General features: G+C 74.2%; 52 protein-coding genes, 1 other RNA gene and 1 riboswitch (2 of these 54 running past the window's edge). Of the genes, 28 read left to right on the top strand and 25 right to left on the bottom strand.

The window, feature by feature from the left end; translation table 11 throughout:
* Positions 1 to 1,129, top strand: partial view of a bifunctional RNase H/acid phosphatase gene (locus tag ACNJ93_RS08585; protein WP_418956761.1) — the 3' portion only. 173 nt of this gene lie to the left of the window's left edge; the window shows 1,129 of its 1,302 coding nt (coding positions 174-1,302); its start codon lies beyond the left edge, outside the window; its stop codon occupies positions 1,127 to 1,129.
* 10 nt (positions 1,130 to 1,139) lie between these two features.
* Entirely contained in the window at positions 1,140 to 1,982 is an 843-nt protein-coding gene (locus tag ACNJ93_RS08580; protein WP_418956760.1) for a GNAT family N-acetyltransferase, read from the top strand.
* Between the two features lie 10 nt (positions 1,983 to 1,992).
* On the opposite strand, the gene eda is transcribed toward ACNJ93_RS08580, so the two are convergent.
* A complete protein-coding gene (gene eda / locus ACNJ93_RS08575) occupies positions 1,993 to 2,610 on the bottom strand; it encodes a bifunctional 4-hydroxy-2-oxoglutarate aldolase/2-dehydro-3-deoxy-phosphogluconate aldolase (RefSeq protein ID WP_418956759.1) in 618 nt (205 codons plus the stop codon).
* Between the two features lie 63 nt (positions 2,611 to 2,673).
* Entirely contained in the window at positions 2,674 to 3,441 is a 768-nt protein-coding gene (yaaA, locus tag ACNJ93_RS08570; RefSeq protein WP_418956758.1) for a peroxide stress protein YaaA, read from the bottom strand.
* Between the two features lie 129 nt (positions 3,442 to 3,570).
* Between yaaA and ACNJ93_RS08565 the strand changes: the two genes are divergently transcribed.
* On the top strand, positions 3,571 to 5,013 hold the full coding sequence (locus ACNJ93_RS08565) for an RNB domain-containing ribonuclease (RefSeq protein WP_418956757.1): 1,443 nt from the start codon (positions 3,571 to 3,573) through the stop codon (positions 5,011 to 5,013).
* Here ACNJ93_RS08565 and ACNJ93_RS08560 read toward each other — a convergent pair.
* Entirely contained in the window at positions 5,000 to 5,866 is an 867-nt protein-coding gene (locus ACNJ93_RS08560; protein WP_418956756.1) for a hypothetical protein, read from the bottom strand. The two genes, ACNJ93_RS08565 and ACNJ93_RS08560, sit on opposite strands and share 14 nt — an antisense overlap.
* On the bottom strand, positions 5,863 to 6,648 hold the full coding sequence (locus tag ACNJ93_RS08555) for a MerR family transcriptional regulator (protein WP_418956755.1): 786 nt from the start codon (positions 6,646 to 6,648) through the stop codon (positions 5,863 to 5,865). The genes ACNJ93_RS08560 and ACNJ93_RS08555 overlap by 4 nt, the downstream gene beginning before the upstream one ends.
* A 77-nt stretch (positions 6,649 to 6,725) precedes the next feature.
* Between ACNJ93_RS08555 and rnpB the strand changes: the two genes are divergently transcribed.
* The 5 genes from rnpB to ACNJ93_RS08530 all read left to right on the top strand — a co-directional run bounded on the left by rnpB (position 6,726) and on the right by ACNJ93_RS08530 (position 10,273).
* Positions 6,726 to 7,125, top strand: an RNA gene (rnpB, locus tag ACNJ93_RS08550) — RNase P RNA component class A.
* 119 nt (positions 7,126 to 7,244) lie between these two features.
* On the top strand, positions 7,245 to 7,568 hold the full coding sequence (locus tag ACNJ93_RS08545) for a nuclear transport factor 2 family protein (protein WP_418956754.1): 324 nt from the start codon (positions 7,245 to 7,247) through the stop codon (positions 7,566 to 7,568).
* A 52-nt stretch (positions 7,569 to 7,620) separates the two neighbouring features.
* Positions 7,621 to 8,304, top strand: coding sequence for a VanZ family protein (locus ACNJ93_RS08540; RefSeq protein WP_418956753.1), 684 nt, complete (start codon positions 7,621 to 7,623; stop codon positions 8,302 to 8,304).
* Positions 8,305 to 8,523: 219 nt separating this feature from the next.
* Positions 8,524 to 9,201, top strand: coding sequence for a response regulator transcription factor (locus ACNJ93_RS08535; RefSeq protein ID WP_418956752.1), 678 nt, complete (start codon positions 8,524 to 8,526; stop codon positions 9,199 to 9,201).
* The gene (locus ACNJ93_RS08530) at positions 9,194 to 10,273 is read left to right on the top strand and encodes a sensor histidine kinase (protein ID WP_418956751.1); all 1,080 of its coding nucleotides are present in this window, start codon (positions 9,194 to 9,196) and stop codon (positions 10,271 to 10,273) included. The genes ACNJ93_RS08535 and ACNJ93_RS08530 overlap by 8 nt, the downstream gene beginning before the upstream one ends.
* Before the next feature lie 13 nt (positions 10,274 to 10,286).
* Here the strand turns inward: ACNJ93_RS08530 and ACNJ93_RS08525 are convergent, their stop codons facing one another.
* On the bottom strand, positions 10,287 to 11,027 hold the full coding sequence (locus ACNJ93_RS08525; RefSeq protein ID WP_418956750.1) for an SDR family oxidoreductase: 741 nt from the start codon (positions 11,025 to 11,027) through the stop codon (positions 10,287 to 10,289).
* A 133-nt stretch (positions 11,028 to 11,160) separates the two neighbouring features.
* Between ACNJ93_RS08525 and ACNJ93_RS08520 the strand changes: the two genes are divergently transcribed.
* Positions 11,161 to 12,792 carry an alkaline phosphatase D family protein gene (locus ACNJ93_RS08520; RefSeq protein WP_418956749.1) on the top strand — a complete coding sequence of 544 codons (1,632 nt, stop codon included), beginning with the start codon at positions 11,161 to 11,163 and terminating at the stop codon, positions 12,790 to 12,792.
* 85 nt (positions 12,793 to 12,877) lie between these two features.
* A complete protein-coding gene (locus ACNJ93_RS08515) occupies positions 12,878 to 14,155 on the top strand; it encodes a Bcr/CflA family multidrug efflux MFS transporter (RefSeq protein ID WP_418956748.1) in 1,278 nt (425 codons plus the stop codon).
* On the opposite strand, the gene ACNJ93_RS08510 is transcribed toward ACNJ93_RS08515, so the two are convergent.
* Positions 14,145 to 15,425, bottom strand: coding sequence for a hypothetical protein (locus ACNJ93_RS08510; protein WP_418956747.1), 1,281 nt, complete (start codon positions 15,423 to 15,425; stop codon positions 14,145 to 14,147). The two genes, ACNJ93_RS08515 and ACNJ93_RS08510, sit on opposite strands and share 11 nt — an antisense overlap.
* Positions 15,426 to 15,752: 327 nt before the next feature.
* On the opposite strand from ACNJ93_RS08510, the gene ACNJ93_RS08505 reads away from it, so the two are divergent.
* Positions 15,753 to 16,745 carry a small ribosomal subunit Rsm22 family protein gene (locus tag ACNJ93_RS08505; RefSeq protein ID WP_418956746.1) on the top strand — a complete coding sequence of 331 codons (993 nt, stop codon included), beginning with the start codon at positions 15,753 to 15,755 and terminating at the stop codon, positions 16,743 to 16,745.
* Positions 16,746 to 16,776: 31 nt separating this feature from the next.
* Here ACNJ93_RS08505 and ddaH read toward each other — a convergent pair whose 3' ends face one another.
* Positions 16,777 to 17,631 carry a dimethylargininase gene (gene ddaH / locus ACNJ93_RS08500; RefSeq protein ID WP_418956745.1) on the bottom strand — a complete coding sequence of 285 codons (855 nt, stop codon included), beginning with the start codon at positions 17,629 to 17,631 and terminating at the stop codon, positions 16,777 to 16,779.
* Between the two features lie 152 nt (positions 17,632 to 17,783).
* Between ddaH and ACNJ93_RS08495 the strand changes: the two genes are divergently transcribed.
* A complete protein-coding gene (locus tag ACNJ93_RS08495; RefSeq protein WP_418956744.1) occupies positions 17,784 to 18,443 on the top strand; it encodes a TetR/AcrR family transcriptional regulator in 660 nt (219 codons plus the stop codon).
* 208 nt (positions 18,444 to 18,651) lie between these two features.
* Positions 18,652 to 19,431 (top strand): bifunctional DNA primase/polymerase, encoded by a 780-nt coding sequence (locus ACNJ93_RS08490; RefSeq protein ID WP_418956743.1) that lies wholly within the window; start codon positions 18,652 to 18,654, stop codon positions 19,429 to 19,431.
* A gap of 57 nt (positions 19,432 to 19,488) precedes the next feature.
* Here the strand turns inward: ACNJ93_RS08490 and ACNJ93_RS08485 are convergent, their stop codons facing one another.
* Positions 19,489 to 20,478: a hypothetical protein gene (locus tag ACNJ93_RS08485; RefSeq protein WP_418956742.1), complete on the bottom strand. Its 990-nt coding sequence runs from the start codon at positions 20,476 to 20,478 to the stop codon at positions 19,489 to 19,491.
* 139 nt (positions 20,479 to 20,617) lie between these two features.
* On the opposite strand from ACNJ93_RS08485, the gene ACNJ93_RS08480 reads away from it, so the two are divergent.
* Together ACNJ93_RS08480 and ACNJ93_RS08475 are read left to right on the top strand one after the other, a co-directional pair.
* A complete protein-coding gene (locus ACNJ93_RS08480) occupies positions 20,618 to 21,496 on the top strand; it encodes a hypothetical protein (protein WP_418956741.1) in 879 nt (292 codons plus the stop codon).
* Positions 21,477 to 22,175, top strand: coding sequence for a PhzF family phenazine biosynthesis protein (locus tag ACNJ93_RS08475; RefSeq protein ID WP_418956740.1), 699 nt, complete (start codon positions 21,477 to 21,479; stop codon positions 22,173 to 22,175). The genes ACNJ93_RS08480 and ACNJ93_RS08475 overlap by 20 nt, the downstream gene beginning before the upstream one ends.
* A 181-nt stretch (positions 22,176 to 22,356) precedes the next feature.
* Here the strand turns inward: ACNJ93_RS08475 and ACNJ93_RS08470 are convergent, their stop codons facing one another.
* Positions 22,357 to 23,190 (bottom strand): LysM peptidoglycan-binding domain-containing protein, encoded by an 834-nt coding sequence (locus ACNJ93_RS08470; protein WP_418956739.1) that lies wholly within the window; start codon positions 23,188 to 23,190, stop codon positions 22,357 to 22,359.
* A 3-nt stretch (positions 23,191 to 23,193) separates the two neighbouring features.
* A riboswitch (cyclic di-AMP (ydaO/yuaA leader) is annotated at positions 23,194 to 23,380 on the bottom strand.
* 348 nt (positions 23,381 to 23,728) lie between these two features.
* On the opposite strand from ACNJ93_RS08470, the gene ACNJ93_RS08465 reads away from it, so the two are divergent.
* Positions 23,729 to 25,030, top strand: a complete 1,302-nt coding sequence (locus tag ACNJ93_RS08465; RefSeq protein WP_418956738.1) for an acyltransferase family protein — start codon at positions 23,729 to 23,731, stop codon at positions 25,028 to 25,030.
* Between the two features lie 10 nt (positions 25,031 to 25,040).
* Here the strand turns inward: ACNJ93_RS08465 and ACNJ93_RS08460 are convergent, their stop codons facing one another.
* A complete protein-coding gene (locus ACNJ93_RS08460) occupies positions 25,041 to 25,691 on the bottom strand; it encodes a heme oxygenase (biliverdin-producing) (RefSeq protein ID WP_418956737.1) in 651 nt (216 codons plus the stop codon).
* A gap of 114 nt (positions 25,692 to 25,805) precedes the next feature.
* Positions 25,806 to 26,663, bottom strand: a complete 858-nt coding sequence (map, locus tag ACNJ93_RS08455) for a type I methionyl aminopeptidase (RefSeq protein ID WP_418956736.1) — start codon at positions 26,661 to 26,663, stop codon at positions 25,806 to 25,808.
* A 65-nt stretch (positions 26,664 to 26,728) separates the two neighbouring features.
* On the opposite strand from map, the gene ACNJ93_RS08450 reads away from it, so the two are divergent.
* Entirely contained in the window at positions 26,729 to 26,959 is a 231-nt protein-coding gene (locus tag ACNJ93_RS08450; protein WP_418956735.1) for a hypothetical protein, read from the top strand.
* A 28-nt stretch (positions 26,960 to 26,987) separates the two neighbouring features.
* Here the strand turns inward: ACNJ93_RS08450 and ACNJ93_RS08445 are convergent, their stop codons facing one another.
* Together ACNJ93_RS08445 and ACNJ93_RS08440 are read right to left on the bottom strand one after the other, a co-directional pair.
* A complete protein-coding gene (locus ACNJ93_RS08445; protein ID WP_418956734.1) occupies positions 26,988 to 28,268 on the bottom strand; it encodes an MFS transporter in 1,281 nt (426 codons plus the stop codon).
* 86 nt (positions 28,269 to 28,354) lie between these two features.
* The gene (locus ACNJ93_RS08440) at positions 28,355 to 28,957 is read right to left on the bottom strand and encodes a hypothetical protein (RefSeq protein WP_418956733.1); all 603 of its coding nucleotides are present in this window, start codon (positions 28,955 to 28,957) and stop codon (positions 28,355 to 28,357) included.
* A 97-nt stretch (positions 28,958 to 29,054) separates the two neighbouring features.
* On the opposite strand from ACNJ93_RS08440, the gene npdG reads away from it, so the two are divergent.
* Both npdG and ACNJ93_RS08430 read left to right on the top strand, forming a co-directional pair.
* Positions 29,055 to 29,759 (top strand): NADPH-dependent F420 reductase, encoded by a 705-nt coding sequence (gene npdG, locus ACNJ93_RS08435; RefSeq protein ID WP_418956732.1) that lies wholly within the window; start codon positions 29,055 to 29,057, stop codon positions 29,757 to 29,759.
* Positions 29,760 to 29,817: 58 nt separating this feature from the next.
* On the top strand, positions 29,818 to 30,048 hold the full coding sequence (locus ACNJ93_RS08430) for a hypothetical protein (RefSeq protein WP_418956731.1): 231 nt from the start codon (positions 29,818 to 29,820) through the stop codon (positions 30,046 to 30,048).
* 21 nt (positions 30,049 to 30,069) lie between these two features.
* Here the strand turns inward: ACNJ93_RS08430 and ACNJ93_RS08425 are convergent, their stop codons facing one another.
* The gene (locus ACNJ93_RS08425) at positions 30,070 to 30,873 is read right to left on the bottom strand and encodes a site-2 protease family protein (RefSeq protein ID WP_418956730.1); all 804 of its coding nucleotides are present in this window, start codon (positions 30,871 to 30,873) and stop codon (positions 30,070 to 30,072) included.
* Positions 30,874 to 31,135: 262 nt separating this feature from the next.
* Between ACNJ93_RS08425 and ACNJ93_RS08420 the strand changes: the two genes are divergently transcribed.
* Positions 31,136 to 34,516, top strand: coding sequence for a BTAD domain-containing putative transcriptional regulator (locus tag ACNJ93_RS08420; RefSeq protein WP_418956729.1), 3,381 nt, complete (start codon positions 31,136 to 31,138; stop codon positions 34,514 to 34,516).
* Positions 34,517 to 34,598: 82 nt separating this feature from the next.
* On the opposite strand, the gene ACNJ93_RS08415 is transcribed toward ACNJ93_RS08420, so the two are convergent.
* The 3 genes from ACNJ93_RS08415 to panB form a co-directional block, all read right to left on the bottom strand.
* Positions 34,599 to 35,462, bottom strand: a complete 864-nt coding sequence (locus tag ACNJ93_RS08415) for an ABC transporter permease (RefSeq protein ID WP_418956728.1) — start codon at positions 35,460 to 35,462, stop codon at positions 34,599 to 34,601.
* Positions 35,459 to 36,454 (bottom strand): ATP-binding cassette domain-containing protein, encoded by a 996-nt coding sequence (locus tag ACNJ93_RS08410; protein WP_418956727.1) that lies wholly within the window; start codon positions 36,452 to 36,454, stop codon positions 35,459 to 35,461. The genes ACNJ93_RS08415 and ACNJ93_RS08410 overlap by 4 nt, the downstream gene beginning before the upstream one ends.
* Positions 36,455 to 36,739: 285 nt before the next feature.
* Positions 36,740 to 37,603 carry a 3-methyl-2-oxobutanoate hydroxymethyltransferase gene (gene panB / locus ACNJ93_RS08405; protein ID WP_418956726.1) on the bottom strand — a complete coding sequence of 288 codons (864 nt, stop codon included), beginning with the start codon at positions 37,601 to 37,603 and terminating at the stop codon, positions 36,740 to 36,742.
* Between the two features lie 248 nt (positions 37,604 to 37,851).
* Between panB and ACNJ93_RS08400 the strand changes: the two genes are divergently transcribed.
* The 3 genes from ACNJ93_RS08400 (at position 37,852) to ACNJ93_RS08390 (ending at position 41,451) form a co-directional block, all read left to right on the top strand.
* Entirely contained in the window at positions 37,852 to 39,462 is a 1,611-nt protein-coding gene (locus ACNJ93_RS08400; protein ID WP_418956725.1) for an MFS transporter, read from the top strand.
* A gap of 147 nt (positions 39,463 to 39,609) precedes the next feature.
* Positions 39,610 to 40,221: a TetR/AcrR family transcriptional regulator gene (locus ACNJ93_RS08395; protein ID WP_418956724.1), complete on the top strand. Its 612-nt coding sequence runs from the start codon at positions 39,610 to 39,612 to the stop codon at positions 40,219 to 40,221.
* A 204-nt stretch (positions 40,222 to 40,425) separates the two neighbouring features.
* Positions 40,426 to 41,451, top strand: a complete 1,026-nt coding sequence (locus tag ACNJ93_RS08390; protein ID WP_418956723.1) for an endonuclease/exonuclease/phosphatase family protein — start codon at positions 40,426 to 40,428, stop codon at positions 41,449 to 41,451.
* A 63-nt stretch (positions 41,452 to 41,514) separates the two neighbouring features.
* Here ACNJ93_RS08390 and ACNJ93_RS08385 read toward each other — a convergent pair whose 3' ends face one another.
* Positions 41,515 to 43,269, bottom strand: a complete 1,755-nt coding sequence (locus tag ACNJ93_RS08385) for an NAD+ synthase (RefSeq protein ID WP_418956722.1) — start codon at positions 43,267 to 43,269, stop codon at positions 41,515 to 41,517.
* A gap of 283 nt (positions 43,270 to 43,552) precedes the next feature.
* Between ACNJ93_RS08385 and ACNJ93_RS08380 the strand changes: the two genes are divergently transcribed.
* Together ACNJ93_RS08380 and ACNJ93_RS08375 are read left to right on the top strand one after the other, a co-directional pair.
* Complete coding sequence (locus tag ACNJ93_RS08380) at positions 43,553 to 44,236, top strand: DUF998 domain-containing protein (RefSeq protein ID WP_418956721.1); 684 nt, start codon at positions 43,553 to 43,555, stop codon at positions 44,234 to 44,236.
* A complete protein-coding gene (locus tag ACNJ93_RS08375) occupies positions 44,233 to 45,081 on the top strand; it encodes an alpha/beta fold hydrolase (RefSeq protein ID WP_418956720.1) in 849 nt (282 codons plus the stop codon). The genes ACNJ93_RS08380 and ACNJ93_RS08375 overlap by 4 nt, the downstream gene beginning before the upstream one ends.
* Here ACNJ93_RS08375 and ACNJ93_RS08370 read toward each other — a convergent pair.
* From ACNJ93_RS08370 to ACNJ93_RS08355, 4 genes are all read right to left on the bottom strand, one after another.
* Positions 45,066 to 45,485 carry a CBS domain-containing protein gene (locus ACNJ93_RS08370; RefSeq protein ID WP_418956719.1) on the bottom strand — a complete coding sequence of 140 codons (420 nt, stop codon included), beginning with the start codon at positions 45,483 to 45,485 and terminating at the stop codon, positions 45,066 to 45,068. The two genes, ACNJ93_RS08375 and ACNJ93_RS08370, sit on opposite strands and share 16 nt — an antisense overlap.
* Positions 45,486 to 45,603: 118 nt before the next feature.
* Positions 45,604 to 46,314 carry a DUF305 domain-containing protein gene (locus ACNJ93_RS08365; RefSeq protein ID WP_418956718.1) on the bottom strand — a complete coding sequence of 237 codons (711 nt, stop codon included), beginning with the start codon at positions 46,312 to 46,314 and terminating at the stop codon, positions 45,604 to 45,606.
* A complete protein-coding gene (locus ACNJ93_RS08360) occupies positions 46,311 to 46,988 on the bottom strand; it encodes a DUF3105 domain-containing protein (protein WP_418956717.1) in 678 nt (225 codons plus the stop codon). Before ACNJ93_RS08360 ends, ACNJ93_RS08365 begins: the two co-directional genes overlap by 4 nt.
* A gap of 65 nt (positions 46,989 to 47,053) precedes the next feature.
* A complete protein-coding gene (locus ACNJ93_RS08355) occupies positions 47,054 to 47,449 on the bottom strand; it encodes a hypothetical protein (protein WP_418956716.1) in 396 nt (131 codons plus the stop codon).
* 231 nt (positions 47,450 to 47,680) lie between these two features.
* Between ACNJ93_RS08355 and glnA the strand changes: the two genes are divergently transcribed.
* Entirely contained in the window at positions 47,681 to 49,042 is a 1,362-nt protein-coding gene (glnA, locus tag ACNJ93_RS08350) for a type I glutamate--ammonia ligase (RefSeq protein WP_418956715.1), read from the top strand.
* Between the two features lie 52 nt (positions 49,043 to 49,094).
* Here glnA and ACNJ93_RS08345 read toward each other — a convergent pair whose 3' ends face one another.
* Both ACNJ93_RS08345 and ACNJ93_RS08340 read right to left on the bottom strand, forming a co-directional pair.
* Positions 49,095 to 49,526: a VOC family protein gene (locus ACNJ93_RS08345; RefSeq protein WP_418956714.1), complete on the bottom strand. Its 432-nt coding sequence runs from the start codon at positions 49,524 to 49,526 to the stop codon at positions 49,095 to 49,097.
* A complete protein-coding gene (locus tag ACNJ93_RS08340) occupies positions 49,523 to 50,122 on the bottom strand; it encodes a pyridoxamine 5'-phosphate oxidase family protein (protein WP_418956713.1) in 600 nt (199 codons plus the stop codon). Before ACNJ93_RS08340 ends, ACNJ93_RS08345 begins: the two co-directional genes overlap by 4 nt.
* A 119-nt stretch (positions 50,123 to 50,241) precedes the next feature.
* On the opposite strand from ACNJ93_RS08340, the gene ACNJ93_RS08335 reads away from it, so the two are divergent.
* Entirely contained in the window at positions 50,242 to 53,229 is a 2,988-nt protein-coding gene (locus tag ACNJ93_RS08335) for a bifunctional [glutamine synthetase] adenylyltransferase/[glutamine synthetase]-adenylyl-L-tyrosine phosphorylase (RefSeq protein ID WP_418956712.1), read from the top strand.
* A gap of 55 nt (positions 53,230 to 53,284) precedes the next feature.
* Here the strand turns inward: ACNJ93_RS08335 and ACNJ93_RS08330 are convergent, their stop codons facing one another.
* Entirely contained in the window at positions 53,285 to 53,905 is a 621-nt protein-coding gene (locus ACNJ93_RS08330; RefSeq protein ID WP_418956711.1) for a TetR/AcrR family transcriptional regulator, read from the bottom strand.
* Between the two features lie 104 nt (positions 53,906 to 54,009).
* Here ACNJ93_RS08330 and ACNJ93_RS08325 point away from each other — a divergent pair, with 104 nt between their 5' ends.
* Positions 54,010 to 54,595 carry the 5' end (the start) of an APC family permease gene (locus ACNJ93_RS08325; RefSeq protein ID WP_418956710.1) on the top strand. The gene runs 941 nt beyond the window's last position, so 586 of the gene's 1,527 nt are visible here — the first part of the coding sequence; its start codon is at positions 54,010 to 54,012; its stop codon lies off the right edge, out of view.

Raw genomic sequence — 54,595 nt, 5'->3', positions numbered from 1 at the left:
GAAGGCCGCGCTGGAGCTGACGACGGACCTGGCCAACGTGTCCGTCCTGGTCCGGATGGACTCCAAGCTGGTCGTCGAGCAGATGTCCGGCCGCTGGAAGATCAAGCACCCGGACATGAAGCCGCTCGCGGCCGAGGCGGGCCGGATCCTCCCGGCCGGCCGGGTGCGCTACGAGTGGATCCCGCGCGAGCAGAACAAGCACGCGGACCGGCTCGCCAACGAGGCGATGGACGCGGGCAAGCGCGGCGAGCAGTGGCGGCCGGCGGACTCCACGGCCGCGTTCGACGCGGCCGCCGCCCGCAACGCGGCGGCCCTGCCGCCCGCCCCCGCCGGCCCGCCCGGCGACGCGGCGGCCGGCGCGGCGAAGGCCCGCGCGGCGCTGGTGCGCTCCGGTGCCGGCGGCGACTTCGAGGCCGCGGCGGGCGGCGCGCAGTTCGCCGTACGGCACGGCGGCACGACGGCCCCGGCGCCTGCGCAGGGCTGGAGCGGCGGTCCGGACATGGGCGCGCCGGCGACGTTCGTCCTGCTCCGGCACGGCGAGACGGCGCTCACCCCGGAGAAGCGGTTCTCCGGGAGCGGGGGCAACGATCCGGAGCTGTCGGCCGTGGGGTTGCGGCAGGCCGACGCGGTGGCCGAGGCGCTCGCCGCGCGCGGCACGATCCAGGAGATCGTCAGCTCGCCGCTGAAGCGCTGCCGCCAGACCGCCGAGGCCGTCGGCGCCCGTCTGGGCCTGGACGTCCGGGTCGAGGAGGGGCTGCGCGAGACGGACTTCGGCGCGTGGGAGGGCCTGACGTTCGGCGAGGTGCGCGAGCGGTACCCCGACGACCTGGATGCCTGGCTGGCCTCCCCGAAGGCCGAGCCGACGGGCGGCGGCGAGAGCTTCGCCACCGTCGCGCGCCGGGTGACGGCCACGCGGGACCGCCTCGCGGCGGCGTACGCGGGCCGCACGGTCCTGCTGGTCTCGCACGTCACGCCCATCAAGACCCTGATCCGCCTGGCGCTGGGCGCCCCGCCGGAGTCCCTGTTCCGCATGGAACTCTCCGCGGCGTCCCTCTCCGCCGTCGCCTACTACGCCGACGGCAACGCCTCCGTCCGCCTCTTCAACGACACCGGCCACCTGCGCGGCTGACGGTACGGCCGTGACCTGGTTCGTCAGCGAGGACGTGGACGCGTTTCTGGACGCCGCGGGGCCGGGCCTCGCGGGGGAGGCCGTGCGAGGGACCGTGGTGTGGACCGTCGCCGAGAGCGTGCGGCGGCAGGGGCCGTATGCGTTCGGGGACGTGGCACCCGCTCGGTTCGGGTGGTGGCGGGAAGGTGATGGGGGCGCGGTGACGGGGACGTTCGTCGTCACGCCGCCGCACCCTCCGGCGCTCGGGCCCATGACGGAGGCAGCGGCGCGGGCGCTGGCGGACGAGCCCGCCGTCTCCGACGCGACGGCCGTGCGGGGCGAGACCGCCGCCGTACGGGCCTTCGCGGACGCGCGCGGCGGGGACTGGGCCGTGGCCCGCGAGACGCGGCTGTTCCGGCTCGGCGCGCTCACCCCGCCCGAGCCCGCGCCCGCCGGCCGGGCCCGGGTCGCCGACCCGGCGGACGTACCGCTCCTCGCCGCCTGGTTCGCCGGTTTCGCCGCCGAGACCGGGGAGGGCGACCCCGCCGCGGACTGGACGCCCGCCGTGACGACCCGCGTCGCCGAGGGCCGGCTCACGCTCTGGGAGACCCCCGACGCCGGAGCCGTCGCCCTCGCGGGGCTCTCGCAGCAGGTCGCGGGCCAGACCCGCGTCTCCCCGGTCTTCACGCCGCGCGAGCACCGCGGCCGCGGCTACGCCGGGGCGGTCACCTCCGCGGTGAGCGCCGCCGCCCGCGCGGCCGGCGCGCGGGAGGTCCTGCTCTTCGCCGACCTCGCCAACCCCACCAGCAACGCGCTGTACCAGCGGCTCGGCTACCGCCCGGTGACCGACCACCTGGCCCTGACCAGGACCTGAGCCACCGGGCTCAGACCTCCAGCGCCGCGGCCTCGCGGGCCAGGCGCTCCACCCGGGCCCAGTCCTTCGCCGCGAGCGCGTCCGGCGGCAGCATCCACGTACCGCCGACACAGCCCACGTTCGGCAGCGCGAGGTACGACGGCGCGGACGCCGCGCCGATGCCCCCGGTGGGGCAGAAGCGGGCCTGCGGCAGCGGACCGGACAGCGACTTCAGGTACGGGACGCCGCCCGCCGCCTCCGCCGGGAAGAACTTCATCTCCGGCACCCCGCGCTCCAGGAGCGCCACCACCTCGGACGTCGTCGAGACGCCCGGCAGGAACGGCAGCCCCGACGCGCGCATCGCGTCGAGGAGCCCGTCCGTCCAGCCGGGGCTCACCAGGAACCGCGCCCCCGCGGCGGCCGCGTTCGAGACGTTCGCCGAGGTCACGACCGTCCCCGCCCCGACGATCGCCTCCGGCACCTCGTCCGCGATCGCCCGGATCGCCTCCGCCGCGGCCGGCGTCCGCAGCGTCACCTCGATGGCCGGCAGCCCGCCCGCCACGAGCGCCCGCGCCAGCGGCACGGCATCGGCGGCGTCCTCGATCACGACGACGGGGAGGACGGGGGCAAGGTCGAGGACGCTCATCATGCGGCCATCGTGCCCATCCCGCGCGCAGGGCGCAATGGCCGTTGCGCAGAGCGCAACGAAACCTCAGTGGATCTCGTCCACCAGCACGTCCAGCGCCCCCGCCTTCGCGCCCTGCTCGACCACGTACCCCAAGTCCCGCAGAACAGTCACCAGCTCCGCCGGGCTGTCCGGAACCGCGCCCGACTCCAGCAGGCTCCGCACGATGCGCCCCTTGGTGGCCTTGTTGAAGTGGCTGACGACCTTCCGGGTCGGCGCGTGGAGGACCCGTACCGTCGCCGTGCGCTGCGCCACCGCGCCCTTCGGCCGCCACGCCGCCGCGTACGCCGACGAGCGCAGGTCCAGGACCAGCCCCTCGCCCGCCGCCTCCGGCAGCACCTCGGCCATCGGGCCCCGCCAGTGCGCGCCCAGCGCGCCGAGCCCCGGCAGCTTCACGCCCATCGAGCAGCGGTACGACGGAATCCGGTCGTCCACCCGCACCGCGCCCCAGAGCCCCGAGAACACCAGCAGCGAGGCCCGCGCCTGCTTCCGCGCGGCCGCGTCCAGCGTCGCCAGGCCCAGCGCGTCGTACAGCACACCCGTGTAGATCTCCCCGGCCGGCCGCGCGCCCGCCGTGCGCAGCCCGGCGTTCTTCGCGACCTCGCCCCGCAGGCCCTCGCTCAGGCCAAGCACCTCGCGCGCCTTCTCCTCGTCGGCGGCGCACAGCTCGACCAGCTCGTCCAGGACGGCCGCCCGTGCCTCGGCGAGCCCCGGCAGGGACAGCGACTCCGGCTTCAGCGGCGCCCCGCCCCCGGAAGCGGCCTTACCCTCCGACGGCGGCAACAGCACGAGCACGGCGATTCTCCTTCGTACGTACGGGGCAGGGGGTGCGGCCCCCGAAGGCCGGCCACGAGCGGAACGGCCCGGCCGGCCCCGCCCAGCCTACAAAGTGCCGCACCAGGCCCCCCGCCATACGCTCGGTCCATGCCCCGCCGCCATCTCCACGTGACCGGTGCGGCCGAGACGCCGCTGCGCGCCGCGCTGCGCGCCCTGCGCACCGGGCTCGCGATCCCCGACGCCTTCCCGCCCGAGGTCCTCGCCGAGGCGGAGGCCGCGGCCCGCGCCCCGCGGCTTCCCGCCGACGACGCGACCGACCTCCCCTTCTTCACCATCGACCCGCCCGGCTCGACCGACCTCGACCAGGCCATGCACCTCACCCGGCGGGCCGACGGGGGCTACCGCGTCCACTACGCCATCGCCGACGTCGCTGCGTTCGTCGCGCCCGGCGGAGCGGTCGACGCCGAGGCCCACCGCCGGGTCCTCACCCTCTACTTCCCCGACGGCAAGGTCCCGCTGCACCCGCCCGTCCTCTCCGAGGGCGCGGCCAGCCTCCTCCCCGGCGAGCCCGTGCCCGCCCTGCTCTGGCGGATCGACCTCGACGCCGACGGACGCCGGGTCGCCACCGACGTCCGCCGCGCCCTCGTCCGCAGCCGCGCCCGCCTCGACTACGCGGGCGTCCAGCAGAAGATCGACGACGGCACGGCGGAGGAGCCGCTCGCCCTGCTGCGCGAGATCGGACGGCTGCGGGAGGCGCTGGAGGCCGAGCGCGGCGGGATCTCGCTCAACGTCCCCGAGCAGGAGATCGTCGCGCGCGACGGCTCGTACGCGACGGTGTACCGCGCGCCGCTGCCGGCCGACGGCTGGAACGCCCAGATCTCCCTGCTCACGGGCATGGCCGCCGCCGACCTGATGACCGCCGCCGGCACCGGCGTCCTGCGCACCCTGCCCACCGCCCCGGACGGCGCGGTCGCCCGGCTGCGGCGCTCGGCGAAGGCCCTCGGCGTCGACTGGCCGCACCACGTCTCGTACGCGGACGTGGTCCGCCGCCTCGACCCGCGCAACCCGCGGCACGCCGCGTTCCTCCAGGACTGCACGGCGCTGCTGCGCGGCTCGGGCTACACCGTCTTCACCGACGGCAGGCTGCCCTCCCCGGCGGTCCACGCGGCGGTCGCGGACGAGTACACGCACTGCACCGCGCCGCTGCGGCGGCTGGTCGACCGGTACGCGGGCGAACTGTGCCTCGCGGCGGTCGCGGGCCGCGAGCCCCCGGAGTGGGCGACCGCGGCGCTGGCGGCACTGCCGGAGGAGATGGCGCAGGGCACGCGCCGGGCCAACACCGTCGAGCGGGAGAGCGTCGACCTCGTCGAGGCGGCGCTGCTGCAGGGGCGGGTGGGGGACGTCTTCGACGCGTACGTCATCGACGTGAAGGAACGGGAGCCGACGGTCGGTACCGTCCACCTCGACGACCCGGCGGTCGTCGCCCGCGTGGCGGGCGGCACGGACGAGCTACCGCTCGGCAACTGGCTCCGCGTACGGCTCACCCAGGCCGACCCGGCCGGGTCGAAGGTCCAGTTCACCCCGGCGTGACGGCGGGCGGCCCGGCGTCCGCCGCCGGCCGGGCCGCGTCCGCCGGCTCGTCCAGCCGGGCCGCCGTCCGCTCCCGCAGCGCCGCGACGAGGGAACGGGCGTCGTCGGCGTGGAACCGCAGCACGGTCACGAGGCGCCGGCCGCCCAGGAAGCGGGGAGCGTCGACCGGCTCTGTCAGTTCGACCGTCACCGACGTCTGCGAACCGACCGCGAGGTTCAGCTCGCCGTCCCTCTTCTCATGGGTGAACAGCAGCTCGTGGCGGACCGACGCGATCCGGTCCAGCGGCACCCGCACGTCGACATGGGCCGCCTGCCGCAGCCGCAGCTCCCCGTCGGACAGCACGTGCGGGCGGATCACCGACGCGGCGTGCAGACCGAGCACGAACAGGACGGTGTACACGTCCAGGACCAGCACGATCGCGTGCACGACCGGCAGGTCGACCAGCAGGTACGACATGCCGACGGTCTCCACCAGGCAGACGAAGGCGAAGCCGTACATGAGCGCCGCCTGGTCGCGGGCGTGGCCGAAGGCCCGGTCGCCGGCCGTCACCCCGATCCGCCGGCGGCCCGCCCACAGCACGAGGCTCGCCATCAGCCGCAGCTCGTGACCGATGAGCCGCAGCACCGGCTCGGGCACGAGCTCTCCGACGGCCTCCCGTGCCGACAGCCCGCTCCGCCGCAGCCGGGCGTACGCCGCCACCTCGACCGCGCACAGCACGACCACCAGCAGCTCGGCCCCGAACAGCACCCCGGCGGGTATCCGCACCCCGGCGACGAGGCAGACGGCGAGCACGAGCTCGAAGGGGAGCGCGGTGTACGCGAGCGCGCGCAGCACCCGAAGCAGCGCCTTCACCGCGCACGCTCCTGCACCAGCCGCAGTGCCTGCAGCACGACGGCCTCCTGGGCCGGGGCGAGGTCGGCGAAGAACGCGGCCGCCAGACCGCCGTCGGCCGGCAGGGCCGCGCCGTCGCCGAGACCGGCGACCGCCTCGTCGGGCAGCAGGTCCGCCAGGAACCGCGCCGCCTCGGCGACCCGCGGGTCGGCCGGCTCCGCGTCGGCGAGGGCGTCGAGCCGGGCGTACAGCTCGTGGGCCCGCTCCGCCGCGCCGGGGGCCTCGGCCATGTGGCGCATGGTGTCCATGAGCCGGTCCCGGGCCTCGCCCTCGGGGGCGACGGTCTCCAGCAGGGCCAGCATCTCGCGGTCCTTGGCGGCCATGGGCGACTCCGGCCGCCCGGCGGAGGTCCGGGCCACGTCGTGGAAGAGGGACGCGAGCGCCGGGGACACCGGCCCCTCGGCCGCCAGCTTCCCCTCCCGGGCCTGCACGAGCAGCCCGGCGAGCCGCTCCCGCCGCTCGTGGATGAGCGCCTCCTGCCGCCGCAGGTCCTCGTCCAGTTCCTCCAGGACCTCGACCAGCTCCCGCCCGCCCTCGTCCGCGAGCACGTCCCGCACCTCGTCGAGCCCGAGGCCCAGCTCGGTCAGCCGCCGGATCCGCGCGAGCAGCACCGCGTCGCGCACGGTGTACGCGCGGTACCCGTTGGCCCGCCGCACGGGCTCGGGCAGCAGCCCGAGGTGGTGGTAGTGCCGCACGGCCCGCGGAGTGACCCCGACGAGCGCGGCGATTTCGCCGATTCGCATGGACCCAGTACAAACCCTGACGCTGCGGCAAGGTCAAGCGTGACCGCCCCGGCAGGTAGCATGGTCGGCACGGCAGACGAGCCGGGCGGACGGCCGCGTGGCGATCTTCGGATCGTCCCGAGGAACGTCCGGGCTCCACAGGGCAGGGTGGTGGGTAACGCCCACCCGGGGTGACCCGCGGGACAGTGCCACAGAAAGCAGACCGCCGGGGACCTCGGTCCTCGGTAAGGGTGAAACGGTGGTGTAAGAGACCACCAGCGCCTGAGGTGACTCAGGCGGCTCGGTAAACCCCACCCGGAGCAAGGTCAAAAGGGGACACCCCGGTGTCCCTGCGCGAACGTCCGAGGGCTGCCCGCCCGAGTTCGCGGGTAGACCGCACGAGGCCGGTGGCAACACCGGTCCTAGATGGATGGCCGTCTCCCCGGCCGCCGCGAGGCGACCGGGCGACAGAACCCGGCGTACAGCCCGACTCGTCTGCCCCTCCTTCCTCCCGGGGCGCTGCCCCGACGCGCCGCGAGTGGCGCAAGGTCCCTGCCGCCGGCGGGCGCTCGGTGTACCGGTGGGGGTTCCGTCGGACCTCACCGGAGGGCAGGAACGTGACCATCCCCGTCGAGCAGCTCAGCGACCCCACCGTGCGCGCCTTCGTCACCGCGCTCAACGCCAACGACCGGGAGGCGTTCTTCGGCGTGCTCGCGCCGGACGCCACCATGGCCGACGACGGGTCCGAGCGGGACCTGCGGCAGTGGACCGACAAGGAGGTCTTCTCCTCCCACGGCCGCATGGACGTCGAGTCCGAGTCGGACGGCGGGCTCGCGCTCGTGGCCGACTACCGGAACGACACCTGGGGCTCGATGCGGACCGCCTGGCGGTTCACCGTCGACGGCGGGAAGGTGACCCGGTTCGAGACCGGGCAGGCCTGACCCCGCCGCCGCGCATACGTTCGCGATACGGGCCTCCGGCTTTCCTGGGGGCATGAACCACAAGGCATTGCGCCGGGCCGTGCTCCTCGCCCCGGCGGTCCTCGCTCTCGCGGGCGGGCTGTTCGTCCTGCGGCGGCCACTGCTGATGTCCGCGCCGACCTGCCTGGCCGGGCGGTGGCACGGCTGCTACGACACGTTCAACGGCGTGGTGCTCATGACGCTGGTCGCGCTGCCCCTGGCCGTCCTGGCGGCGTGGGCTCTGGCGCGCCGCCGGCGGGCTGCCGGGGTCGCGGACGCCTGGCGGCTGTCGCTCGCCGAGGTCGGGATGGTGCACGGGACGGTCCCGTTCGTGTGGCTGACGATGATGCCGGGTGACGGGGCCGGCGTGGTCCCGGCGCGGGTGAGCCTGGTGCCGCTGCGGGACCTTGTCACCATGGGGACGCTCGGGATCGCCGGCAACCTGCTGGTCTTCGCGGCGCTGGGCTTCTTCGCCCCGATGCGGTGCGCCGCGCTGGCCACCGTGCCGCGGGTCCTGGCGCTGGGGGCGGGCTGCTCGGTCCTGGTGGAGACCGCCCAGTTCGTGCTGCGGCTGGACCGGGTGTCCTCCGTCGACGACGTCCTCGTCAACGCCACCGGCGCCCTCCTGGCCGGGCTGGCGTCGCGCCGCTGGTGGCGCACGCGGACGGAGAACCCGGCCCCGGACCGGGAGCGGCCCGTGCCGGTACTCGTGCGCTGAGCCTCGTACCGGGTCGCGGACGGGGAGCGGCCCGTGCCGGTACTCGTGCGCTGAGCCTCGTACCGGGTCGCGGACGGGGAGCGGCCCGTGCCGGTACTCGCGCGCTGAACCTCGTACCGGGCCCCGGACCGGGAGCGGCCCGCGCCGGCGCTCGTCGGCTGAAGCCCCCCGCCCGCCTCCATACGCTCGCGATACGGCGCGCTGCCTAGGCTTCGGCGCATGCGCGTACTGATCGTGGAGGACGAGCCCTACCTGGCCGAGGCCGTCCGTGACGGCCTCCGCCTGGAGGCGATCGCCGCGGACGTCGCCGGCGACGGCGACACCGCCCTGGAGCTGCTCGCCGTGCACTCCTACGACCTCGCGGTCCTCGACCGCGACATCCCGGGCCCCTCCGGCGACGAGGTCGCCCGGCGCATCGTCGCCTCCGGCAGCGGCCTCCCGATCCTCATGCTGACCGCCGCCGACCGGATCGACGACAAGGCGTCCGGCTTCGGTCTGGGCGCCGACGACTACCTCACCAAGCCGTTCGAGCTGCGCGAACTCGTGCTGCGGCTGCGCGCGCTGCACCGCAGGCGCGCGTACGCCCGGCCGCCCGTCCGGGAGCTCGCGGGCCTGCGGCTCGACCCGTTCCGCCGGGAGGTCTTCCGCGAGGGACGCCCCCTGGCGCTCACCCGCAAGCAGTTCGCCGTCCTCGACGTCCTCCTCGCCGCCGAGGGCGGGGTCGTCAGCGCCGAGGAACTGCTGGAACGGGCCTGGGACGAGCACGCCGACCCGTTCACCAACGCCGTGCGCATCACCGTCTCCGCCCTGCGCAAACGGCTCGGCGAGCCCTGGATCATCGCCACGGTGCCGGGCGTCGGCTACCGCATCGAGACGGGCCCCGGCCCCGATGCGTAGACGCCCCGGGCTCAGCGCCCGACTCAGACTGACCCTCAGCTACGCCGGGTTCCTCGCCGTGGCGGGCGCGCTCCTGCTCGCCGTGGTGTGGCTGTTCCTGCTGCGCTACGTGCCCGACAACTCGCAGGGCCTGCTCGGCATCTCGCCCAACCGCTACCTGCTCGTCCGCACCTTCGGCCCCGCCGCGGCCGTGGCGATGCTCTTCCTGCTCGTGTTCGGCCTCGCCGGCGGCTGGATCCTGGCCGGGCGGATGCTCGCGCCGCTCACCCGGATCACCCAGGCGGCGCGGACGGCCGGCGACGGGTCGCTGTCCCACCGGATCCGCATGGAGGGCCGCCGGGACGAGTTCCGCGAACTCGCCGACGCCTTCGACACGATGCTCGAACAGCTCGCGTCGCACGTCGCCGAACAGCAGCGGTTCGCGGCCAACGCGTCCCACGAGCTGCGCACTCCGCTGGCCGTCACGCAGTCGCTGCTCGACGTCGCGCGCCGGGACCCCACGCGGGATCCGGCCGAGGTCCTCGGCCGGCTGCAGGAGGTCAACACCCGGGCGATCGGCCTCACCGAGGCGCTGCTGCTGCTCAGCCGCAGCGACCGGGGGACCTTCGCCCGCGCGGACGTCGACCTCTCCCTCCTCGCCGAGGAGGCCGCCGAGATGCTGCTTCCCCTCGCCGAGCGGCGCGGGACCACGCTCGACGTCACCGGCGACGTCGTGCGCGCCCACGGCTCCGCGGAGCTGCTGGCGCGGATGGTGACGAACCTCGTCCAGAACGCCGTCGTCCACAACCTCCCGGCCGGCGGCACGGTGACCGTCCGCACCGAGACGCGGGACGGCCGGAGCGTGCTGCGGGTCGAGAACACCGGTCCGCCGCTGCCGCCGGAACGGGTGCCGACCCTCGTCGAACCCTTCCAGCGCGGCACGGAACGCGTCCGCACCGACGACCACGCGGGCGCCGGCCTGGGCCTGGCCCTGGTGCACAGCATCGTCCGCGCCCACGACGGCGCCCTCGACCTCGCCGCGCGCCCGGAGGGCGGCCTCGTCGTCACGGTCCGGCTGCCCGGGGCTCCGTAGCGGGGAGGGGGGACTAACCCCGCCCGATGTACGGCATCGTCGTCGCCATCACCGTGGCGAACTGGACGTTCGCCTCCAGCGGCAGGGACGCCATGTGGACCACCGTGCGGGCCACGTCCGCCGCGTCCATGACGGGTTCGGCCTCCAGCCGGCCGTTCGCCTGGAGGATGCCGGTCTGCATGCGGGCCGTCATCTCCGTGGCCGCGTTGCCGATGTCGATCTGGCCGCAGGCGATGCGGTACGGGCGGCCGTCCAGGGAGAGGGACTTCGTCAGGCCCGTCATGGCGTGCTTCGTCGCCGTGTACGCCACCGAGTGCGGGCGCGGCACATGCGCGGAGATCGAGCCGTTGTTGATGATCCGGCCGCCCCGCGGGTCCTGCTCCTTCATCGCGCGGAACGCGGCCTGGGCGCACAGGAACGAGCCCGTCAGGTTGACGTCCACCACCTGACGCCAGGTCTCGTACGGCAGGTCCTCCACCGGTGTTCCGCCACCCGCGAAGGAGCCCGCGTTGTTGAAGAGCAGGTCCACGCGGCCGAAGCGGGACCGGACTTCGGCGAACAGGGCCGTGACGTCGTGCGGGTCCGTGATGTCGGTGGGGACCACCAGAGTCTCGCCCGCCGCCTGACGCGCCGTCTCCTCCAGGGGCTCGCGCCGCCGGCCCGCGAGCGCCACCCGCCAGCCCGCCTCCGACAGGGCCAGCGCCACGCTCCGGCCGATGCCCGAACCTGCTCCCGTCACCACTGCGATGCTCATGGGCGCGCAGCGTACGGGAGATCGGTGCACGGAACACTCATCCGTCCGACACGCGGATGTTCTGTACCCGACAACCCAGGGACGTCCCGCCCCACTCGAATGCCTCTCACCGCAGCCGTCAGGGGAGGGGCACATGACCACAGCGCAGCGACACGATCCCGAATTCCGCGCCGCCGCACAGCACTTGGGCCGCCGCAGATTCCTCACCGCCACCGGAGCCGCCGCCGCGCTCGCCTTCGCCGTCCAGCTCCCGTCGGCCGGCGCGGCCGCCGCCGCGGAGCTGGACGCGCGGCGGATCTCCGAGGACCCGTTCACCCTCGGCGTGGCGTCCGGCGACCCGCTGCCCGACTCCGTCCTGCTCTGGACCCGGCTCGCGCCGCGCCCCTTCGAGCCCGACGCCGGACTGCCCCGCGAGCGCGTCTCCGTCCACTGGGAGCTGGCGCACGACGAGCGGTTCACCCGCATCGCCCGGCGCGGCCGCGCCACCGCCCACCCGGAGTTCCACCACACCGTCCACGTCGAGGTGCCGCACCTCGAGTCCGGCCGGCGCTACTACTACCGGTTCCGCGCCGGCGACTGGGTCAGCCCCGTGGGCCGCACCCGCACCGCGCCCGCCGCGGGCAGCCGCCCCGCCCGGCTGAAGCTGGCCGCCGTGTCCTGCCAGGCGTACCACGACGGCTGGTTCACCGCGTACGGGCACCTCGCCCAGGAGGACCTGGACGCCGTCTTCCACCTCGGCGACTACCTGTACGAGTACGCCGTCAACGCCACCGGCGGCGTCCGCGCCTACACCGACCGCCGGCTGCCGGCCGTGTTCAACCGGGAGACGGTCACGCTGGAGGACTACCGGCTCCGGTACGCCCTCTACAAGTCCGACCCCGACCTGGCCGCCGCCCACGCCGCGCACAACTTCGTCGTCACCTGGGACGACCACGAGACCGAGAACAACTACGCCGGCGGCATCCCCGAGAACGACGTCCCGCCGGAGGAGTTCCTGCTGCGCCGGGCCGCCGCGTACCGCGCGTACTGGGAGAATCAGCCGCTGCGCCTGCCCCAGCGGCCCGAGGGCCCGGACATGCGGCTCTACCGCCGGCTCCACTTCGGCGAGCTGGCCCAGTTCGACATCCTCGACACCCGCCAGTACCGCTCCAACCAGGCGTACGGCGACGGCTGGCAGGTCCCCGGCCCCGAGTCGGAGGACCCGGGCCGCACGATGACCGGCGAGACGCAGGAGCGCTGGCTGCTCGACGGCTGGCGCGGCTCGCGGGCGGTGTGGAACGTCGTCCCGCAGCAGGTCGTCTTCTCGCGGCGGCGGAACGTCCCGACGCCCGACTTCAAGCTGTCCATGGACTCCTGGGACGGCTACCCGGCCTCCCGCCGGCGGCTCCTCGACGGGGCGGCCGCGGCCGGCCTCGCCAACCTGATGGTGCTCACCGGCGACGTCCACGTCGGCTACGGGCTCGACATCAAGGCCGACTTCGACGACCCGGGCTCCCGGACCGTCGGCACCGAACTGGTCGCCACCTCCATCAGCAGCGGCAAGGACGGCTCCGACCGGCCGGCCAACCACGACGCCCTCACCACCGCCAACCCGCACATGAAGTTCTACAACGGGCGGCGCGGCTACCTGACGGTCGAGCTCGGGGCGGAGCAGGCCCGCGCGGACTTCCGCACCGTGTCCAGGGTCACCACGCCCGGCGCTCCGATCGTCACCGCGGCCTCGTACGTGACGGAGGCGGGCAATCCGGGCCTGACCCCCGCCTGACGGCCGCCGGAACCCTTAGGATGAGGAAGGTTTCAAACTTCAACAACTTGACGGACTTCACGACCTCGACGGCAAGGAGCAGCGGATGACGGAGCGCGGAAGGGTCGCCACCGGCGAGGCGGAGATAACCGGCGGCTCCGTCGCCGCCGCCCGGCGCACGGGGCTGCTGGTCACCCTCGTCCTCGGCGGCCTGACCGCCCTCCCCCCGCTCTCCATGGACATGTACCTGCCGGCCCTGCCGCAGGTCACCGACGCGCTCCGCGCGCCCGCGGCCACGGTGCAGCTCACCCTCACCGCCTGCCTCGCCGGCATGGCCCTCGGCCAGCTCGTCGTCGGCCCCATGAGCGACAAGTGGGGCCGGCGCCGCCCGCTGCTCGTCGGCATGCTGATCTACGTCGCCGCCACCGCCGTCTGCGCCTTCGCCCCCGGCGTCGAACTGCTCGTCGCCTTCCGGCTGCTGCAGGGCCTGGCCGGCGCGGCCGGCATCGTCATCGCCCGGGCCATGGTCCGCGACCTGTACGACGGCGTCGAGATGGCCCGGTTCTTCTCCACGCTCATGCTGATCTCCGGCGTCGCCCCCGTCGTCGCCCCGCTCATCGGCGGCCAGATCCTGCGGATCACCGACTGGCGCGGCGTCTTCCACGCGCTCGCCGCCGTCGGCGTGCTCCTCACCTTCGTGGTCTGGCGTCACCTCCACGAGACCCTGCCGCCCGAGCGGCGGCACTCCGGCGGCGTGGGCCAGGCGCTGCGGACCATGCGCGGACTGCTCGCCGACCGGGTGTTCACCGGCTACGTGCTGGCCGGCGGGCTCGCGTTCGCCGCGCTCTTCGCGTACATCACGGCCTCGCCCTTCGTCGTCCAGGAGCTCTACGGGGCCTCGCCGCAGACCTTCGGCCTGCTCTTCGGACTGAACTCGATCGGGCTCGTCGCGGTCGGCCAGATCAACGGCAAGCTGCTGGTCGGCCGGGTCAGCCTGGACAAGGCGCTCGGCTTCGGACTGACCGTCATCACGCTGGCCGCGGTCGCGCTGCTGCTGATGACCGCCGGGGTCTTCGGCGACGTGGGCCTGACCGGGATCGCCGCCGGGCTGTTCGTGCTGATGTCCGCGATGGGCCTGGCGATGCCGAACACCAACGCCCTGGCCCTGATGCGCACCCCGCACGCCGCGGGCTCCGCGTCCGCGCTGCTCGGCACCTCGTCGTTCCTGATCGGCGCGCTCGTCTCGCCGCTGGTCGGCATCGCGGGCGAGACCACCGCGGTCCCCATGGCCGCGGTCCAGCTGGGCTGCGCGCTGGCCGCCCTCGCCTGCTTCCTGCTGCTGTGCCGCCCGTGGCGGGCGGCACCGGCCGGGCCTACTCCTTGATCCGGTACGCGATCAGATGACGCCGGTCCCTGGCGTCCGTCCAGCGGAACAGGCCCACGCCCAGCGTCTCCGCCTGCGGGAGCCGCATGTTGGGGTCCAGGAGCTCCGGCTCGCCGGTGAACATGTCGACCGTCAGCGGCGCCCCCGCGCCCGCGAGGGCGTCCCGGGCGTTGCGCGCGCCGGCCGCGCCGTACACGATGCCCTCGTCGCCGACCGAGACCAGCGTGAGCCGGTTCGAGCCGTCCGGGTCCTCGAAGCAGTAGCCCTTCTTCTGCTCCAGGTCGAAGGCGAGCGCGCCGGACACCAGGTAGCGGCCGTCCGGGGAGACCGCGGCCGCCGGGTACTCGCTCGGCGCTATCGTCGGCCGGCGGCACTCCGCCTGGACCACGATCTTGCCGGTGTCGAGCGCGTGCACGGCCCAGATCTCGTGGGTGGCCGCCTTCTTCGACTTCGGAGCGTGGTGCCAGCGGGCCAGCAGGTGCTTCGACGTCACCGCGGTCGGCAGACCGCTCGTCGCGTCCGCGCCGCGCGGGGCGACCGTCCGGCTGAACCAGCCGCCGCGCACCCAGAACTCGCGTGCGCCGCTGACCACGAGGCCCTTCTCGGTGACCCCGATGACCTCGGTCAGGGTGCGGCAGTTCGTGCAGCCGCTCGGGTAGCCGAGCTTGTCCGCCGGGGTCGAGGACACCTCGCCGGTCTCCGGGTCGACGACCGCGTTCTTCGCCTTGCCGTCCGCGATCAGGATGCCGGGGCCGGTGCCGGTGACGATCGGCGCCTCGGTCCACGGGACCTCCACGCGGCGGCGGGTGCCGTCGGTGGTGTCGTAGATGTCGAGGGAGACGAAGTACCCGGTCGAGTTCAGGCCCTCGCCCGCGGTGCTGCCGTACGACCAGGCCACGAAGTACTGGCGGTCGCCCTTGGACACCGAGAGCAGACGCGGGAAGCTGCCCGGGGCGGACAGCGGCCGCCAGGGGTCGCTCGCCCACTTCGTCGCGCCGGTCCGGGCGTCCACCGCCCGCAGCCGGAACTGGACCTCGCCGGCCCGCTCCAGATAGCCGACGAGGCCGGAGGACAGGGCGAGCGCGTACTCCGGGGAGGCGTCGGGGGCCTCCCAGCCCTTGCCGGTGTCGTAGCCGTCGGGGACGGTGAGCTTGGTCGCCGGACCGGAGACCTTGACCGGCTTCTTCTTCTTGGCCTCCTCCGCCGCCTCGCCCGCGTCGCACATGGAGAGCAGCAGGAGCAGCAGGAGAATCCCCAGGCCGCCGAGCATGCTTCCCCGGACGAACCGCTCGCGCGGCGTCGCGCCGAGGCTCGACCCGAAGCCGGGACCGCCGGACCCGCCGTCCGTGAAACGGCCGAATCCGAATCTGCTGAAGACACCACGCCTGGTCAGCTCTGCCCCCTCCCCGATGACGCGGCGGCCAGCCTAGCAAGGGGCGGCGTCCGGTACGGCCGCGGTCCGGCCACGGTCGGGACGGGTTCCGGCCACGCCGCCCGCCGCCGCCCGCCTCCCCCTGTCCGGCCGTCGTCCGGCCCCCGCCCGGTCCGGCCACGGCAGGGACCGGTTCCGGCCGTGCGGAACGCCTAAAATGCGGTGGTGAACGCCTTCCCCCGTACCGCCGACGCCCTGCGCTCCGCCCTCGCCGGGCTGCTCGACGGGCTGCCGCCCACCCAGGCCGCGCAGGCCGTGGAGCGGCTGATCGCCACCTACCGGGGGACCACCCCGACCGACGCGCCCGTGCTGCGGGACCGCTCCGACGTGGCCGCGTACGCCGCGTACCGGATGCCCGCCACCTTCGAGGCCGTCCGGTCGGCGCTCGACGCGCTGCGCGCCGCCGCCCCCGGCTGGCGGCCCGGCACCCACACCGACGTCGGCGGCGGCACCGGGGCCGCGAGCTGGGCGGTCGCCGAGGCGTGGGAGGACGAGCCGGAGGGCGGTCCGCGCACCACGGTCCTCGACTGGGCCGAGCCGGCGCTCGCCCTGGGCCGCGAGCTGGCCGCCGGCACGTTCGAGGCGGAGTGGCGGCGGGCCCGGATCGGCGCGGAGCTGCGGCTCGACGACACGGACCTGGTGACCGTCTCGTACGTGCTGAAGGAACTGACCGAAGCGGACCGCACGGCGCTGGTGACCGAGGCGGCGCGGGCCGCGGCGGCGGTCGTGATCGTGGAGCCGGGCACCCCGGACGGGTACGAGCGGATCATCGCCGCGCGGGACGCGCTGATCGCGGCCGGCCTGCGGATCGCCGCGCCCTGCCCGCACAGCGGGGCCTGCCCCATCGAACCGGGCCGGGACTGGTGCCACTTCGCGGCGCGGGTCAGCCGCTCGTCGCTGCACCGGCAGGTGAAGGGCGGCTCGCTGGCGTACGAGGACGAGAAGTTCAGCTACGTCGCGGCCACCAGGTTCCCCGTCGACCCCGTACCGGCCCGCGTCACGCGCAAGCCGCAGATCCGCAAGGGGCAGGTGCTCCTCGACCTGTGCGGACCGGAGGGCGAGGGGCTGTCCCGCACGACCGTGACCAAGCGGCACGGCGCGCTCTACAAGGAGGCCCGCGACGCCGAGTGGGGCGACGCCTGGCCACCGCGGGACTAGCCCCGCAGCGGTGGTCGTCGCCCCGGGAGGGCTACGGGCGGAGCTCCTGGGTGCAGCACTTCACGCTGCCGCCGCCCTTGAGCAGCTCGCCCAGATCCATCGGGACCGGCTCGAAGCCGCGCTCGCGCAGCGGCTCGAACAGGCCGGTCGCGGTCTGCGGGAGCATCACGTTCCGGCCGTCGCTGACCGCGTTGAGGCCGAACTCCGCGGCGTCCTCCGCGCCGGCGATCAGCGCGTCGGGGAAGAGCCGGGCCAGGACCGCGCGGCTGCCGGGGGAGAAGGCCCCCGGGTAGTACATGATCTCGTCCGCCGCGTCGTCGAGCACGCAGAGCGCGGTGTCCAGGTGGTAGTACCGCGGGTCCACGAGGTCGAGGCCGATCACCGGGCGGCCGAAGAACTCCTGCGCCTCGCTGTGCGAGAGCGGGCTGGACCGGAAGCCGCGGCCGGCCAGGAGGTACGAGGAGGTGACCGCGAAGTCGCCCTCGGCCTCGTTGACGTGCACCGGCTCGCGGATCTCGGTGTAGCCGTGGGCGCGGAACCAGGCCAGATGCGCCGCCGCCTCGGCCGTCCGCTCCGGGTGGGCGAACCGCGCGATCAGCACCCGGCCGTCGACGACGGTCGCGCCGTTGGCGGCGAAGACCATGTCGGGCAGGTCCGGCTCGGGGTCGAGCAGTTCGACGGTGTGGCCGAGGGCCAGGTAGCGGTCGCGCAGGTCCTCCCACTGGGTGAGGGCGAGCCTGAGATCGACCGGCTTCGCGGGGTCCATCCACGGGTTGATGGAGTACGTCACCTGGAAGTGCGTGGGTGGGCACATCAGATAACGGCGCGGCGATGCCACGCGCTGCGATGAGCGCAATGAGGGCTCCTCACGAACGGCGGTGCGCACGGTCTGTGCGTGGAGCCATGGTCCGCCCCCGGCGGCGTGCGCGCAGTGAACCGTTCGGGTGATCCCGGCGAACTCTGCAGGACACCGTGGATCATTGCGCGCGGGGCTCCTTCCACTTGACGAGACGCGTCGTCTCGTCGGAGGGTGGCCCCATGACGACCGAGAAGCCCGCCCAGGCCCCGGCTCCCAAGGCCCCGGCCCCCAAGGCCCCCGACGCCTCCCGCCGCAGCGAACGCTCCCGCCGCGCCATCTACGACGCCGCCCTCGCGCTCGTCACCGAGGCGGGCTACGCGAAGACCACCGTCGAGGGCATCGCCGCCCGCGCCGGCGTCGGCAAGCAGACCATCTACCGCTGGTGGCCCTCCAAGGCCGCGGTCCTGCTCGACGCCTTCCTGGACCTGGCCGCCCAGGCCGACGAGGCGCTCGGGGGCGACGCCGACAGCGGCATCCCCGACACCGGCGACCTCGCCGCCGACCTGCGGTACGTGCTGCGCGCCACCGTCGACGAGCTCAACGACCCCAAGTACGACGGCCCCACCCGCGCCCTCGCCGCCGAGGGTCTGGTCAGCCCCGAGTTCGCCGCCCGGATGACCGAGGTCCTCATGGAGCCGCAGCTCGCCCGGTACGAACGCCGTCTGGAGGCCGCCCGCGAGGACGGCGACATCGCCGCCGACGCCGACGTGCGCATCGCCGCCGAACTGCTCACCGCGCCCCTCGCCCACCGCTGGCAGTACCGCACCCGCCCCCTCACCCACGCCTACGCCGACGCGCTCCTCACCCACGTCCTGCGCGGTCTGAGCCCCCGCCCGTAGCCGTCGCGCACCGCCACCGGCGGGCCGTCGCGGACCCGGGATGTCGTGCGGATCACGGGCGAGGCGTACCCCGGTTGGGGACTCCGGTCACCCGGGGGCGCAGGATGGTGGGACGATGGCAGCAGCTTCGACAGCTTTGGCAGCTTCGGCAGCTTCGGCACGCGGTGACCACGCGTGCGCCGGGACGAGCACAGGTGTGAGGGGATAGATGGGCGACGGCATCGGCCGCTACCGCGGCACGGAGGGCAAACTCGCGCAGTGGCTGCGCCGACGCTCCCGGCGGACCGCCGTGGACGACGCCGGCCGCCGCGAGAGCCTGCTCCTCGCCACCGCCGCCGCCGGCCTGCCGCTCGCCCCCGCCGCGTACCCGGCCGGCTACCGCTGCTCCTGCGAGCGCATCGGCTGTCCCACGCCCGCCCGCCATCCCGTCTCGTTCGCCTGGCAGACCCAGTCCACGACGGACCGAGCCCAGATCGAGCGCTGGGCCCGCAACGAGCCCGAGGCCAACTTCATCACCGCGACCGGCATGGTCCACGACGTCCTCGACGTTCCGCTGGACGCCGGTCGCGCCGCTCTGGAGCGGCTGCTCGCCGAGGGCGTCGACGTCGGCCCGGTCGCCGAGTCCGGCGCGGCCGTCGCGGAGGACGAGCTGCCCGCCGACGAGCGCCGCATGCTGTTCTTCACCGCCACCCGCGGCACCCCCGAGGACGAGGACGAGTGGTGGCCCTGCGAGCTGGACTGCCACCCCGAGACCATGGACGAGCACCCCGGCCTGCGCTGGCACTGCCGCGGCAGCTACGTCCTCGTCCCGCCGGCCCGGCTGCCCGGCGACGACCGCACCGTGGAGTGGGTGCGCGGCCCGGAGCACGCCCTGCCCGACCCGCTGACCCTGCTGGAAGCCCTCACCGACGCCTGCGCCCGGTACGCCGACGAGCGCGCCGCCGAGGGCGCGGAGCACCCCCAGCCCGCCTGGCCGCTCGGCCGCTGACCGCAGGCGAAGGGGCGGCCGCGGCCGCCCCTTCCTCGCATCACGCGCCCGGGCCCGCTACGAGCCCTTCGCGCCCGTCACGCCCTGCAGCCGGCCCGCTATCGTCACCGCGTCCTTCGAGGCCGCCTGCGCCGCCGGCTTCACCAGCGCCGCCTGGTTCGACACCCACTCCTTGGTGACGGTGTTCGTCACCTCGCCGGTCATCAGCGCCTTCACGTCCGGATCGACCTTCGGCCGGTAGCCCTGCGCCGCCGTCTGCCGCTCGAAGTAGCGGATGGCGAAGAACACCAGCGCCCCGCCGTCCTCGGTCTCCAGCGCGACCGGCGCGTTGTCGCCGTCGTCCATCGGCTGGTCGACGTACTGCGTCGCCAGGCCCAGCCGCTTCGCGTTCTTCTCCCGCGCCTGCCGCCACAGCGTGGTGTGCGCGCCGGGCGCGAACATCCGCGGCTCGCCGGACTTCAGGTACGAGACGTAACTCCCGCCCAGGTCCTTCGGGGACACCGCGAGCTTCGGGTCGCCCGCGGCGACCGGCACCGCGTACCCGTCCTTCTTCTTGAAGACCGGGACCTCGTCCGGCGACAGGATCGCCAGGTGCGCGACCTCCCACAGCTGCTCGGCCCCGTTGCGCACGAACACCAGCAGCCAGCGGTCGTCCGCGCGCTGCGCGCCGCGGTCCCGGTTGGCGTCGGTGTCCGCCACGAACCAGCGCGGCCAGCCCGCCTTCTTCGGGATGACGAACTTCGCGTCCGTCAGCTCCAGCGGCTTGTGCTTCGGATTGCCCCCGGGGCTCGTGACCGAACGGGCCTTCAGGCCCGCCTGGTTGATCGCGCCCAGCGGCCCGGTGACGCGGCCGGCGTCGAGGGCCGGGTCGTAGGCCTTGTCGGCCGCGTTGTACGCCGCGGTGAAGTCCTTCAGGGCCTGCTCGGCCTCCGTCGTCGTCACCGCCGGCACGAGCTCCAGCTCGCCGTGCACCGTCACGCAGCCGCTCGCCGTCAGCGCCAGCACCGTCGTCGCCACGACCGCCGTCGCCGGCCTCCGCCTTCTCATCGGTTGCCTTCTGCTCCTCCACCCGCACCGGACGTCCGAACCCTACCGGGGCCGCGCACCCCGCGAGTGCCGGGACCGGACAGTGCGTCCACACCGTGACCTGAGGACCCGTCGGGCCGGCGCTGTTAGCGTGCGGCCCATGAGCGACCCCCATGCCGCGCGGATCCTCCGGGAGACCCTGCCCGGAGCGCTCGCGCTGACCGTGACCGGCCGGCCCGGACCGCCGCCGCTGCGGATGGAGATGACCGACGGGCGGCGACTGCTGCTGCGCCAGGGCGGCCGGGTCCTGCTGCTCGGCCGGGTCGACCCGGACCGCGGGGGAGTGGCGCTGCGCCTGGGGCCGGGCCACCGCTCGCCGCTGCCGCCGCTGAGCGCCGACGCGTCCCGCCGCGGCCCCGACTGGCGCCACCGGTACGCGGGGCTGCTCGGCGACGCGGCGGAGGGGCCGCTGCACGACGGCCGCTGGCTGCTCGCGGAGCGCCCCACCCTCCCGTACGGCGCCTGGCGCCACGAACTGGCCCGCACCTGGCCCGAGGCGTACCTCGACTGGAACGCCGGCTGGAACGGCGTCGTCCCGCTGCGCCCGCTCTCCGCCCCCGACGCGCCGCGCGTCAAGGCGTACCGCCGCCGGGCCCGGGAGGGCGTCCTGCCGCCCGTGCTGCTGTGGTGGGTGTCCGCCTTCGACGGCTGGGTGATCCTCGACGGCCACGACCGGGCCGTGGCGGCGCTGGCCGAGGACCGCGAGCCGGAATCGGTGGTGCTCACGCGCGGCGAGGACGAGGAGGAGCAGCGGGAGGTGCTCGACCGGGTCGTCGCGTGGCACGAACGGCTCCTGGCGGGCCTCGGCGACGACCCGGCCAAGGAGCCGCAGCGCCGCTGGGCGGTGGAGGCGCTGGCGCGGACGGCGGCGGGCCTGCCGTACGACCGGAAGCGCACCGCGGCGTGGCCGGTTCCCGGTGGAGCGGCGGAATGGGACGCGCTGATGCTTGAATTCCGCCATGAACACGACCGCTCATAGCCGGCCCGGTCCCGACGGGCGCGCCACGGACGTCGACGTCCTGCGCGTCTTCTGCGCGGGCGACGGCCGGTACGGCAACGCCCTCGGCGTGGTGCGCGACGGGCGCGGCCACCCCGACGAGGCGTCCCGGCAGGCGCTGGCCAAGGAACTCGGCTTCAGCGAGACGGTGTTCGTGGACGACCCCGAGCGCGGGGCGGTCGACATCTACACCCCCGGCGTGCGGCTGCCGTTCGCGGGGCACCCGGTCGTCGGCGCGGCCTGGCTGCTCGACCTGGAGGTCGTCCACCCGCCGGCCGGCGAGGTGTGGGTCCGCGGCGACGGCGAGTTCACCTGGATCGAGGCCCGCGCGGAGTGGGCCCCGCCGCGCACCCTGCGGCAGTACGGCTCGGCGCGCGAGGTCGACGCGCTGGCCGTCCCCGAGCCGGGGGAGTGGATCTACGCCTGGGCCTGGGAGGAGGAGGCCGCCGGCCGCATCCGCGCCCGTGCCTTCCCGGGCCGCGGCGACGGGATCGACGAGGACGAGGCGACCGGCGCGGCCGCGCTGCTGCTCACGGCCGCGCTGGGCCGGGCCCTGAACATCACGCAGGGCCTGGGCTCGCAGATCCTGACCGCCCCGGGCCCGGACGGGATCATCGAGCTCGGCGGCAGGGTGCGCCTGGAGCGCACCCTGACCGTCTGAGCCCGGAGCCCCTCAGGGCCTAGGGGGTGTCTCGTCGATCAAGCCGGGCTCCCGACGTCTGGCACCGCGCCTCGCCGCGTTGTCGTCGGTCGCCGACGCGCTGCGTCGCCTCCCTCCTCCGCCTTGCGATGCACGGCACCAGACGCCGCTCGCTGATCCGGCCTGATCGACAAGACACCCCCTAGTACGCCCCGAAGACGTTGTCGATGGAGCCGTACCGGTCCGCCGCGTAGTTGCAGGCGGCGGTGATGTTGGCGACCGGGTCGAACGGGTCCATGGACGTGCCGGGCACGTGGTAGGCCCGGAACGTCGGGTCGATCACCTGGAGCAGGCCCTTGGACGGGGTGCCGGCGGCCGCGTTGGAGTCCCAGTTGTTGATGGCCAGCGGGTTGCCGGAGGACTCGCGCAGGATGTTGCGGTGGATGCCGTCGTACGAGCCCGGGATGCCGTGCTGGGCCATGACGTCGAGGGCTTCGCGGATCCAGCCGTCGAGGTTGTTCGCGTACGTCTTGGGCGCGGCGGCCTTCGCGGGGGCGGCCTGGGCCGGGGCGGCCTTCGGCGCGGTCCGCTCGGCGGAGCGGCTGGCGCGCTCGGCCTTGGCGGGAGCGGACTTCTCCTTGGCGGGGGCGGCGGCCTTCTTTCCGGTGAGGGAAAGGCGCAGGCCCGGGTGAATGAGTGACGGATCGTCACCCACGGCACTCCGATTGGCGCGGTAGAGGCTCTTCCAGCCCCCGGAGATGTTCTGCTCGTCCGCGATCACCGAAAGGGAATCGCCGCGGACGACGGTGTACGTCTTCGGCGCGGAATTCGGCTTCACGGCGGTCGTGATCTTTTCGACCGCGGCGCCGGCCGCGGCCGTGTGCGCGGGGGTCTGCTGGGACGCTGCCTGCGGCGCGGCCTGGGCGCCGGTCGGGATCAGCGGCAGCGCGAGCGCGGCGCCGCCGGTGCCGGCCATGGCGATGCCACGGCTCAGGGGACGTCGCTTGGGACGGCGGTGCTTACCGGATGCGGGCATGGTCGTTCCTCTCCGGCGCCTTCGGGGTGAGCTGTCGGGTTCGGGCTGGAGCTGCCCGGCCGCACGCGGCGGCTTCACCCCAAGCCGTCGCGGAATTCCGTGCCGGCGCATTCGTGGGTCCCCCGCTCCTGCCGACGGGTGCGTGCTCGGTGGATTTCCGGACGGTGGCAGGATTCGGCGGTCCGTCCGGGGTCGACGCGAACGTAGGCGAGAAATGCGACGCGAAACAAGACGCGTATTTCCCGGCCCCATGAAATGGATCAACGATTTCGGGACGCGCCGGGAGCGAACTTCCTTGTGGTGCGGGGTGCTGAGGACGTTTCGGCCGGAGGGCGGGGTTCCGTCACGTGACGGACATCACGGGGAGCGGAATCGGTATGACCGAAAAGGAAAAGGGAGTTGATAAAAGACCGAAGAGAAGGCATTAGGGGCCTAGGAGGCTCTTGGGTCGGTTTGGGCGAATTGGGGGGCGTACTCAGGCGCGGGATGAGTACCCGAGCGCTGCCGCCCGACGGCCGCCGCCCGGCACGGTGTCCGCATGGGAATCAGCGCGCGCGAACTCGCCGACCGCACGCCGGCGACACGGGACCGGTACGTCGACCTGCTGCGGGTCGCCTCACTCGGCGTCGTGGTGCTCGGGCACTGGCTGATGGCCGCCGTCACGGCGGACGGCGCGATCGGCAACCTGCTGGCCGTCGTCCCCGAACTCCAGGTCGTGACCTGGGTGTTCCAGGTCATGCCGGTCTTCTTCTTCGTCGGCGGCTTCGCGCACGCCCTCGCCCACCGCTCCCGCCCGCGGTACGCGGCGTTCCTGCGGGCCCGGCTGCAGCGGCTGCTGCGGCCCACGATGGTGTTCGTCGCGGTGTGGGGCGCGCTCGCGCTCGCCGTCCAACTCCTCGGCGCGGACCGGGGCCTGACGGGCGTCGCGCTGCGACTCGTCGCCCAGCCGCTGTGGTTCATCGGCATCTACCTGGCGATGGTCGCCCTCACCCCGCCGCTCCTGAAGCTCCACGAGCGGTACGGCTGGGGCGCGTTCGGCGCGCTGGTCGCCGCGGCGGCCGCGGTGGACGCGCTGCGGTTCGCGGCGGACGTGCCGTACGTGGAGTTCCTGAACTTCGCGTTCGTCTGGCTGGCGGTGCATCAGCTCGGCTTCCTGCGCGCCGACGGGATGCTCCGGCTGCCGGGCGCGCTCGCCGCCGCCGGCCTGGCGGGCGCGGGCCTGCTGGTGGCCTTCGGCCCGTACCCGCTGTCGATGGTCGGGATGCCCGGCGAGAAGGTCTCCAACATGGCCCCGCCCACGCTGGCCCTGCTCTGTCACGGCCTGTGGCTCGTCGGCGCGGTCGAGCTGCTGCGGGGGCCCGGCACCCGGCTCGTGGCGCGGGCGGGCGTCTGGCACAAGGTCGTCGCGGCGAACGGCATCGCCATGACCGCGTTCCTGTGGCACCTGACGGCGATGCTCGGCGTGTACGGGGCTCTGCTCGCCCTCGGCCGCGGGCTCCCCGAGCCGGCGACGGCCGCCTGGTGGGCCCAGGCGCCCCTGCGGCTCGCGGCGGCCGCCGCCCTCACGGCCCTGCTCGTCGCCGTCTTCCGCCGCTTCGAGCGCCCGGCGCCCGCCGCGCCGGCCAGCGGCGCCGGCGGCCCGGTGGCGGCGCTCGGCATCACCCTCGCGCTGTTCGGCGTCCTCGGCCTGTCGATGGTCGGCTTCGGCGGCCTCCTGGAGGGCCGTACCGCCCTGCTGGTGGCCGTGCGCGTGAGCGCCCCGGCGGCGGTCGCCATGGCGCTCGCCGGCTGGCTCCTGGTGGAACGGGCGGGACGGGCGGGACGGGCGGGACGGGCGTGACCAGGCGGTCCTACGCGCTCAGCGGGAACTCGGCCGCCAGCTCGCGGAACATCGCCCCGTTGTGGTCGAAGGCGCGCTTGCACTCGTCGACGATCCGCTGCCGCTCCAGGTCGTCCGCGTTCACGGCGTCCAGCAGCTCGCGGTAACCGCGCTTGAAGGCCGCCGGGTTGGCGATGTCCTCGAAGACGTAGAAGCGGACGCCGTCGCCCTTGCGGGCGAAGCCCCAGGTGCGCTCGGCGCGGTCGCGGATGATCTGGCCGCCCGAGAGGTCCCCGAGGTAGCGGGTGTAGTGGTGGGCCACGTACCCCGCGGGCCAGTCACGGGCGCAGGCTGCGACGCGGTCGGCGTACGCGGCGGTGGACGGCAGCGGGGAGACGCCGGCCCGCCAGTCCGGCCCGCGCAGGTGCGTGAGGTCGCGCTCGAGGGCGGCCGTGCGGAACAGCTCCGGCCGTATGAACGGCCCGGCGACCGGGTCGGTGCGCAGCGTCTCGGCGCCCTCCTCCAGCGCGCGGTACACGAACCAGAGCTGCTCGGTGTAGCGCGCGTACGCGTCGACGCCGAGGCGGCCGCCGAGGAGGTCGGTCATGAAGCCCGACGACTCGGCCTCGGTGTGCTGCGCCTGCGACGCGGTGCGGATCAGCGTGGAGAAGGGCGTGGTCAAGGCATGCCTCCGGGACCGATCGGGACGGGAACCGGTCCGATCCTGCTCCTTAGGCTTACCTAAGTCAACCGGTTCCCGACGGCCTGTCGGTAAAGACGCTACCCCGCGGAGGGCCTACGGCAACGTGAGAATCTCGGCCCCGCCGTCCGTGACCACGAGGGTGTGCTCGAACTGGGCGGTCCGCTTGCGGTCCTTCGTGACCACCGTCCAGCCGTCGTCCCACATGTCGTACTCGTGCGTGCCGAGGGTCAGCATCGGCTCGATGGTGAACGTCATGCCGGGCTGGATCACCGTCGTGTGGTGGGGCGAGTCGTAGTGCGGGACGATCAGACCGGAATGGAAGGACGAGTTGATGCCGTGACCCGTGAAGTCCCGGACGACGCCGTAGCCGAAGCGCTTGGCGTACGACTCGATGACCCGGCCGATGATGTTGATCTGACGGCCGGGCTTGACGGCCTTGATGGCCCGGTTCAGGGACTCGCGGGTCCGCTCGACCAGGAGCCGCGACTCCTCGTCGACGTCGCCGCAGAGATAGGTGGCGTTGTTGTCGCCGTGCACGCCGTGGATGTACGCGGTGACGTCGAGGTTCACGATGTCGCCGTCGCGCAGCACGGTGGAGTCCGGGATGCCGTGGCAGATGACCTCGTTGATCGACGCGCACAGCGACTTCGGGAAGCCGCGGTAGCCGAGCGTCGAGGGGTAGGCGCCGTGGTCGCACATGTACTCGTGGGCGACGCGGTCCAGCTCGTCGGTGGTCACGCCGGGCGCGATGTGCTTGGCGGCCTCCTCCATCGCCCGGGCGGCGATGCGGCCGGCGATGCGCATCCGCTCGATGGTGTCGGAGTCCTGCACCTCGGGACCGGTGTACGGGGCGGGAGCGGGCTTTCCGACGTACTCGGGACGGCGGATGGCTCCGGGGACGGAACGGTGCGGGGAGAGCTCCCCGGGCACGAGCAGCGACTGGCCAGACATGCAGCGAGTCTAACCAGCCGCGGTGGGGCAGCATGGCGTCAGAGCGACGGATGAAGGAGCGGGAGATGTCCCTGTTCAAGAAGCGCACGACCGGCAAGCCGGGCGAGTGGTTCTACTGCCTGGAGCACAAGAAGGTCGAGGAGGGCCCGGACTGCCCGGCCAAGAACCGCTTCGGCCCGTACCCCACGCGCGAGGAGGCGTCCCGCGCGATGGACACCGCCCGCGAACGCAACGAGGCCTGGGAGACCGACCCGGCCTGGCACGACGCACCGAAGAACGAGGGCCCCCAGGACTGACCCCGCGGCGGCGCGACGGAACGCCCCGTCACGCCGCCGTCGCACCGTCCCGCTCGCCCCTGCGACGCAGCGCGTCCTCGTCCGTCGTCGCGTCGTACGCGACGAGCTTCGGCAGCGCCGCGGTCAGCAGCGCGACGGACACCACACAGGCGACCCCGCCCGTCCACACCGACGTCCGTGTGCCCGTCCAGCCCGCCATCGCCCCGGCGCGGAGCTGGCCCAGTTGGGGGCCGACGCTGTACGAGAGCACCTCGATGCCCGCCAGTCGGCCCCGGAGCTCCTCCGGGATCGTCTGGTTCCAGATCGTCGAGCGCCCGAGGCCGCTCAGCATGTCGCCCGCGCCCGCGAGCGCCAGGCACACCAGCACCGGCCAGACGCCCGAGAACCAGCCCGCCGCCGCGATCGCCAGCCCCCACGCGGCCGCGCCGCCCACCACCAGCAGCCCGTGCCGCTTCACTCGTGACGTCCAGCCGCTGGTCAGCCCCACCACCAGCGAGCCCACCGAACCGGCCGCGTACATCAGGCCCAGCGACCACTCCGCGTCCAGCTCGTCCGCGAGGAACGGGAACACCGCGTTCGGGAACGCGAAGCACATCGCCGCCAGATCGATCGCGTACGTGCCCAGGAGCACCGGCCTCGACCAGGCGTACCGCGCTCCCTCCGCCACGCCCCGCAGAGACGGCCGCTCCGCGTCCCGCGCCGCCGGCGCCGGGGCGAGCCGCAGGCACAGCAGGACCGACACGGCGAACGTCGCCACCGTCACCGCGTACGCCGTCGCGTGACCCGCGTACGCCACGACCAGGCCCGCCAGCGCCGGCCCCGCGATCGCCCCGGTCTGCCAGCGCAGCGAGTTCAGCGCGGCCGCGGCCGTCTGCTGCTCGTGCGGCACGATCCGGGCCATCAGCGAGTCCAGCGCCGGGCGCTGCAGTCCCGCCAGCGCCGACACCCCGCCGGCCACCACGTACAGCGGCCACAGCGCCGGCTCCGGCGCCAGCGCGTTCCCGAGCAGCAGCAGCGCGAGGACCCCGAGGCCGGCCTCCGTGCCGAGGATGACCCTGCGCCGGTCCACCGCGTCCGCGAGCGCCCCGCCGTACAGACCGAAGACCACCAGCGGGACGAGCTCCACCGCCCCCATCGCCCCCACCGCGAGCGGCGAGCCGGTCAGCTCCTTGATCTGCAGCGGCAGCGCCACCAGCGCCATGAAGCTGCCGAAGTACGTGACGAGGCCCTGCACCCACAGCACCCGGAAGTCGCGCGAGCCGCGCCACGGGGAGAGGTCGGGGAGCAGGGAGGAGAGCGCGACGGCCATGAGGGGTCATGCTCCGGGCCGCCCCTCGTCGCGGCAATCGAATTTCCGGGGGCCCCGGCCGGGGTGCGGCTGGGTGGGACCGGGGGTCACCAGCGTGGGGGTGGTGGGGCGGTGAGGTGGTCGGCGAGGCGGGAGAGGCGGGCGCGGAGGCCGCGGCGGGGGGCCGGGGGGAGGCCGTTCTCGCCGGCGGCGGCGCTCACCAGGTGCTGGACCGTGTCCAGGTCCACCTCGGCCGTCGCCTCCGGCACGATCAGGGCCTCGTGGGCCAGGCCCCGCAGTTCCGGGTCGCCGCCGTCCAGGGACAGCACCGTCGCCCCGGCGCGGCGGGCGTCGTGCACGCGCTCCAGGACGGGCGCGTCCGGGCGGGCGGGGGCGACCATCAGCAGCGTCGAGCCGCGGCCCGCCGCCTCCAGACGGCCCAGGCCCACCGCCAGATGCGCCGGGGCGCCCGGCCGCACCCGGTGCCGCACCAGCGTGGGCGCCAGCTCGGGGCGGCCCGACCATGCCGCCTCGTCCACCAGATGCGCCGCCAGGTGCCACGGCTCGTAGTCCGCCGTGCCCACCAGCAGCAGCCCGCCGCCGTGCGGCAGCACCGACGAGCGCAGGGCCCCCGCGAACCGGCGGGCCGCCGCCGGCCACTCCGTACCGGCCAGCACTTCACGCAGCAACGCGACGCGTACGGCATCCATGGCACGGCATCCTGCCGCCCGCCCGCCTCCCTCCGCCGCCGGTTCGCCTCGTCTCACCCGTACGGGAACCCGCCGACCGGCCAGTAATGTCGAGGTCATGACTTCCACTGACAGTGCGCAGAAGGCCCCCGCCAAGGACCCCTGGGACCTCCCGGACGTCTCCGGGCTCGTCGTCGGCGTCCTCGGCGGCACCGGCGACCAGGGCCGGGGCCTCGCCTACCGGCTCGCCCGCGCCGGCCAGAAGGTGATCATCGGCTCCCGGGCCGCCGAGCGCGCGGAGGCCGCCGCCGCCGAGCTCGGCCTCGGCGTCGAGGGCGCCGACAACGCCGAGTGCGCCCGGCGCAGCGACATCGTGATCGTCGCCGTGCCATGGGACGGCCACGCCAAGACGCTGGAGTCGCTGCGCGCGGAGCTCGCCGGCAAGCTCGTCGTCGACTGCGTCAACCCGCTCGGCTTCGACAAGAAGGGCGCCTACGCCCTGAAGCCGGAGGAGGGCAGCGCCGCCGAGCAGGCCGCCGCCCTGCTCCCGGAGTCGCGGGTCACCGCGGCCTTCCACCACCTGTCCGCCGTCCTGCTCCAGGACACCTCGATCGAGGAGATCGACACGGACGTGATGGTGCTCGGCGAGTCCCGTGCCGACACCGACCTCGTCCAGGCGCTGGCCGGCCGCATCCCCGGCATGCGCGGCGTCTTCGCCGGACGGCTGCGCAACGCCCACCAGGTGGAGTCGCTCGTCGCCAACCTGATCTCGGTCAACCGCCGCTACAAGGCCCACGCGGGCCTGCGCGTCACCGACGTCTGAGCCGGCCGGCCGGCCCGCGCCGCGCACCGGCCCGGCCGATGTCGGGCCGGAACGGGGCATGGGGGACACTGGACGGGCAGGACCGCACGCCGTACCCGGACAGGAGCCGACCCCCATGCCCCGCCTCGCTCTGTACGCCCTCGCCGTCTGCGCCCTCGCGGTCGTGGCGGCGGTCGTCTCCTTCGTCTCGGGCAGCTGGCTCGGCGTGATCTGGGTGCTGCTGGCCGGCCTGTCCTCCAACATGGCCTGGTACTACATCCGGCGCGCGAAGCTCACCGCCGAGTCCTGACCCCCGGGCCGGGGCGCTCCGTCAGGAGCCCTCGCAGATCCCCGGCGCCCCGTCCCAGAAGCGGTACAGCTCCCAGCCGCACGCCCGGTCGAACGGGCGCACCCCGAGGGACTGCAGCAGCGCGTCCATCCCGTCGAAGAACGCCCCGCCGACCGCCGGGACGAACAGCAGCGCGATCACCACGAAGAAGCCGTACGGCGCGACGGGCTCGATCTTCCGCCGCAGGCGGTCGCTCAGCCACGGTTCGACCACCCCGTACCCGTCCAGCCCCGGCACCGGCAGCAGGTTCAGCAGCGCCGCCGTGAGCTGGAGCATCGCGAGGAACGCGAGCGCGTACCGGAAGGTGAGCGGCACCCCGTCGAGGGCGTCCAGCCAGAACGGCGCCGTGCAGACCACCGCGAACAGCACGTTGGTCAGCGGGCCCGCGGCCGAGATGAGGCTGTGTCTCCAGCGGCCGCGGATGCGGTGCCGCTCGATGAACACCGCGCCGCCGGGCAGACCGATACCTCCCATGATCACGAACAGCAGGGGCAGCACGACGCTGAGCACCGCGTGCGTGTACGCCATCGGGTTCAGGGTGAGATAGCCCTTCGCCCCGACGGTGAGGTCCCCGCTGTGCAGGGCCGTGCGGGCGTGCGCGTACTCGTGCAGGCAGAGGGAGACGATCCACGCGGCGGACACGAAGACGAACACCGAGAACCCTGCCGAGGCCGCGAAGCCCGTCCACACCGCCCAGCCGCCGACGCCCATGACGGCGAGGATCGCCAGGAAGACCGGGCTGATCCGTCGTTCGTGCCGGTGCGCGGCGGCGGCGGTACGGGACATGGGCGGGTTCCGTTCGGTCGGGGACGTGCGGCGGTGTGCGGGCGGGACGGGCGTGCGTGCGTTCTTCGGTGGGTGTGGGTGTGGGTGTGGGCGAGGTGCGGGGGCGTGCTGGCGGGGTGCGGTGGGTGGGCTGTCGTGGGCGTTGTCGGGTCCTGCGTGTCGTGCCGGTCGAACGTCCCGCGGGGGCCCCGGGGTTCCCGGCGTCGCCCCGATCGGCGACCTCACGCCGAACCGGCCCCTCGGGACCGGGGAGAATGGGCGCGTGCGCTACTCCGTCCTCGGGCCCACGCAGGTCCGCACCGCCGACGGGACGCCCGTACCTGTGGGCGGGTCCCGGCTGCGGGCCCTGCTGACCGCGCTCGCCCTGCGCCCGGGGCGGGTCGTCCCGGTCGGCACGCTCGTGGCGGAGGTCTGGGACGGCGACCCGCCGGCCGACGAGGTCGCCGCGCTGCAGGCGCTCGTCGGCCGGCTGCGCCGGGCGCTCGGGCACGAGGCCGTCGCCTCGGCGGAGGGCGGTTACCGGCTGGCGGCCGGGCCCGAGGACGTCGACCTGTTCCGGTTCGACCGCCTCGCCGGCGAGGGCGTACGGCAGGCGGGCCGCGGCGGCGACCCCGAGCTCGCCGGGCGGCTGCTCGACGAGGCGCTCGCCCTGTGGCGCGGGCCCGTGACCGCGGACCTCCCCGGGCGTACGGCGCAGGTCGCGCGCTGGGAGGCCCGCCGGCTCGCGGCCCGGCGCGCCCGCGCGGAGGCCGCGGTGGCGCGCGGCGACGCGGACGCGGCGCTGCCGGAGCTGGCCGCGCTGACCGCCGAGCACCCGCTCGACGAGCCCCTGCAGGCGCTGCGGCTGCGCGCCCTGCGCGCGGCGGGGCGGCCGGCGGAGGCGCTGGAGGCGTACGAGGCGGTGCGCCGCCGGCTCGCGGACGGCCTCGGCACCGACCCCGGGCCCGAACTGCGCGCCCTGCACGCCGAGTTGCTGGACCCGGCCGAGCCGCCCCGCCCGGCTGCCGCCCCGGCCCCCGCGACCCGGCGTACCGGCAACCTGCGGGCCCGGCTGACCAGCTTCGTCGGCCGCGAGGACGACCTCGCCGAGGTGCGCGAGGACCTGGGGCGGGCCCGGCTCGTCACCCTGCTCGGCACCGGCGGCGCGGGCAAGACCAGCCTCGCGGTCGAGGCGGCGGGTGCCGAGGCCGGCGCCGGGGCGTGGGCCGACGGCGTGTGGGTGGTCGAACTGGCCCCCGTCACCGACCCCGAGGCGGTCGCCGAGGCGGCGCTGGGCGCGATCGGGGCCCGCGGAACCGTGGTCCGGGCGGGGCTCCCCGACGAACTGCGCAGTGTGGACCCGCTGGGCCGCCTCCTGGAGCACTGCGCGGAGCTGCGCATGCTGCTGGTCCTGGACAACTGCGAGCATGTGGTGGGCGCGGCGGCGGCGCTGGCGGAGTCGGTGCTGGCGCAGTGCCCGGGGGTGACGATCCTGGCGACGAGCCGTGAGCCGCTGGGGGTGCCGGGGGAGGCGGTGCGGCCGGTGGAGCCGTTGCCGCAGGCGACGGCGCTGCGGCTGTTCGCGGAGCGCGGGGCGGCGGCGCGGCCCGGGTTCGCGGTGGAGGACGATCTGGAGGCGGCGCAGGAGATCTGCCGGCGTCTGGACGGTCTGCCGCTGGCCATCGAGCTGGCGGCGGCGCGGCTGCGAGTGCTGACCGCGCGGCAGATCGCCGACCGCCTCGACGACCGCTTCCGGCTCCTGACGACCGGCGCGCGCACGGTCCTGCCGCGCCAGCAGACGCTGCGCGCGGTCGTCGACTGGTCCTGGGACCTGCTCACCGAGCCCGAACGCACGGTCCTGCGCCGCCTGTCGGTCTTCTCCGGCGGCTGCGACCTGGCAGCCGCCGAAGCCGTCTGCACCCCGGCGACTCCGGCGACTCCGGCGACTCCGGCGACCCCGGCGACCCCGGCGACCCCGGCGACCCCGGCGACCCCGGCGGCCGACACCCCCGACACCCCCGACACCCTCGACCTCCTCGCCGCACTTGTCGACAAGTCGCTGGTCGTCGCCGCGCCCGACCCCGGGACCGGGGAGATGCGCTACCGGCTCCTGGAGACCGTGGCCGAGTACGGGGCCGAGCGGCTCGACGAGGCCGGGGACCGGCGGGCCACCGAGCGGCGGCACCTGGTGCATTACCGCGAGTTCGCGCGTACCGCCGACCCCGAGCTGCGAGGGCCACGTCAAGGCAGGGCGCTCGCGCGGATCCAGGGCGAGTACGAGAACCTGCGCACCGCGCTGCGGCGGGCCGTCGCCGCGCGGGACGAGCACGAGGCGCTGATGCTGGTGCACGCGCTGCTCTGGTACTGGCAGATGCGCGATCTGCGGGCCGACGCCCGGCACTGGGCCGAGGCCGCCGCCGCGCTCGGGCCGGACCCCTTCACGCCGCCCGGTGCGCCCGTCGTCCCGCTCGACGCGCCCGTCACCGCCGCCCCGCCGCCGTTCGACGAGGCGCGGCTGTGGGAGGCGCGGCGCGGGGCGCGGCTGCTCGAACTGATCAACATGGACCACGAGAACGCCCGGTGGACCAGCCCGGAAGGGCTGCGTCGGCTGCGGGACATCGTCGCCGTGTACCCGCCGGGCCTGCCGCAGACCTGCCGCCTGCCCGGCGTCATCACCGTGTTCGCCGTGGCCCTCACCGGCGACGTGCCGGCGATGCGCCGGGCGCTCGACGTGACCGTCGACGTCTGCCGGGAGCGCGGCTTCTCCTGGGAGCTGGCCGGGGCGCTGCAGCAGCGGGCCAACATCCTGGCCAGTCGCGCCGACTGGGCCGACGAGGCCGGGGCGGACGCCGACGAGGCGCTGGAGCTCTTCCTCCGCCTCGGCGACGCCTGGGGTGTCGCCGAGGCCCTCGCCTGCCGCGGCGAGGCCCGCGAGCGGCGGCTCGCATTCGAGGGAGCCGCCGAGGACTTCGCCGCCGCCATCGGTCACGCCGAGCGGATCGGCGGGCAGTCCCAGACCGCCGTGCTGCGCGCCCGGTACGCCTCCATGCTCGTGGAGACCGGCCGCCGCGCCGAGGCGGAGGAGATCATGCGGCGGATCATCGACGGCGAGCACGGCCGGGGGCACGAGGCGACCCTCATGGCCCGTACGCACCTCGCGATGCTCCTCGGCCGTACGGGCCGCACCGCCGAGGCCCGGGCCCATCTGCACCGCCTGCTCGGCGAGTTCAGCGCCGACACCTTCGCCGTCTTCGAGGGCTTCACGGTCGGCGCGCTCGGCTGGCTCGACGTCGTCGACGGCGCATACGACTCCGGCCTCGCGCGCGCCCGCCAGGCGTACCACCGTTCCCTGGACGGGCTGGCGAAACTGGTCGCCCCCCAGATGTCGGCCTCCCACCTGGTCACCGCCGCCTGGGCGCTCGCCGGGCTGGGCGGGCCCGGCGCCCGCACCGGGGCGGTCCTGCTCGGCGCGTCGGCGGCCCTGCTCCCGCCCGGGCACCTGCTCGCGCCCCAGGAGCGGGAGAGCCGCGCCGCGGCGACCGCCCTGGCGCGCGAGCGGCTCGGCGCGGCGGAGTTCGAGGCCGCGTACGCCGAGGGCGGCGGCCTCTCGTTCCAGGAGGCCGCCGCCCTGCTCGACGGCGCCGTACACGCCGCCGCGCCCTGAACCCCGTGGGGCCGTACGCGTCCGCCGCATCGTTCACCCCGTGGGCGCCGTACGCGCCGCCGCGTCCCGAACCCGTGGGCCGTCAGGTCCTGTCGCGGAACTTCCTCACCGCGATCGGCGCCGTGACCACCGTGATCGCCAGGGCCCAGCCCAGCGTCATCCACGCCGAGTCCGCCACCGGGCCGCCGTTGATCAGGTTGCGGGCCGCGTCGGCCAGGTTCGACAGCGGGTTGTAGTCGGTGAAGGCCTTCAGCCAGTCCGGCATCGAGGTCGGCGGGGCGAAGATCGACGATCCGAACTGCAGCGGCATCAGCACCATCATGGCCATCCCCTGGACCGCCTGGGCCGTCTTCAGCGTCAGACCCAGCAGGATGAAGATCCACATCAGCGAGGCGCCGAACACCATGGACAGACCGATCGCCGCGCACAGGTGCAGGAACGAGGTGTGGATCTCCATGCCGAGCAGGAAGCCCATGCCGAGCAGGATCGCCGTGGCGACCAGCATCCGGCAGGTCTCGACCACGATCTTCGCGACGAGCACCGAGGACCGGGCGATCGGCATCGTCCGGAACCGGTCCATGATCCCCTTCTTGATGTCGTCGTTGATGCCCACGCCGACGGTGATGGCGATGTTCATGCCCATCATCGCCATCATCCCGGGCGTCACGTAGTTGACGTAGTCGTCGTTGTTGCCCTTGCCGGCGATCGCGCCGCCGAAGACGTACACGAACAGCAGGATGAAGATGATCGGCATGAAGACGGCGTCGAACATCGACTCCGGGTCCTGCTTGATCTGCACCGCGTTGCGCCGGACCAGCGCGCCGATGTGACGGAGGTGGGCGCGCGGCCCGATCCGGCCCTCGCCGGAGGTCTTCAGCGGCGCCGGTCCGCCGGACGACCGGCCGGTGCCGGCCGGGGACTTCGAGAGTGCGGTCGTGGTGCTCATGCGGCGACCTCCTGAGCGGGCGCGTCGGAGACGGGGGAGGTCTTCTGGCCGGTCAGGGCGAGGAACACCTCGTCGAGGCTGGGCAGATGGGTGCCGATGTCGGCGACCCCGAAGCCGCGCGCGCCGAACAGCCCGACCACGGCGGTCAGTTGGGCGTCGCTGAGGATCGGCACGTGCAGCGTCTCCTCGTCGGGGACGACGGTCGCGCCGGCGACCCCGTCGAGACCGGCCTCGCGCAGCGCCGTCGCCATCGCGGGCAGGTCGGCCGGATCGGCCGGACGGACCTGGAGGGTCCGGCCGCCGACGCGGGCCTTGAGCTCCTGGACGCCGCCCTTGGCGATGACCTTGCCCCGGTCGATGACCGTCAGCTCGCTCGCGAGCTGCTCGGCCTCCTCCATGTACTGCGTGGTCAGCAGGACCGTGGCGCCCTCGGCGACCATCCGCCGGACCTCGTCCCAGACCTCGTTGCGGGTGCGCGGGTCGAGACCGGTGGTGGGCTCGTCCAGGTAGAGCACCGCCGGGCTGCCGATCATCGAGGCGGCCAGGTCCAGCCGGCGGCGCATGCCGCCGGAGTACTGCATCGCCGGGCGCTTGGCGGCCTCGGTGAGGGAGAACCGTTCCAGCATCGCGTCGGCGCGGCGGCGGGCGTCGGCCCGGGACAGGTCGAGCAGCCGGCCGATCATGTACAGGTTCTCCCAGCCGGAGAGCTTCTCGTCGACCGAGGCGTACTGGCCGGTGAGGCCGATGGTGCGGCGCAGCTGCCGGGGCTGCCGCACCACGTCGTACCCGGCGACGACGGCGGTGCCGGCGTCCGGGACGAGCAGGGTGGACAGGCAGCGGACGAGGGTGGTCTTGCCGGCGCCGTTCGGTCCGAGCACGCCGAGGACGGTGCCCTCCCGGACGTCGAGGTCGACCCCGTCCAGCGCCTTCGTCTCGCCGAAGTGCTTCACGAGGCCCCGTACCTCGACGGCGTTGGTGTGTGATCGCGTCATGGTCACAGGGCACCAGGCGTCACCGACAGGCCACCGACAGACGACCGACAGACGACCGACGGACTGCCGACAGGCCCTCCCGCGGCCCCGCAGGCCCCCAGCGGACCCGCGCCCGCCGCGGACCCGCGAGCCCGCCGCGGACCCCCAGGCCCCCGCGGACCCCCCGGGCACGCCGACGGCCCGCCGATGGGGGAAGGTCGGCGGGCCGTCGTCCGTACCGCGATGGTCTGTGCCGCGCCCGGGCCCGCCGACGGTGTCGGCGGGGGGCCGGGCGCGCCGCGGGCGTCAGTGGAACGTGTGCTCCTCGGCGGGGAACGCCCCGCCGGCGACGTCCTCGGCGAAGGCCTTCGCCGCGTCGCCGAGCGTGGCCCGGAGGTTGGCGTACGGCTTGGTGAACCGCGGCACCTTGCCGCCGGTCAGGCCGGCCATGTCCGTCCAGACCAGCACCTGCGCGTCGGTCCCGGCGCCGGCGCCGATGCCGATGGTCGGGATGTCCAGCGACCGGGTGACCTCGGCGGCCAGCTCGGCCGGGACCAGCTCCAGGACCAGCGCGAACGCGCCCGCGTCCTGGGCCGCCTTGGCGTCCCGCAGCAGCTTGTGCGCCGCCTCGTCGGAGCGGCCCTGCACCCGGTAGCCCATGGTGTTCACGGACTGCGGGGTCAGGCCCAGGTGGGACATGACGGGGATGCCGGACTGCACGAGCAGCTCGGTCTGCGGCAGGGAGCGCTCGCCGCCCTCCAGCTTGATCGCGCCGACGCCCGCCTCCTTGACCAGCCGGGTGGCGTTGCGCAGGGCCTGGACGGGCCCTTCCTGGTACGAGCCGAAGGGCAGGTCGCCGACGACGAGGGCGCGCTTGGTGCCCCGGACGACGGCGGCGGACAGCAGGGTCATCTCGTCCATCGTGACGGGCACGGTGGTGTCGTAGCCGAGGTGACAGTTGCCCATCGAGTCCCCGACGAGGATCACCGGGATGCCGGCCTCGTCGAAGACCGACGCGGTCATGGCGTCGTAGGCGGTGAGCATGGGCCACTTCTCGCCGCGGGCCTTGGCGGCGGCGATGTCGTGGACGGTGATGCGGCGCGTGCCCTTGCCGCCGTACAGCGCCTTGCTGCTGTCGGGGGCCTGCTTCTGGGCAGCCTGAAGCGTCATGGTGAACGGCTCCTTCGTCATCTCGAGGCGCCCTGACGGCGTCCCCGGACCACGTCCATGGTGGCACTTCGCGCGGCGGCGGGGGAAGGGCGCCGCCGCGGGGCGGCAGTGGTGCTGTTCACACTCCGGGAACGTTCCGCCGGCTGCCGGGAGAACGTTCCGCCGGTCGCCCGGACAACCTTCCGCCGACTGGCCGAAAGAATTTGTTTACGAGACGGTCTCGTATCGAAATCGGCTAGTGTGGAGCCATGGCCGAGTCTCCCGTCCGCCCCGCCCCGCCCCGTGTCCCCGAAGCCGTGCACCGCCGCCGCTGGGCGATCCTCGGCGTGCTCATGCTGAGCCTGCTGATCGTCGTCCTGGACAACTCGATCCTGAACGTGGCCGTGCGCACCATCGCCGCCCCCGCCCCCACCGGACTCGGCGCCACCCAGAGCGAGCTGGAGTGGGCGATCAACTCGTACACGCTGGTCTTCGCCGGGCTGCTGTTCACCGCCGGCCTGCTCGGCGACCGGCTGGGCCGCAAGAAGGTCCTGCTGTCCGGCATAGCGGTCTTCGGCGTCGGCTCCGCGCTGGCCGCCCTGTCCGGCACCCCCGACGAGCTGATCGCCTACCGGGCCGTGATGGGCCTCGGCGGGGCGTTCGTGATGCCCGCGACGCTGGCCGTGCTGATGAACGTCTTCGAACGCGACGAGCAGCCGCGCGCCATCGGCATCTGGGCCGGCGGCGTCGGCCTGGCCATCGCGATCGGGCCGATCACCGGCGGCATCCTCCTGGAGCACTACTGGTGGGGCTCGATCTTCCTGGTCAACGTGCCGGTCGTCCTGCTCGCGCTGGTGCTGATGGCCTGGCTGGTCCCGGACTCCCGGGACCCGAACCCCGGCCGCATCGACCTCACCGGCGTCCTGCTGTCCATCCTCGGCCTCGTCCTGCTGGTGTACGGGATCATCCGCGGCGGCGAGCTGGCGAGCTTCACCGACCCCTGGGTCCTCGTCACCGTCCTCGGCGGGCTCGCGGTCCTCGCCCTGTTCGTCGTGCACGAGAAGCGCAGCGACCACCCGGCCGTCGACATGGCGTACTTCCGCAGGCCCGCCTTCTCGGCCGCCGTCGCCGCCATCGCCCTGGTCTTCTTCGCCCTCATGGGCGTGACCTTCTTCTCCGCGTTCTACCTGCAGAGCGTCCGCGGCTACAGCGCCCTGCAGGCCGGCCTGCTGATCCTGCCGCTGGCCATCGCCCAGACGGTCTTCGCGCCCCGGGCCCGGCTCGTCGTGGAGCGCTTCGGGGCGAAGACGGTCTGCACGGCGGGCCTCGTCGCGCTCGCCGTCGGACTCGGGGCCTTCGCGTTCTTCGACGCCGACACCCCCGTCTGGGTCCTGGAGGTCGTCTTCTTCCTCCAGGGCGCGGGCATGGCCCACATCATGACGCCGGTCACGGTCTCCGTCATGCAGGCCCTGCCCCGCGAGAAGGCCGGCTCCGGCTCGGCGATCAACAACACCTTCCGGCAGGTCGGCGGGGCGCTCGGCGTCGCCGTGCTCGGCTCGGTGCTCTCCGCCGCCTACCGGGGCGAGATCGAGGGGCACCTCGGCGGGGTTCCCGCCGGCCTGCGCGCGACGGCCGGCGAGTCGATCGAGGCCACCCTCGGCGTCGCCGAGAAGCTCGGCCCGGCCGGCGACGCCCTGGTCCGGCCCGCGTACGCCGCCTTCCTCGACGCCATGCACGTCACCGCCCTCGCCTCCGCGGGCGTGGCGCTCCTCGGCGCGGTGGTCGTGGCCCGCTACCTGCCCGGCCGCCGGCCGGCGGGAGCCCCCGGGCCCTCGGTGGCGACGGAGCGGCCCGCGGAGGCGGGAGAATCGGTCCGGTAGATCCGGTGGATCCGGTGATCAAGTGGATCCGGTGATCAGGCAGATCCGGTGAAGCCGGTGAAGCCGGTGAAGCCGGTGGACCCGGGAGATCCGGTGGATCCGGTGGCAGCGGACCACCGTGGAGTCGAGAGAGGCGGGGCGTCGGACGTGTCCCTGGAAGAAGAGCCGCCCGGCGGCCCGGCCCGGCGCGGCCGCCCCCGCAGCGAGGCGGCGGAGCAGGCGATCATCGGGGCCGTGATCGGTCTGCTCGAAGAGGGCATACCACTCGCCGGACTGTCCATCGAACGGATCGCCCGCACCGCCGGCGTCGGCAAGGCCACGATCTACCGCCGCTGGCCCGGAAAGGAGGAGCTGTTCGTCGACGTCGTCCGGTCGATCGAGCCACCGGACCCGGTGCTGCCGGGCACCTCCGTCCGCGACGACCTCGTCGTCATGCTGTCCTCGATGCGCGAGCGCGGCCTCGCCAAGCGGTCCGCGCTGCTGCGGAACGTCTTCTCGCAGATGCAGCTCTATCCCAAGCTCTGGGAGCAGTACCACCGGATCGCGATCGAGCCCCGCCGCCGGCTCGGCATCGACGCGCTGCGCCGCGGCGTCGAGACCGGCGAGATCCGCGCCGACCTCGACCTGGAGCTCGTCAACGACCTCTTCGTCGGCCCGCTGCTGCTGCGCACGGTGCTCCAGCCCACCGCCGACCTCTCGCCGGACTTCCCCGCGGCGGTCGTCGACGCGATCCTCGACGGGGTGCGCCCCGAGGACTGACCGTACGAATGTGCGCGTTCTGTCACAGCCGTTCCCCCCGCGCCACCTGCAGGAACCCCGCCACGCCGTTCCGTCGTCCTCGTGGCAGTACGGCCGACCCGTCATCGCCTAGTGTCGTCGACGGCGGGTCGCGGAGCAGGGCATGCGGCCCGCGGTGGCATGCGGCAAGGCAGTGGCATGCGGCAAGGCAGTGAGGACGGCGTGATGGCGCGAGTGGACATGGCGGAGACGGGGAACGGCGGGAGCTGGGACGACAGTCCCCGGCCGCGGCTCCGGTCCCTGACCGACCGGCTCCGCCACGACCGGGGCATCTGGCGGCGCGGCATCCTCCTCGCGGTGTGCGCCGTGCTGCTCACGCTGCTGATGGCCTTCCACGCCGAGATCCCCAACCGCATCGGCAACCTCGGCAGCCTCACCGAGACCTTCCTGCCCTGGCTGGGCGTCTTCGTCCCGCTGCTCCTGGTGCTCGCCCTGCTGCGCCGCTCCGCGACCGCCCTGGTCGCGCTGCTGCTGCCGACGGTGGTCTGGCTCAACCTGTTCGGCGGGCTGCTGCTCGACGACAAGTCCGGCACCGGCGGCGACCTCACCGTGGCCAGCCACAACGTCAACGCCGACAACCCGCGCCCCGAGGCCACCGCCCGCCGGCTCGCCGAGTCCGGCGCGGACGTGGTGGCCCTGGAGGAGCTGGCCCCGCACATGGTCCCGGTGTACGAGAAGGCGCTCGCCGCGGCCTATCCGCACCACACCGTCCAGGGCACCGTCGGCCTGTGGAGCCGGTACCCGCTGCGCGACACCCGCCCCGTCGACATCAAGATGGGCTGGACCCGCGCCCTGCGCTCCGTCGTCACCGCTCCCCAGGGCGAGGTCGCCGTCTACGTCGCCCACCTCCCGTCCGTCCGGGTCCGGATGGACGCCGGCTTCACCGCCAGCCGGCGCGACGACAGCGCCGACCACCTCGGCGAGGCCATCGCGGGGGAGCGGCTGCAGCGGGTCATCCTGCTCGGCGACCTCAACGGCACCATGAACGACCGCTCGCTGAACGCCGTGACCTCCCAGATGCGCTCCACCCAGGGCGCGGCCGGCGACGGCTTCGGCTTCAGCTGGCCGGCAGCGTTCCCGATGGCCCGGATCGACCAGATCATGGTCAAGAACGTCGAGCCGGTGTCCTCCTGGACCCTGCCCCGCACGGACAGCGACCACCTTCCGGTCGCCGCCCGCGTGAAGCTCTGACTCCGATGCTCCGACCCGGAAGCTCCGACCCGCCGCGGGGGACGGGCCGCGGGGGACGGGCCGTCAGGCCTGGTCCTTCCAGCGGTTGGTGACGGGGAGCCGGCGGTCCTTGCCGAAGCCCTTGCCGGAGATCTTCGTGCCCGGCGGGTACTGCCGCCGCTTGTACTCGGCCATGTCCACGAGCCGCAGCGTCCGGGTCACCACCTCCTCGTCGAAACCGGCCGCCACGATCTCCTCCCGGCCCTGGTCCCGGTCCACGTACCGCTCCAGGATCCGGTCCAGGACGTCGTAGTCCGGCAGCGAGTCGGTGTCCACCTGCCCCGGGCGCAGTTCGGCGCTCGGCGGCTTGACGATGGAGTTCTCCGGGATCGGCGGGACCTGGCCGCGCTCCTCGGCGGCCCGGTTGCGCCAGCGGGCCAGCCGGAACACGGTCGTCTTGTAGACGTCCTTGATCGGCCCGTACGCGCCGACGGAGTCGCCGTACAGGGTCGAGTAGCCCACCGCCAGCTCGGACTTGTTGCCCGGGGCGAGGACGATCTGCCCCTCCTGGTTGGAGATCGCCATCAGGAGCGTGCCGCGCAGCCGCGACTGCAGGTTCTCCTCCGCCAGACCGCTCAGTGCCAGCGCGTCCATGTACGCGTCGAACATCGGCGCGATCGGAACCGTGCGGAAGTGCAGGCCGGTCCGCCGGGCCAGTTCGGCCGCGTCCTCCTTGGAGTGCTCCGAGGAGTACTTCGACGGCATGGAGACGCCGTACACGTGCTGCGGGCCGAGCGCGTCGCAGGCGATCGCGGCGACCAGGGCGGAGTCGATGCCGCCGGACAGGCCGACCAGGACCGACGAGAAACCGTTCTTGGCGACGTACGCGCGCAGGCCCACGACCAGCGCCGAGTACACCTCCTCGTCGTCGTCCAGCCGGTCCGCCGGACCGCCCGTCAGCTCCGGCTCGTACGCCGGCACCGGCTCCTCGGAGAGCACCACGCGCTCGATCCGCAGCCCGTCGTCCACCACGCCCACCGGGGCGTCCGCGGCGGCCGCGGGCAGGTCCAGGTCGAGCAGCACGCTGCCCTCGGCGAACTGCGGGGCGCGGGCGAGGACCTCGCCGTCCCGGTCGACGACGATCGAGTCGCCGTCGAAGACCAGGTCGTCCTGACCGCCCATCATGGCCACGTACGCCAGCGTGCAGCCGGCCTCCTGGGCGCGCTTGCGGACCAGTTCGAGCCGCGTGTCGTCCTTGTTCCGCTCGTACGGCGAGGCGTTGACGGAGATCAGCAGGCCCGCGCCGGCGCTGCGGGCGGCCGGCACCCGGCCGCCGTCCTGCCACAGGTCCTCGCAGATGGCGAGCGCCACGTCGACGCCGTGCACGCGGACCACCGGCAGGGTGTCGCCCTGCACGAAGTAGCGGTACTCGTCGAAGACGCCGTAGTTGGGCAGGTGGTGCTTGGCGAAGCGGAGCGCCACCTCGCCGCGGTGCAGCACGGCGGCGGCGTTCTGCGGGGAGCCGGCGGGGCGGCCGAGCCGGGGCCGGTCCTGCTCGGACCGGTCCAGGTAGCCGACGACCACCGGGAGCTCCCCGAGGCCCTCGGCGGCGAGCCGGGCGGCGAGCGCGCGCAGGGCGTCCCGGGAGGCCTCGACGAAGGACGGGCGCAGGGCCAGGTCCTCGACGGGGTAACCGGTCAGCACCATCTCGGGGAACGCGACCAGATGCGCGCCCTGCTCGGCGGAGTGCCGGGTCCAGCGGACGATCGCCTCGGCGTTCCCGGCGAGATCGCCGACGGTCGAGTCGATCTGGTTCAGTGCGAGGCGTAGTTGAGGCACGCCGCCCAGTGTAATCGTCAAACCGACGCTATGTCGTGGAATCACGGTCCGGGCGGGGCGGCGGGGGTGCGGCGGCGGGGCGTTCGGCGGGCTGGGGCGGGGCTGCCGAGGGGCGGGCGGCAGGTCAGCGATGGGGCGTTCGGCGGGGCTGCGGCGGGGCCTGCTGGGCGGGCTGACGGCGGCTTGCGGGGCGGCGGCGGACGGGCTCGCGGGTGCTTTGCGCAGGCGGGAACCCTTCCGCGACGCCGGGCGTTCACGCGGTGTGTCCAGGAAAGGCCCGCGCGTGATCGCCGCGCTGCTGCTGCTCGGCGCGCTCGCGTACAGCGCGTGGGTGCCGGAGTTCGTCCTGCGCTCCGGGCTCGACCCGGTGCGCTCGTACGTGTCGGAGCTGGCCGCCACCGACCAGCCGTACAGCCTGGTGTTCCGGGTCTGCGACCTGGTCGCCGGGCTGCTGCTGCTCGCCGCGGCCTGCGGGGGGCTGCTGCGGGCGCGGGGACGGCCCTGGGCGGTGACCGGCTGGCTGGGGCTCGCGCTGTTCGGGGCGGCGACGGCCGCCGACTCGCGGCTGCCGCTGAGCTGCGCGCCCACCGTGGACGCGCGGTGCGCCGCCCGCGAGGCCGCGGGCCTGGTCCCGTTCAGCCATACGGCGCACGCCGTCAGTTCCGGGCTCGCCATGGCCGGCGCGCTGCTCGCGATGGTCGCGCTGACCGTGGCCGCCCGCCGGTACGGGGACCGGCCGCCCCTGGCCCGTACCGGACCGGCCCTCGTCGCGGTTTCCGTCGCGGCCACGGTGTGGACGCTGGCGGCGATCGCCGCCTTCGACGCGGGGCACGGCGCCTGGGGCCTCGGCGCCGGGCAGCGGCTCCAACTGCTGGCGGTGGTGGTCTGGCTGGCCGTCCTCGCCCGTTCGGAGTACACGGCCGCGCGGCCGGCCGCCCCCGCCCGAAGACCGGCGGCCGTGCGATGACCGGCGAGCGTTTCGTCCGCCTCGGGGGAGTGGCCCACCACGTCCGCGTCGAGGGCAGCGGACCGGTCTGCGTGCTCAGCGCCGGGCTCGCGCTGAGCTGGTTCGACTGGGACCCGGTCGCCGCGCTGCTCGCCCCGCACCGCACCGTCGTCCGCTTCGACCGCCCCGGCCACGGCCTGTCCGCCCCCGCGCCGGCCGCGCCCACCGCCGAGGGCGAGGCCCGGCGGATCGCCGGACTGCTCGACGCGCTCGGGCTGCCGGAACCGGTCACGGTCGTCGGCCACTCGATCGCCGGCTTCCACGCCGAGGCGTTCGCCCGGCTGTACCCGGACCGCACCGCCGGTCTCGTCCTCGTCGACTCCTCCGTCGAGGAGCGCGTGCGCGTCCCGGCCGTCCCCGGGCTGCGCACCGCCGCCGCCCGCGGGCTCGGCGCGGTCCTCACGGCCGCCGGCGTGCCCGCCGCGCTCGGCCCCCCGGCCCGCCGCCTGACCGTACGGCTCTCCCGGCACTCCGGCGGCGACCCGGCGCCGCCCGCACGGGTGCGCCGCTGCTACGCGAGCTCACGGGTGACCCGCGGCGCGCTCCTGGAGTACGCGCACTACGGGCCCGTCGCCGCCGGACTGCTCGCGCTGCGCCGCCGCGCCCCGCTGCCGCCCGGGCTGCCCGTCACCGTCCTCGCCGCCCCCGACGGCTCGCCGCGCTGGGGCGCGCGGCAGCGGGCCCTGGCCGCACGGCTCGGCGCGCGGTACGAGACGGCCGAGCCGTCCGGGCACCTGGTCATGCTGGACCGCCCGGACGCGGTCGTCCGGGCGGTCCTGGAGCAGCGGGGTCAGTGCGCGGTGTAGACCCGCGCGCAGAACTCCTTGATCTGCTCGTCGTCGAGGTGCTGGGCCAGATCGGCCTCGCTGATCATGCCGATCAGGCGCTTGTTCTCGATGACCGGCAGCCGCTTGATCTGGTGGCCCGTCATCTCGCTCAGGACGTCGCTCACGTCCGAGTTCGCCTCGATCCAGCGCGGGGTGCCCTGCGCCATCTGGCTGCAGGTGATCTTCGCCGGGTCGTGTCCCATGGCGACACACTTCACCACGATGTCGCGGTCCGTGATGATGCCGCAGAGCCGTTCGTTCTCGTCCGCGATGGGCAGCGCGCCCACGTCGAGGTCGCGCATCATCTGCGCGGCACGGTCGAGGGTCTCGTGCTCGGGAATCCACGTGGCACCGGAGTGCATGATGTCCTTGGCCGTGGTCATGGGGTGCGTACCTCCGTAGTACGTCGTGCGTAGCTCCCCGAGCACTGCCATTCTCCGTGGACGACGCGGCCCCCGCGACCGCAGCACGGGTCGCGGGGGCCGATCGGCGGCACGGGCCTCAGGGGCGCGGGGCCGCGCCCCGCTTCTTCAGCAGGTCCGTCATCAGGTCGATCTCCGACTGCTGGGCGTCGACCATGCCCTGCGCCAGGTTCCGCTCGACGTCCACGGTGCACTGCCGCACACAGCCCTGGGCCATGTGCACACCGCCCTTGTGGTGGTCGATCATCAGCTGGAGGAAGAGCACCTCGGCCTCCCGGCCGCCGAGCGTCGCCAGCTTCGCCAGTTCCGCCGGCGTGGCCATGCCCGGCATCAGCGCGCCCTCCCGCTGCTCCGGGGCGGCCCCGGAGCCGTGGCCGGACTGCCCGTCGTGACCGCCGGAGTGCCCGCCGTGACCGCCGGACTCCCCGCCGCCGGACATGTCCATCCACGCCATCGGCTCCGTGCCGGACTCCACCTTGGGCAGCCCCCACAGATCAAGCCAGCCCAGCATCATCCCGCGCTGGTTGGCCTGGGTGTTGGCGATGTCGTACGCGAGCCGGCGCACCTCCTCGTCCCGGGTGCGGTCCCGCACCACGAACGACAGCTCCACCGCCTGCTGGTGGTGGACCGACATGTCCCGGGCGAAGCCCGCGTCCGCCGAGGTGCGCGACGGCGTCGCCCGCGCCGCGGGCTCGTCGCCCCACGCGGCGGTGACCGTCGCGTACCCGGCGAACAGCAGCGCCAGGAACACGGCCGCCGCCGCGGCCCACTGCGTACGGGTGACGGTCACTGACCCATCCCCGCGCCCGGCTGCCCGTTCGCGCCCATGCCGCCGGTGCACGCGGCGCCCGGCTCGGGGGTCTGCGGGCCCTGCACGTACTTGGTGAAGAACTGGTCCACGCGCGGGTCGTCCGCGCCGTCGACGGTGACCTGCTTGCCCCAGGCGGACAGCATGATCGCCCCGGCCTGGTCCTTGACCGGGCTCATCAGGGTGTACGGGGTCTTGTCGACCTTCTGCTCCAGCTTCTTCACGTCCTCGGCCGGGGCCTTGTCGTTGTACGTCACCCAGACGGCGCCGTGCTCCAGCGAGTGCACCGCGTTCACCTCGGGCAGCGCCGTCTTGTAGACGTCGCCGTCGCAGTTCATCCAGACCTGGTGGTGGTCGCCGCCGACCGGGGGCTTCATCGGGTACGTGACGGCCTTGGTCACGTGGTTGCGGCCGAGCTTCTTGGCGTCCCAGGTCTTCTCGGCCTTCACGGGGGCCTTGGCGAGGGCCTCCTGCTGCTCCCTCTCGTTCTTCTCCTTGACGAGCACCCAGCCGCCGAAGCCGACCAGGCCGGCGACGATGACGCCGGCGATGCCCAGCGTCAGGAAGCGGTTGCGGCGCTCGCGGGCCTGCTCGGCCCGGCGCATCTGCTCTATCCGGGCGCGGCGGTCGGCGGTGGCGGAGCGGTTGGCAGCCATGGGGGTACGTCCTTCTTCATGAATGGGGGTTCGGATCGGTGTGCGGGCGGGACGACCGGTCCGGCTCAGGACCGCAACACCTGGAGGACGTGCAGGTCCGGCGCGCGCGGCCGCGCGTCGGCGGGGAAGGTCCGGCCGCTGTCGTCCCCCGTCCCGGCGCGTGCCGCCGGGTCCGCCGTCTGGACGGGCGGGTCCAGGGGCGGGGCGGTGAGCACCGCGGGCCCGAGGGCGGGCAGCAGCCGGCAGTCGCCGCGCTCGTCCGGGCAGAGGTACGCCTGCGGCACGGCGGCCGGCGCGGCCGGGGTCAGGGTCCGGGCGGCGGCGGCCGGGCGCTCGTGGTGCCCCGAGGGACCGGCGAGGTCCGGGCAGACCAGGAGCACGCCGAGCAGCGCGGCCACGGCACTCAGCAGTGCCGTGGGACGCGCGTGACGTGGGATGCGGGCGTGCCGCGTGACCCCCATGGGCCGTGATCGTAGGGGACGGGACCGCCTCACCGGCAGGGTGGGTTTCGACTGCGGGGCGGAAGCGCGCCCGAATCGGCCGGTCCCCCGTTACCTGCGCCACACCTGAACAGGCAGTATGGGTGTGCAACGTGCACGAAACCATGTGGTGGGATGCTCAGGTGCCCCCCGGTGAAGCCCCGAGGCGGTGGGAGCAGGCGGCCTGACCAGCGAGGATGGGTAGGAACGTAGATGGACAAGCAGCAGGAGTTCGTCCTCCGCACGCTCGAGGAGCGCGACATCCGCTTCGTGCGCCTGTGGTTCACCGACGTGCTCGGCTTCCTCAAGTCGGTCGCCGTCGCCCCCGCCGAACTGGAGCAGGCCTTCGACGAGGGCATCGGCTTCGACGGCTCCGCGATCGAGGGCTTCGCCCGCGTCTACGAGTCCGACATGATCGCCAAGCCGGACCCGGGCACCTTCCAGATCCTGCCGTGGCGGGCCGAGGCCCCCGGCACCGCGCGCATGTTCTGCGACATCCTCATGCCCGACGGCTCCCCGTCCTTCGCGGACCCGCGCTTCGTGCTGAAGCGGATGCTGGCCAAGACCTCGGACCTGGGCTTCACCTTCTACACCCACCCCGAGATCGAGTTCTTCCTGCTGAAGGACAAGCCGCTGGACGGCAGCCGGCCGACGCCCGCCGACAACTCGGGCTACTTCGACCACACCCCGCAGAACGTCGGCATGGACTTCCGCCGCCAGGCCATCACCATGCTCGAATCCATGGGCATCTCCGTGGAGTTCAGCCACCACGAGGGCGCGCCCGGCCAGCAGGAGATCGACCTGCGCTACGCGGACGCGCTGTCGACGGCCGACAACATCATGACCTTCCGGCTGGTCATGAAGCAGGTCGCGCTGGAGCAGGGCGTGCAGGCCACGTTCATGCCGAAGCCGTTCTCCGAGTACCCCGGCTCCGGCATGCACACCCACCTGTCCCTCTTCGAGGGCGACCGGAACGCCTTCTACGAGTCGGGCGCCGAGTACCAGCTGTCCAAGGTGGGCCGCTCCTTCATCGCCGGCCTGCTCCGGCACGCCGGCGAGATCTCCGCGGTCACCAACCAGTGGGTGAACTCGTACAAGCGCATCTGGGGCGGCTCCGGCCGCACCGCCGGCTCCGGCGGCGAGGCCCCCGCGTACATCTGCTGGGGCCACAACAACCGCTCGGCGCTGATCCGCGTCCCGATGTACAAGCCCGGCAAGATGGGCTCCTCCCGGGTCGAGGTCCGCTCCATCGACTCCGGCGCCAACCCGTACCTGACGTACGCGGTCCTGCTCGCCGCCGGCCTGAAGGGCATCGAGGAGGGCTACGAACTCCCCGCCGGCGCCGACGACGACGTCTGGGCCCTCTCCGACGCCGAACGCCGCGCCATGGGCATCGAACCCCTGCCCCAGAACCTCGGCGAGGCGATCTCCCTGATGGAGAAGAGCGAACTGGTCGCCGAGACCCTCGGCGAGCACGTCTTCGACTTCTTCCTCCGCAACAAGAAGCAGGAGTGGGAGGAGTACCGCTCCGAGGTCACCGCCTTCGAGCTGCGCAAGAACCTGCCGGTGCTGTGACGTGCGGCGGCCCCGGGCGGGGGTGACGTCCGGGGCCGGGCGGGGGTGGGGGTCAGCGTTCGGAGAGTTCGGAGGGGGCTTCCTGGACGACCCAGGTGTTGCCGTCGGGGTCGGCGAAGGTGAGGAAGGAGTTCCAGGTCTCGCCCTTGCCGTCCTCCCAGCCCGTCGCGCCGACGTGCTGGACGGGGCCGGCCTCCACGCCGCGGTCGAGGAGTTCGGCGCGGGCCGCCTCGATGTCGGTGACGCACAGCTGGAGGCCGTGGAGCGAGCCGGGCTCCATCGAGCCCGCGCCCGGGGCCTGCGGCATGCCGGAGAGCATGGCGATCGAGCAGCGTGAGCCGGGCGGGGTCAGCTGGATGATCCGCATGCCCGGGGCGACCTCGTCGTCCAGGTCCACCTTGAAACCGACCCTGTCGGCGTAGAACTCCTTCGCCCGGTCCAGGTCCGTGACGGGCACGGGCACCACTTCCAGCGTCCAGTTCATCGGATCTCCTCAAAGCGCCAGCGGGTCTGGCCGTACGGGTGGCCCTTCGCGAAACCGAAGACGGTGCGCGGGGCGACCGCGAACACGACGGCCCCTCCACCTTCGCCCCCGAAACCGCCCTCGCGCACCTCCATGTGCCACTCGGGTCCGTACTTCTCCTCGTACGCGGCGGCCAGCGCCTGCAGCCGCGGTTCGTCCATGACGCGGACCGCCTTGCCCTCCACCACCAGGTCCAGGCCCTCGTGCAGCAGGCCCGCGCCCGTGGTCAGGACGACCTCCGGGTTGCGCTCCAGGTTGCGGGCCTTGCGCTCGGCCGGGCCGGTGCAGAAGTGCAGGGCGCCGCCGGACCACACCGCGATCAGCGGGGTCACGTGGGGGCGGCCGTCCGGGCGCACCGTCGACAGCCAGAACACCTCGGCCGCCGCCAGCCGCCGTTCCGCCTCCGGCCAGGGCAGCGGCGCCGCCTTCTCGTCGCTGTAGCGGGGATCGAGCTCCGTGGTGCGGGGGCCCGAGGCCGTGGTGCGGGGGGCCGGGTTTGCCGGGTGGGGGCCCGGGTCCGTCGGGCCGGGGCCCGGGGTCGTGGTTCGGGGGTTCATGGGGTCCTCTCGTCCTGCTGCGTGGTCCTCCTGAAGGGGGGACTCCGCTCGCGGCGCGGACTCATCGCTGCGGATAGGCTCGATCCCGCAGGACGCGGCACGGTGGAGGGAGCGGCCAGATGACGGGACCGGGGCGCAGGAGCAGCACGTTCACCCGGCTGCTGCGGCACGGTTTCACCGACCCGTCCCGGGCCGAGGGCCTGCTCGACCTGCCCGAACTGGCCGCCCTGCGCGACGACTCCGTCCTGCTCGACGCCCTCGGCGCCACCGCCGACCCCGACCTCGCCCTGCACGGCCTGGTCCGTCTCGTCGAGGCCCAGCCCGAGGACGGGCGGCAGACCCTGACGACCACGCTGCTGTCCGCCAAGCCCTTCCGCGACCGGCTCCTCGGGGTGCTCGGCGCCTCCGAGGCGCTCGCCGACCACCTCGCCCGGCACCCCCGCGACTGGCAGGCGCTGGTCACGTACGAGGCCGCCGACCTGAACCCCGGGGTCGCCGAGTTCGAGCGGGGGCTCGCCGAGGCGGACGACCCGATCTCGCTGCGGATCGCGTACCGCCGCTGTCTGCTGGCCATCGCCGCCCGCGACGTCTGCGGCACGGCCGACGTCGCCCAGACGGCCGCCGAGCTCGCCGACCTCGCCACCGCCACCCTGCGGGCCGCGCTCGCCCTCGCCCGTACGGCCGCGCCGGACGACGCCGCGCAGTGCCGGCTCGCGGTCATCGCCATGGGCAAGTGCGGCGGCCACGAGCTCAACTACGTCTCCGACGTGGACGTGATCTTCGTGGCCGAACCGGCCGAGGGCGCCGACGAGGGCAAGGCCCTGCAGGCCGCCACCCGGCTGGCCTCGCACCTGATGCGGATCTGCTCCGAGACCACCGTCGAGGGCGTCATCTGGCCGGTCGACGCCAACCTCCGCCCCGAGGGCCGCAACGGGCCGCTGGTGCGCACCCTCAGCTCCCACCTCGCCTACTACCAGCGCTGGGCCAAGACCTGGGAGTTCCAGGCGCTGCTGAAGGCCCGCGCGGTGGCCGGCGACCCGGAGCTGGGGGAGGCGTACATCGACGCCGTCTCCCCGCTGGTCTGGCAGGCCGCCGAGCGGGAGAACTTCGTCGCCGACGTGCAGAAGATGCGCCGCCGGGTCGTCGACAACATCCCCGCCGCGCACGTCGACCGGCAGCTGAAGCTCGGACCCGGCGGCCTGCGGGACGTCGAGTTCGCCGTCCAGCTGCTGCAGCTGGTGCACGGCCGCAGCGACGCCACGCTGCGCAGCGGCACCACCCTCGACGCGCTCGGCGCGCTGGCGGCCGGCGGCTACGTGGGCCGCGCCGACGCCGCCCAGCTGGACGACGCGTACCGCTTCCTGCGGGTCATGGAGCACCGCATCCAGCTGTACCGGCTGCGCCGCACCCACCTCGTCCCCGAGGACGACGCCGATCTGCGACGCCTGGGCCGTTCCCTGGGCCTGCGCACCGACCCGGTCGCGGAGCTCGACAAGGAGTGGCGGCGGCACGCCTCGATCGTGCGCCGGCTGCACGAGAAGCTGTTCTACCGGCCGCTGCTCGACGCGGTCGCCCAGCTCGCGCCCGGCGAGATCCGGCTGAGCCCCGCCGCGGCGGGCCAGCGGCTGGAGGCCCTCGGGTACGCGGACCCCGCCGCGGCCCTGCGCCATCTGGAGGCGCTGTCCTCCGGGGTGTCGCGCAAGGCCGCCATCCAGCGGACCCTGCTGCCGGTGCTGCTGGGCTGGTTCGCCGACTCCGCCGACCCGGACGCGGGCCTGCTGGGCTTCCGCAAGGTCTCCGACGCGCTCGGCAAGACCCCGTGGTACCTGCGGCTGCTGCGCGACGAGGGCGCCGCGGCGGAGAACCTCGCCCGCGTGCTGTCGGCCGGGCGGCTCGCCCCCGACCTGCTGCTGCGCGCCCCCGAGGCGGTCGCGCTCCTCGGCGACCCCGAGGGCCTGAAGCCGCGCGGCCGGGAGCACCTGGAGCAGGAGGTGCTGGCCGCCGTCCGCCGGGCGGAGGGCGCGGAGCAGGCCGTCGCCGCCGCGCGCGGGGTGCGCCGCCGCGAGCTGTTCCGGACCGCCGCGGCCGACCTCATCGGCTCGTACGGCACCGAGGACAGCCCCCGGGAGGCCGACCCGGGCTCCCTGGTCGACCGGGTCGGCAACGCGGTCACCGACCTGAACGCGGCGACCATCGCCGGGGCGCTGCGGGCCGTGGTGCGCGACGGCTGGGGCGACGAGCTGCCCACCCGCTTCGCCGTCATCGGCATGGGCCGCTTCGGCGGCCACGAGCTGGGCTACGGCTCCGACGCGGACGTGCTGTTCGTGCACGAGCCGCGCGAGGGCGTCGACGAGCAGGAGGCCGCGCGGGCCGCCAACCGGGTCGTCGAGGAGATGCGCCGGCTGCTGCAGCTGCCCACCGCCGATCCGCCGCTGCTCATCGACGCCGATCTGCGCCCGGAGGGCAGGAGCGGCCCGCTGGTGCGCACCCTCGGCTCGTACGGGGCGTACTACCGGCGCTGGTCGCTGGTCTGGGAGGCGCAGGCGCTGCTGCGCGCCGAGCCGATGGCCGGCGACGCGGAGCTGGGCGAGCGGTTCACGGCGCTGATCGACCCGCTGCGGTACCCGGAGGAGGGCCTGGGCGAGGAGGCGGTCCGCGAGATCCGCCGGCTGAAGGCCCGGATGGAGAGCGAGCGGCTGCCGCGCGGCGCCGATCCGACCCTGCACGCCAAGCTGGGCCGGGGCGGGCTGTCGGACGTGGAGTGGACGGTGCAGCTGCTGCAGCTGCGGCACGGCCGGCGGCTGCCCGGGCTGCGCACCCCCCGCACCCGCGAGGCCCTGGCGGCGGCGCTCGCCGCGGGCCTGATCCCGGCCGACGAGGCGCAGATCCTCGACGAGGCGTGGGTGCTGGCCACCCGGGTCCGCAACGCGGTGATGCTGGTCCGCGGCCGGGCCGGCGACACGTTCCCGTCCGACGGCCGCGAACTGGCCGCGGTGGGACGGTACCTGGGGTACGGGCCGGGGCACGTCGGCGAGATGGTCGACGACTACCGGCGCATCACGCGGCGGGCCCGGGCGGTCGTGGAGGAGCTGTTCTACGGCTCGTAGACCCCGGACTGCACGGCTCGTGGACCTCACGCTGCACAGCTCGTAGGCGAACCCGTCAGGCAGCCGGGCCCGGGGCACCGGCGAGGAGGCGGCGCAGCTGGGCGACGTAGCCGGTCAGGGCCAGTTCGAAGGCCGCCTCGGTGCGCAGGTCGGCGGCCGCCAGCGCCCGTGCGAGCTGGGGCGTCTCCGCCTCGTCGGTGAGTTCCCACATGGCCTCGGGAGCGGCCATGTCCAGCGCGGAGCCGAGGACGAGGTTCTCCAGGCCGATGATCACCGGCATGACGTCCGGCAGCGCGAAGCCCGCGTCGAGCAGCAGGGCGACGGCCTGTTCGTACTGGAGCAGCACCTTCGGTGCGCGCACCGGCGAGGTGGTGAGCAGCGGGATGGCCCGCGGGTGCGCGGCGAACGCGGCCCGGTAGGAGCGGGCCCAGGCGGTCAGGGCCGCGTCCCACGGCTCCCGGCCCAGCGTCGAGGAGTCGATCGCCGCGCAGACCCGCTCGCGCACCAGCTCCACGATGCCGTCCCGGCCGTCCACATGGTGGTACACCGAGGCCGTCTGCACGCCGAGCTTGCGCGCGATCTGCGGAACGCTGAACTCGCCCTGCGCATCGACGAGTTCGAGTGCGGCGGTGGTGATGCGCCCCCGGTCGAGGAGCGGTGTGCGCGGTCGGCCCATCGATCGGTGCCCCCTGTTCAGGTCTTCCCGTGCGTCGCCTCGGAGGCTACATTGCCGCAAACCGAAAGCCTTTAGGTTTCCGCTCCGGAAGGGCTTCCCCATCCATGACCCCACCCACCCGCGACTCCGCCGAGGGGCTGAGAACCGGCACGCTCACCACCGCCGACATCTCCTTCTTCGTCGTCTCCGCCGCCGCCCCGCTCACCGTCATGGCCGGCGTCGCCCCCATCGCGATCGTCCTCGGCGGCATCGGCGCCCCCGCCGGCTACCTGCTCGCCGGACTCACCCTGGCGGTCTTCGCCGTCGGCTTCACCACCATGAGCCGGCACGTCCGCAGCGCCGGCGCGTTCTACGCGTACATCACCCGCGGCCTCGGCAAGCCCGTCGGCATCGCCGCCGCCCTGCTCGCCATGCTCGGCTACAACGGCATGGAGATCGGCGTCTACGGCCTGCTCGGCACCGCCACCGCCGACACCGCCCACTCCCTGTGGGACCTCGACGTCCCCTGGCTGCCCGTCTCGCTCGCCGGGCTGCTGCTCATCTGGTACGGCGGCTACCGCTCCATCGACTTCGGCGCCAAGCTCCTCGGCGTGCTGCTCGTCGCCGAGACCGGCATCCTCGTCCTGCTCGCCGGCGGGGTGCTGCTCGAAGGCGGCGCGGACGGCCTCTCGCTCGCCTCCTTCGCCCCCG

This window comes from Streptomyces tritici, assembly GCF_048500665.1.
GTDB lineage: Bacteria > Actinomycetota > Actinomycetes > Streptomycetales > Streptomycetaceae > Streptomyces > Streptomyces tritici.
The sequence above is the reverse complement of the archived record's forward strand: the minus strand, read 5'-3'. Positions and strand labels throughout refer to the sequence as shown.

Excerpts from the sequence above, each read along its gene's own strand:
- eda (WP_418956759.1), bottom strand. The coding sequence starts at position 2,610 with ATGATGAGCGTCCTCGACCTTGCCCCCGTCCTCCCCGTCGTCGTGATC.
- ACNJ93_RS08565 (WP_418956757.1), top strand. The coding sequence starts at position 3,571 with ATGCCCCGCCGCCATCTCCACGTGACCGGTGCGGCCGAGACGCCGCTG.
- ACNJ93_RS08555 (WP_418956755.1), bottom strand. The coding sequence starts at position 6,648 with ATGCGAATCGGCGAAATCGCCGCGCTCGTCGGGGTCACTCCGCGGGCC.
- ACNJ93_RS08540 (WP_418956753.1), top strand. The coding sequence starts at position 7,621 with ATGAACCACAAGGCATTGCGCCGGGCCGTGCTCCTCGCCCCGGCGGTC.
- ACNJ93_RS08535 (WP_418956752.1), top strand. The coding sequence starts at position 8,524 with ATGCGCGTACTGATCGTGGAGGACGAGCCCTACCTGGCCGAGGCCGTC.
- ACNJ93_RS08530 (WP_418956751.1), top strand. The coding sequence starts at position 9,194 with ATGCGTAGACGCCCCGGGCTCAGCGCCCGACTCAGACTGACCCTCAGC.
- ACNJ93_RS08525 (WP_418956750.1), bottom strand. The coding sequence starts at position 11,027 with ATGAGCATCGCAGTGGTGACGGGAGCAGGTTCGGGCATCGGCCGGAGC.
- ACNJ93_RS08520 (WP_418956749.1), top strand. The coding sequence starts at position 11,161 with ATGACCACAGCGCAGCGACACGATCCCGAATTCCGCGCCGCCGCACAG.
- ACNJ93_RS08515 (WP_418956748.1), top strand. The coding sequence starts at position 12,878 with ATGACGGAGCGCGGAAGGGTCGCCACCGGCGAGGCGGAGATAACCGGC.
- ACNJ93_RS08510 (WP_418956747.1), bottom strand. The coding sequence starts at position 15,425 with ATGCTCGGCGGCCTGGGGATTCTCCTGCTGCTCCTGCTGCTCTCCATG.
- ACNJ93_RS08495 (WP_418956744.1), top strand. The coding sequence starts at position 17,784 with ATGACGACCGAGAAGCCCGCCCAGGCCCCGGCTCCCAAGGCCCCGGCC.
- ACNJ93_RS08490 (WP_418956743.1), top strand. The coding sequence starts at position 18,652 with ATGGGCGACGGCATCGGCCGCTACCGCGGCACGGAGGGCAAACTCGCG.
- ACNJ93_RS08485 (WP_418956742.1), bottom strand. The coding sequence starts at position 20,478 with ATGAGAAGGCGGAGGCCGGCGACGGCGGTCGTGGCGACGACGGTGCTG.
- ACNJ93_RS08480 (WP_418956741.1), top strand. The coding sequence starts at position 20,618 with ATGAGCGACCCCCATGCCGCGCGGATCCTCCGGGAGACCCTGCCCGGA.
- ACNJ93_RS08475 (WP_418956740.1), top strand. The coding sequence starts at position 21,477 with ATGAACACGACCGCTCATAGCCGGCCCGGTCCCGACGGGCGCGCCACG.
- ACNJ93_RS08470 (WP_418956739.1), bottom strand. The coding sequence starts at position 23,190 with ATGCCCGCATCCGGTAAGCACCGCCGTCCCAAGCGACGTCCCCTGAGC.
- ACNJ93_RS08465 (WP_418956738.1), top strand. The coding sequence starts at position 23,729 with ATGGGAATCAGCGCGCGCGAACTCGCCGACCGCACGCCGGCGACACGG.
- map (WP_418956736.1), bottom strand. The coding sequence starts at position 26,663 with ATGTCTGGCCAGTCGCTGCTCGTGCCCGGGGAGCTCTCCCCGCACCGT.
- ACNJ93_RS08450 (WP_418956735.1), top strand. The coding sequence starts at position 26,729 with ATGTCCCTGTTCAAGAAGCGCACGACCGGCAAGCCGGGCGAGTGGTTC.
- ACNJ93_RS08445 (WP_418956734.1), bottom strand. The coding sequence starts at position 28,268 with ATGGCCGTCGCGCTCTCCTCCCTGCTCCCCGACCTCTCCCCGTGGCGC.
- ACNJ93_RS08440 (WP_418956733.1), bottom strand. The coding sequence starts at position 28,957 with ATGGATGCCGTACGCGTCGCGTTGCTGCGTGAAGTGCTGGCCGGTACG.
- npdG (WP_418956732.1), top strand. The coding sequence starts at position 29,055 with ATGACTTCCACTGACAGTGCGCAGAAGGCCCCCGCCAAGGACCCCTGG.
- ACNJ93_RS08430 (WP_418956731.1), top strand. The coding sequence starts at position 29,818 with ATGGGGGACACTGGACGGGCAGGACCGCACGCCGTACCCGGACAGGAG.
- ACNJ93_RS08425 (WP_418956730.1), bottom strand. The coding sequence starts at position 30,873 with ATGTCCCGTACCGCCGCCGCCGCGCACCGGCACGAACGACGGATCAGC.
- ACNJ93_RS08415 (WP_418956728.1), bottom strand. The coding sequence starts at position 35,462 with ATGAGCACCACGACCGCACTCTCGAAGTCCCCGGCCGGCACCGGCCGG.
- ACNJ93_RS08410 (WP_418956727.1), bottom strand. The coding sequence starts at position 36,454 with ATGACGCGATCACACACCAACGCCGTCGAGGTACGGGGCCTCGTGAAG.
- panB (WP_418956726.1), bottom strand. The coding sequence starts at position 37,603 with ATGACGCTTCAGGCTGCCCAGAAGCAGGCCCCCGACAGCAGCAAGGCG.
- ACNJ93_RS08400 (WP_418956725.1), top strand. The coding sequence starts at position 37,852 with ATGGCCGAGTCTCCCGTCCGCCCCGCCCCGCCCCGTGTCCCCGAAGCC.
- ACNJ93_RS08390 (WP_418956723.1), top strand. The coding sequence starts at position 40,426 with ATGGCGCGAGTGGACATGGCGGAGACGGGGAACGGCGGGAGCTGGGAC.
- ACNJ93_RS08375 (WP_418956720.1), top strand. The coding sequence starts at position 44,233 with ATGACCGGCGAGCGTTTCGTCCGCCTCGGGGGAGTGGCCCACCACGTC.
- ACNJ93_RS08370 (WP_418956719.1), bottom strand. The coding sequence starts at position 45,485 with ATGACCACGGCCAAGGACATCATGCACTCCGGTGCCACGTGGATTCCC.
- ACNJ93_RS08360 (WP_418956717.1), bottom strand. The coding sequence starts at position 46,988 with ATGGCTGCCAACCGCTCCGCCACCGCCGACCGCCGCGCCCGGATAGAG.
- ACNJ93_RS08355 (WP_418956716.1), bottom strand. The coding sequence starts at position 47,449 with ATGGGGGTCACGCGGCACGCCCGCATCCCACGTCACGCGCGTCCCACG.
- glnA (WP_418956715.1), top strand. The coding sequence starts at position 47,681 with ATGGACAAGCAGCAGGAGTTCGTCCTCCGCACGCTCGAGGAGCGCGAC.
- ACNJ93_RS08345 (WP_418956714.1), bottom strand. The coding sequence starts at position 49,526 with ATGAACTGGACGCTGGAAGTGGTGCCCGTGCCCGTCACGGACCTGGAC.
- ACNJ93_RS08340 (WP_418956713.1), bottom strand. The coding sequence starts at position 50,122 with ATGAACCCCCGAACCACGACCCCGGGCCCCGGCCCGACGGACCCGGGC.
- ACNJ93_RS08335 (WP_418956712.1), top strand. The coding sequence starts at position 50,242 with ATGACGGGACCGGGGCGCAGGAGCAGCACGTTCACCCGGCTGCTGCGG.
- ACNJ93_RS08330 (WP_418956711.1), bottom strand. The coding sequence starts at position 53,905 with ATGGGCCGACCGCGCACACCGCTCCTCGACCGGGGGCGCATCACCACC.